Origin of the sequence: Photorhabdus antumapuensis (genome assembly GCF_020387775.1) — a bacterium.
Lineage (GTDB): Bacteria > Pseudomonadota > Gammaproteobacteria > Enterobacterales > Enterobacteriaceae > Photorhabdus > Photorhabdus antumapuensis.
The window spans coordinates 97,449-155,119 of sequence record NZ_JAHZMK010000012.1; the positions used below are offsets into that span (position 1 = coordinate 97,449).

The 57,671-nt window shown below is 42.5% G+C and carries 51 protein-coding genes, 1 other RNA gene and 1 pseudogene (1 of these 53 only partly in view); 20 read left to right on the top strand and 33 right to left on the bottom strand.

Going from position 1 to position 57,671, the window contains the following annotated elements; genetic code table 11:
* Nucleotides 1-168 precede the first annotated feature (168 nt).
* From KZ793_RS03930 to apt, 9 genes are all read right to left on the bottom strand, one after another.
* Entirely contained in the window at nucleotides 169-1,479 is a 1,311-nt protein-coding gene (locus KZ793_RS03930; protein WP_225813699.1) for an inosine/guanosine kinase, read from the bottom strand.
* Between the two features lie 98 nt (nucleotides 1,480-1,577).
* Nucleotides 1,578-2,681 carry an LPS O-antigen length regulator Wzz(fepE) gene (wzz(fepE), locus tag KZ793_RS03935; RefSeq protein WP_225813706.1) on the bottom strand — a complete coding sequence of 368 codons (1,104 nt, stop codon included), beginning with the start codon at nucleotides 2,679-2,681 and terminating at the stop codon, nucleotides 1,578-1,580.
* A 179-nt stretch (nucleotides 2,682-2,860) separates the two neighbouring features.
* The gene (hemH, locus tag KZ793_RS03940) at nucleotides 2,861-3,838 is read right to left on the bottom strand and encodes a ferrochelatase (RefSeq protein WP_225813708.1); all 978 of its coding nucleotides are present in this window, start codon (nucleotides 3,836-3,838) and stop codon (nucleotides 2,861-2,863) included.
* 176 nt (nucleotides 3,839-4,014) lie between these two features.
* Nucleotides 4,015-4,659, bottom strand: coding sequence for an adenylate kinase (gene adk, locus KZ793_RS03945; protein ID WP_225813710.1), 645 nt, complete (start codon nucleotides 4,657-4,659; stop codon nucleotides 4,015-4,017).
* Between the two features lie 182 nt (nucleotides 4,660-4,841).
* Nucleotides 4,842-6,734: a molecular chaperone HtpG gene (htpG, locus tag KZ793_RS03950; protein WP_225813851.1), complete on the bottom strand. Its 1,893-nt coding sequence runs from the start codon at nucleotides 6,732-6,734 to the stop codon at nucleotides 4,842-4,844.
* Nucleotides 6,735-6,988: 254 nt separating this feature from the next.
* On the bottom strand, nucleotides 6,989-7,594 hold the full coding sequence (recR, locus tag KZ793_RS03955) for a recombination mediator RecR (RefSeq protein WP_225813712.1): 606 nt from the start codon (nucleotides 7,592-7,594) through the stop codon (nucleotides 6,989-6,991).
* Nucleotides 7,594-7,923 carry a YbaB/EbfC family nucleoid-associated protein gene (locus tag KZ793_RS03960; protein WP_118985081.1) on the bottom strand — a complete coding sequence of 110 codons (330 nt, stop codon included), beginning with the start codon at nucleotides 7,921-7,923 and terminating at the stop codon, nucleotides 7,594-7,596. Before KZ793_RS03960 ends, recR begins: the two co-directional genes overlap by 1 nt.
* A gap of 54 nt (nucleotides 7,924-7,977) precedes the next feature.
* Complete coding sequence (gene dnaX / locus KZ793_RS03965; RefSeq protein ID WP_225813852.1) at nucleotides 7,978-9,954, bottom strand: DNA polymerase III subunit gamma/tau; 1,977 nt, start codon at nucleotides 9,952-9,954, stop codon at nucleotides 7,978-7,980.
* Between the two features lie 97 nt (nucleotides 9,955-10,051).
* On the bottom strand, nucleotides 10,052-10,603 hold the full coding sequence (apt, locus tag KZ793_RS03970; RefSeq protein WP_118985082.1) for an adenine phosphoribosyltransferase: 552 nt from the start codon (nucleotides 10,601-10,603) through the stop codon (nucleotides 10,052-10,054).
* 144 nt (nucleotides 10,604-10,747) lie between these two features.
* On the opposite strand from apt, the gene priC reads away from it, so the two are divergent.
* Both priC and rsmS read left to right on the top strand, forming a co-directional pair.
* Entirely contained in the window at nucleotides 10,748-11,290 is a 543-nt protein-coding gene (gene priC / locus KZ793_RS03975; RefSeq protein WP_225813718.1) for a primosomal replication protein PriC, read from the top strand.
* A gap of 22 nt (nucleotides 11,291-11,312) precedes the next feature.
* Complete coding sequence (rsmS, locus tag KZ793_RS03980) at nucleotides 11,313-11,480, top strand: pleiotropic regulatory protein RsmS (RefSeq protein WP_225813720.1); 168 nt, start codon at nucleotides 11,313-11,315, stop codon at nucleotides 11,478-11,480.
* Between the two features lie 129 nt (nucleotides 11,481-11,609).
* Here the strand turns inward: rsmS and KZ793_RS03985 are convergent, their stop codons facing one another.
* Entirely contained in the window at nucleotides 11,610-12,080 is a 471-nt protein-coding gene (locus KZ793_RS03985; protein WP_317987440.1) for a DUF1284 domain-containing protein, read from the bottom strand.
* A gap of 89 nt (nucleotides 12,081-12,169) precedes the next feature.
* Here KZ793_RS03985 and KZ793_RS03990 point away from each other — a divergent pair, with 89 nt between their 5' ends.
* Together KZ793_RS03990 and KZ793_RS03995 are read left to right on the top strand one after the other, a co-directional pair.
* The gene (locus KZ793_RS03990; protein ID WP_225813724.1) at nucleotides 12,170-12,934 is read left to right on the top strand and encodes a 2OG-Fe(II)-dependent halogenase WelO5 family protein; all 765 of its coding nucleotides are present in this window, start codon (nucleotides 12,170-12,172) and stop codon (nucleotides 12,932-12,934) included.
* A 31-nt stretch (nucleotides 12,935-12,965) separates the two neighbouring features.
* A complete protein-coding gene (locus tag KZ793_RS03995) occupies nucleotides 12,966-13,871 on the top strand; it encodes a DMT family transporter (protein ID WP_225813725.1) in 906 nt (301 codons plus the stop codon).
* Here KZ793_RS03995 and KZ793_RS04000 read toward each other — a convergent pair.
* The 4 genes from KZ793_RS04000 to acrR all read right to left on the bottom strand — a co-directional run bounded on the left by KZ793_RS04000 (nucleotide 13,868) and on the right by acrR (nucleotide 16,802).
* The gene (locus KZ793_RS04000; RefSeq protein ID WP_225813727.1) at nucleotides 13,868-14,416 is read right to left on the bottom strand and encodes a biotin transporter BioY; all 549 of its coding nucleotides are present in this window, start codon (nucleotides 14,414-14,416) and stop codon (nucleotides 13,868-13,870) included. The two genes, KZ793_RS03995 and KZ793_RS04000, sit on opposite strands and share 4 nt — an antisense overlap.
* A 40-nt stretch (nucleotides 14,417-14,456) precedes the next feature.
* Nucleotides 14,457-15,086 carry an energy-coupling factor transporter transmembrane component T family protein gene (locus KZ793_RS04005; RefSeq protein ID WP_225813729.1) on the bottom strand — a complete coding sequence of 210 codons (630 nt, stop codon included), beginning with the start codon at nucleotides 15,084-15,086 and terminating at the stop codon, nucleotides 14,457-14,459.
* Nucleotides 15,083-15,757: an energy-coupling factor ABC transporter ATP-binding protein gene (locus KZ793_RS04010; protein ID WP_225813730.1), complete on the bottom strand. Its 675-nt coding sequence runs from the start codon at nucleotides 15,755-15,757 to the stop codon at nucleotides 15,083-15,085. Before KZ793_RS04010 ends, KZ793_RS04005 begins: the two co-directional genes overlap by 4 nt.
* Nucleotides 15,758-16,160: 403 nt before the next feature.
* Nucleotides 16,161-16,802 (bottom strand): multidrug efflux transporter transcriptional repressor AcrR, encoded by a 642-nt coding sequence (acrR, locus tag KZ793_RS04015; RefSeq protein WP_046394855.1) that lies wholly within the window; start codon nucleotides 16,800-16,802, stop codon nucleotides 16,161-16,163.
* Nucleotides 16,803-16,931: 129 nt separating this feature from the next.
* On the opposite strand from acrR, the gene KZ793_RS04020 reads away from it, so the two are divergent.
* From KZ793_RS04020 to KZ793_RS04030, 3 genes are all read left to right on the top strand, one after another.
* A complete protein-coding gene (locus KZ793_RS04020; protein WP_225813731.1) occupies nucleotides 16,932-18,125 on the top strand; it encodes an efflux RND transporter periplasmic adaptor subunit in 1,194 nt (397 codons plus the stop codon).
* 27 nt (nucleotides 18,126-18,152) lie between these two features.
* Nucleotides 18,153-21,302: an efflux RND transporter permease subunit gene (locus KZ793_RS04025; RefSeq protein ID WP_225813732.1), complete on the top strand. Its 3,150-nt coding sequence runs from the start codon at nucleotides 18,153-18,155 to the stop codon at nucleotides 21,300-21,302.
* A 1,054-nt stretch (nucleotides 21,303-22,356) separates the two neighbouring features.
* Nucleotides 22,357-22,560, top strand: a complete 204-nt coding sequence (locus KZ793_RS04030; protein WP_011147992.1) for an HHA domain-containing protein — start codon at nucleotides 22,357-22,359, stop codon at nucleotides 22,558-22,560.
* A gap of 81 nt (nucleotides 22,561-22,641) precedes the next feature.
* Here KZ793_RS04030 and ffs read toward each other — a convergent pair.
* Nucleotides 22,642-22,738, bottom strand: an RNA gene (gene ffs, locus KZ793_RS04035) — signal recognition particle sRNA small type.
* 133 nt (nucleotides 22,739-22,871) lie between these two features.
* On the bottom strand, nucleotides 22,872-23,318 hold the full coding sequence (locus KZ793_RS04040; RefSeq protein WP_225813733.1) for a YbaY family lipoprotein: 447 nt from the start codon (nucleotides 23,316-23,318) through the stop codon (nucleotides 22,872-22,874).
* Nucleotides 23,319-23,568: 250 nt separating this feature from the next.
* Here KZ793_RS04040 and tesB point away from each other — a divergent pair, with 250 nt between their 5' ends.
* Entirely contained in the window at nucleotides 23,569-24,432 is an 864-nt protein-coding gene (gene tesB / locus KZ793_RS04045; protein WP_225813734.1) for an acyl-CoA thioesterase II, read from the top strand.
* Between the two features lie 76 nt (nucleotides 24,433-24,508).
* On the opposite strand, the gene amtB is transcribed toward tesB, so the two are convergent.
* The 5 genes from amtB to KZ793_RS04070 all read right to left on the bottom strand — a co-directional run bounded on the left by amtB (nucleotide 24,509) and on the right by KZ793_RS04070 (nucleotide 30,427).
* Nucleotides 24,509-25,792 carry an ammonium transporter AmtB gene (gene amtB / locus KZ793_RS04050; RefSeq protein WP_225813853.1) on the bottom strand — a complete coding sequence of 428 codons (1,284 nt, stop codon included), beginning with the start codon at nucleotides 25,790-25,792 and terminating at the stop codon, nucleotides 24,509-24,511.
* 22 nt (nucleotides 25,793-25,814) lie between these two features.
* Complete coding sequence (gene glnK / locus KZ793_RS04055) at nucleotides 25,815-26,153, bottom strand: P-II family nitrogen regulator (protein ID WP_225813735.1); 339 nt, start codon at nucleotides 26,151-26,153, stop codon at nucleotides 25,815-25,817.
* A 179-nt stretch (nucleotides 26,154-26,332) separates the two neighbouring features.
* On the bottom strand, nucleotides 26,333-28,117 hold the full coding sequence (locus tag KZ793_RS04060) for a SmdB family multidrug efflux ABC transporter permease/ATP-binding protein (protein WP_225813738.1): 1,785 nt from the start codon (nucleotides 28,115-28,117) through the stop codon (nucleotides 26,333-26,335).
* Nucleotides 28,110-29,879 (bottom strand): SmdA family multidrug ABC transporter permease/ATP-binding protein, encoded by a 1,770-nt coding sequence (locus KZ793_RS04065; protein WP_225813740.1) that lies wholly within the window; start codon nucleotides 29,877-29,879, stop codon nucleotides 28,110-28,112. Before KZ793_RS04065 ends, KZ793_RS04060 begins: the two co-directional genes overlap by 8 nt.
* An 86-nt stretch (nucleotides 29,880-29,965) precedes the next feature.
* On the bottom strand, nucleotides 29,966-30,427 hold the full coding sequence (locus KZ793_RS04070) for an Lrp/AsnC family transcriptional regulator (protein ID WP_113024566.1): 462 nt from the start codon (nucleotides 30,425-30,427) through the stop codon (nucleotides 29,966-29,968).
* Nucleotides 30,428-30,554: 127 nt separating this feature from the next.
* Between KZ793_RS04070 and KZ793_RS04075 the strand changes: the two genes are divergently transcribed.
* The gene (locus KZ793_RS04075) at nucleotides 30,555-31,607 is read left to right on the top strand and encodes a PLP-dependent cysteine synthase family protein (protein ID WP_225813741.1); all 1,053 of its coding nucleotides are present in this window, start codon (nucleotides 30,555-30,557) and stop codon (nucleotides 31,605-31,607) included.
* A gap of 32 nt (nucleotides 31,608-31,639) precedes the next feature.
* Complete coding sequence (queC, locus tag KZ793_RS04080; protein WP_225813743.1) at nucleotides 31,640-32,338, top strand: 7-cyano-7-deazaguanine synthase QueC; 699 nt, start codon at nucleotides 31,640-31,642, stop codon at nucleotides 32,336-32,338.
* Between the two features lie 28 nt (nucleotides 32,339-32,366).
* On the opposite strand, the gene KZ793_RS04085 is transcribed toward queC, so the two are convergent.
* The 9 genes from KZ793_RS04085 to bolA all read right to left on the bottom strand — a co-directional run bounded on the left by KZ793_RS04085 (nucleotide 32,367) and on the right by bolA (nucleotide 42,874).
* Complete coding sequence (locus KZ793_RS04085) at nucleotides 32,367-32,774, bottom strand: acyl-CoA thioesterase (protein WP_118985102.1); 408 nt, start codon at nucleotides 32,772-32,774, stop codon at nucleotides 32,367-32,369.
* A 154-nt stretch (nucleotides 32,775-32,928) separates the two neighbouring features.
* Entirely contained in the window at nucleotides 32,929-33,303 is a 375-nt protein-coding gene (locus tag KZ793_RS04090) for a ComEA family DNA-binding protein (RefSeq protein ID WP_225813745.1), read from the bottom strand.
* Between the two features lie 150 nt (nucleotides 33,304-33,453).
* Nucleotides 33,454-35,325, bottom strand: coding sequence for a peptidylprolyl isomerase (gene ppiD / locus KZ793_RS04095; protein ID WP_225813747.1), 1,872 nt, complete (start codon nucleotides 35,323-35,325; stop codon nucleotides 33,454-33,456).
* 178 nt (nucleotides 35,326-35,503) lie between these two features.
* Nucleotides 35,504-35,779, bottom strand: coding sequence for a nucleoid-associated protein HU-beta (gene hupB, locus KZ793_RS04100; protein ID WP_011148005.1), 276 nt, complete (start codon nucleotides 35,777-35,779; stop codon nucleotides 35,504-35,506).
* A gap of 229 nt (nucleotides 35,780-36,008) precedes the next feature.
* A complete protein-coding gene (gene lon / locus KZ793_RS04105) occupies nucleotides 36,009-38,363 on the bottom strand; it encodes an endopeptidase La (RefSeq protein ID WP_118985105.1) in 2,355 nt (784 codons plus the stop codon).
* A gap of 208 nt (nucleotides 38,364-38,571) precedes the next feature.
* Nucleotides 38,572-39,843, bottom strand: a complete 1,272-nt coding sequence (gene clpX, locus KZ793_RS04110; protein WP_225813749.1) for an ATP-dependent protease ATP-binding subunit ClpX — start codon at nucleotides 39,841-39,843, stop codon at nucleotides 38,572-38,574.
* Between the two features lie 137 nt (nucleotides 39,844-39,980).
* Complete coding sequence (clpP, locus tag KZ793_RS04115) at nucleotides 39,981-40,604, bottom strand: ATP-dependent Clp endopeptidase proteolytic subunit ClpP (RefSeq protein WP_058588443.1); 624 nt, start codon at nucleotides 40,602-40,604, stop codon at nucleotides 39,981-39,983.
* A 272-nt stretch (nucleotides 40,605-40,876) separates the two neighbouring features.
* Nucleotides 40,877-42,181, bottom strand: a complete 1,305-nt coding sequence (gene tig, locus KZ793_RS04120; protein WP_225813751.1) for a trigger factor — start codon at nucleotides 42,179-42,181, stop codon at nucleotides 40,877-40,879.
* Nucleotides 42,182-42,559: 378 nt separating this feature from the next.
* Nucleotides 42,560-42,874 carry a transcriptional regulator BolA gene (gene bolA, locus KZ793_RS04125; RefSeq protein WP_225813752.1) on the bottom strand — a complete coding sequence of 105 codons (315 nt, stop codon included), beginning with the start codon at nucleotides 42,872-42,874 and terminating at the stop codon, nucleotides 42,560-42,562.
* 243 nt (nucleotides 42,875-43,117) lie between these two features.
* On the opposite strand from bolA, the gene KZ793_RS04130 reads away from it, so the two are divergent.
* From KZ793_RS04130 to KZ793_RS04170, 9 genes are all read left to right on the top strand, one after another.
* Complete coding sequence (locus KZ793_RS04130) at nucleotides 43,118-43,696, top strand: lipoprotein (protein ID WP_225813754.1); 579 nt, start codon at nucleotides 43,118-43,120, stop codon at nucleotides 43,694-43,696.
* A 53-nt stretch (nucleotides 43,697-43,749) separates the two neighbouring features.
* Nucleotides 43,750-45,228, top strand: coding sequence for a muropeptide MFS transporter AmpG (ampG, locus tag KZ793_RS04135; RefSeq protein ID WP_225813756.1), 1,479 nt, complete (start codon nucleotides 43,750-43,752; stop codon nucleotides 45,226-45,228).
* Between the two features lie 250 nt (nucleotides 45,229-45,478).
* Nucleotides 45,479-46,240 (top strand): nucleoside-specific channel-forming Tsx family protein, encoded by a 762-nt coding sequence (locus KZ793_RS04140; protein WP_225813758.1) that lies wholly within the window; start codon nucleotides 45,479-45,481, stop codon nucleotides 46,238-46,240.
* A 349-nt stretch (nucleotides 46,241-46,589) separates the two neighbouring features.
* Nucleotides 46,590-47,525, top strand: coding sequence for a cytochrome o ubiquinol oxidase subunit II (cyoA, locus tag KZ793_RS04145; RefSeq protein WP_118985113.1), 936 nt, complete (start codon nucleotides 46,590-46,592; stop codon nucleotides 47,523-47,525).
* 4 nt (nucleotides 47,526-47,529) lie between these two features.
* On the top strand, nucleotides 47,530-49,521 hold the full coding sequence (gene cyoB / locus KZ793_RS04150) for a cytochrome o ubiquinol oxidase subunit I (RefSeq protein ID WP_225813760.1): 1,992 nt from the start codon (nucleotides 47,530-47,532) through the stop codon (nucleotides 49,519-49,521).
* Nucleotides 49,511-50,125, top strand: a complete 615-nt coding sequence (locus KZ793_RS04155) for a cytochrome o ubiquinol oxidase subunit III (RefSeq protein WP_132353784.1) — start codon at nucleotides 49,511-49,513, stop codon at nucleotides 50,123-50,125. The genes cyoB and KZ793_RS04155 overlap by 11 nt, the downstream gene beginning before the upstream one ends.
* Complete coding sequence (locus KZ793_RS04160) at nucleotides 50,125-50,457, top strand: cytochrome o ubiquinol oxidase subunit IV (protein WP_225813762.1); 333 nt, start codon at nucleotides 50,125-50,127, stop codon at nucleotides 50,455-50,457. The genes KZ793_RS04155 and KZ793_RS04160 overlap by 1 nt, the downstream gene beginning before the upstream one ends.
* Nucleotides 50,458-50,470: 13 nt before the next feature.
* On the top strand, nucleotides 50,471-51,355 hold the full coding sequence (gene cyoE, locus KZ793_RS04165; protein WP_225813763.1) for a heme o synthase: 885 nt from the start codon (nucleotides 50,471-50,473) through the stop codon (nucleotides 51,353-51,355).
* 157 nt (nucleotides 51,356-51,512) lie between these two features.
* On the top strand, nucleotides 51,513-52,892 hold the full coding sequence (locus tag KZ793_RS04170; protein ID WP_225813765.1) for an MFS transporter: 1,380 nt from the start codon (nucleotides 51,513-51,515) through the stop codon (nucleotides 52,890-52,892).
* Nucleotides 52,893-53,014: 122 nt separating this feature from the next.
* On the opposite strand, the gene KZ793_RS04175 is transcribed toward KZ793_RS04170, so the two are convergent.
* Nucleotides 53,015-53,506: a YajQ family cyclic di-GMP-binding protein gene (locus tag KZ793_RS04175; RefSeq protein ID WP_225813767.1), complete on the bottom strand. Its 492-nt coding sequence runs from the start codon at nucleotides 53,504-53,506 to the stop codon at nucleotides 53,015-53,017.
* A 116-nt stretch (nucleotides 53,507-53,622) separates the two neighbouring features.
* On the bottom strand, nucleotides 53,623-53,841 hold the full coding sequence (locus KZ793_RS22815) for a hypothetical protein (RefSeq protein WP_397443573.1): 219 nt from the start codon (nucleotides 53,839-53,841) through the stop codon (nucleotides 53,623-53,625).
* On the opposite strand from KZ793_RS22815, the pseudogene KZ793_RS04180 reads away from it, so the two are divergent.
* Nucleotides 53,737-54,042 (top strand): annotated as a pseudogene (locus KZ793_RS04180) (IS982 family transposase); the annotation flags it as partial. The gene KZ793_RS22815 and the pseudogene KZ793_RS04180 overlap by 105 nt on opposite strands.
* Nucleotides 54,043-54,189: 147 nt before the next feature.
* Here KZ793_RS04180 and KZ793_RS04185 read toward each other — a convergent pair.
* Nucleotides 54,190-57,671, bottom strand: partial view of a TcdA/TcdB pore-forming domain-containing protein gene (locus KZ793_RS04185; protein ID WP_225813769.1) — the 3' portion only. It continues 5,365 nt past the right edge of the window; 3,482 of the gene's 8,847 nt are visible here — the last part of the coding sequence; its start codon lies off the right edge, out of view; it ends in the stop codon at nucleotides 54,190-54,192.

Sequence of the window (57,671 nt, forward strand, 5' to 3'; positions counted from 1 at the left end):
AAATCTATTAGGTATAAATAATAACGAGATACTTTGACTTTTATACATTCAACGAAAAATCATTATTTTTAATAAAATTAAACCTCACTACCATTTACAATCTTAATCAATGATCTTATATCTAAATTTCAGCACCGCATTAATTTATACGGTGCCAAAATTTTATAATTATCGTTCCCAATAAGATTCTTCCAAACTATCTTCCTTCTCAGGTAAACCACGGCTTAATCGAGGGGAATGCTGACTCAATACCTGATAGCTAACTCTGTTGGCATATTTACACACTTGAGCAAGTGATGAATATGTCAGATAAGTACGGATATGTTTACTGGAATTAGGCACATTCATTCTATGGTGATTGTTGGCCGTTATATCATGCAGTAAAGCAGATAAAGCACCATCACCTGCCCCATTGGTATTCATGATTTTTTCTGGCCCCCCCATATAAGGTTCAATATGGGAATAAACTTTCATCGGGATTTGGCAATCAGATTTACGCATAGCGCGACTGAACTCATAACGATTAAATTCAGCAATAGCACCCGGTAACAATGGGTGAGTTGTCTGACGCATATAATCTTTTTCCGTATAACCTGCCATATATAATCCAGCCGGCCCCGCAGTACACAAAACTAAATCGACCCAATCCAGTGCCATATCTGAAGCCAATAATGGATCACTGAAACCAGTAAGCTCATAAGCTTCATCTTCATTCATTGCTAGAACAGAAATATTCTCAACCAGAAAATCACGCCACAATTGTGGATCATCAGCAATAACATATTTTGTCCCTAGCGTCAGAACCACAGGTACACTATGCTTTTTCGCATATTCGATAGCTTTCATGGTTGCTTCTGGCATGGGTTCTCCCGGCTTGCAACGAATCAAGTAAGCAGTCAATACCAAAGCAGAAGCTTCAGCAATAATCTTCTCAGGAATACTTTCCGGTTTAAGTTGATTCATTTGCCCAGGACTAATGGCAAAAGTGCGCTCACCATTTTCCGTTACTAGCGTAAAACAACGCCCAATTGCCCCGTTCACACCTTGTAAGTAGTTCAGATCAGTCCGGCTAGACGTGTTACATAAATAGCGGTAAGCATAGCTACCAATCTGAATATTACTGCACATAGTACCCAGTAAGACGGAACGATCATCGGCAAGAACTGAGTAATTATGTAAAGTATTACCAATAGTGCCACCCGCAAATTCGTGGCTAATAAGATTATTATCAGTAAGTTCTTTATACAGGGTTTCAGCTACATCATCTTCAATAACTAATGAATGCCCTTGGCTGAGGTTATAGCGCTGGATAAAATCTTCATCTACTTTCGCCTCAATATCCACTAATGTCTGATCGATACCAACGATATAAGCTCGGTTATTCTCACCATCCATCATCTCTTTAATTGGCTGGAGTAAAGGATCACGCAGACTGACGGGAAAATAGTGTTTTGATTTACGTTTACCAGGGAATTTCATTTTTGATTGATGCTATGACGCCAAAAGGTGCAGCATATTAGCACAATAAAAACTGACAGGCAGTAAATGTCACTACGACATTTACTGCCAAGGAAAACTTAAACCGCTTGCTGACGACTACGTACCATATGACGAATTAAAACAAACACCACAGCCAAGATCAGCCCAAAAAAAGCACCGCCTATTAAGATAAGTAGACGCTTCGGTGAATCTTTCGCTGTTGGCTCATAAGGAGCCTGCATATATCTAAATGGTTGGAAGTTAACTTTGTCTATTATAAGCGCTTTCAGCTCCTTTATATAAAACAATCGGTTACGTAAATCAGCATCAATCGAGGCTGGATCTTTGATCTCCTCCGTAATTTGCAGCTTACGTTGTAATGCATCAGCACCCAAAGCAATGGAATAATCTGGATCGTCTTTGATCATCGCCCCTTCACTGGAAATAGGTTTTTTAATTCCTGCCGAATTAGCGATAGATAATGCATATTTCAATCGCTCAATATTAGCTTCCTGTATATTATTCACACGGTTTAAATCAACGCTATACAAACCTTCAGAGTAAGCAAGCTTTTGTTTTACCATATCGCTTAATTCACTTTCCACCTGTTCATGGACAATAGACGACACATAGTCAATATAGCCATTTAACAGATTATATGCATCTTCTGAGGTTCCAGCACTAAAAGTCAATTTAGTTTCACCATTTTCATCATCTTTTTCCGCTTTTGAAGAAGATGAAATATTATCATTCACAATCTTTTCAATAAGTTTTCTTTCTGCAAGTGGTGAGCGATCACCTGATTTAGCCACCAGATTTTTAAAATATTCTGTATTAACCAGATATTCTTCACGTAAAACCCGTGAATTAAAATTATTTAAAAAACTATTATACAGTGACGACGAAGTTACTGATGATTGTAAACTTAAAACCTCGAACTTAGTCAGGATATTTTTAAGTGGCTGTATCTCTTCAAGTTGAGGTTTAACAATAGAAGCTGAACTGCTCCACTTTTGTGGTATCAAAGATACCGCTGCAAAGCCAATAACAGCAAAAAGGATAGTAACAGCAATAATCAATAACTTTGATTGAAATAAAACAGAGAATAACTCAAACAAATCAATTTCATCATCTCGTTTTGAATTGTAATAATTAAAATATTCTTCACTGAAATTAGTGCCTTTAATCGGTTTATTACTCATTATTTATATCCAAATTCAAATATGCTGTTACTAATTGATATACAGAACATCATTCCACTACGCCTATAGGTTAATTCCCATTTACTCTGAAACAAGTATGGCAGTTCCACTAGGCTGGCATCCGAGTAGCAATATACCTTAAAAAGCCAATGGACCCTAATGATAGATTAATCCTATCACTATTCATTTCTGTTTCTGACCAATCCGTTGACCAACTCTTCAAGTAGTAAAATATGACTAGCATTGTCGTTAAGCGCCGGAATATATTCAAATTTTTCCCCACCAGCATTAAGAAACATCTCTTTATTTAGCTGTTTTATCTCTTCCAGCGTTTCTAGACAATCAGACGAAAAACCAGGGCAAAGTACCTGAATATGTTTTATTCCCTGATTAGGTAGAGTTTTCATAGTTTGATCTACGTATGGTGTCAGCCATTGCTCACGACCAAAACGTGATTGATAAGCCATCATTACCTGCTCTGCCGGATAATTAATAGCTTGCTTTAGCAACCGTGTTGTTAACTTACACTGCTCAGCATAAATATCACCCGTATCAACAAAACGCTGCGGAATACCATGATAGGAAAGCAATAATCTGTCCGGTTGACCATGCTTATCGAAACTCTGCTCAATAGTTTCTTTCAGTGCAGAAATATAAGCCGGATGATCAGCATAACTACGAATAAAGTGAATCCCAGGAATAGTGCGGTATTTTTGTAATACTAGACTGACACCATCAAATACAGCCGCAGATGAGGAACCAGAATATTGGGGATAAAGTGGTAAAACAATCAGCTGCTCAACATTCTGCTTAAGTAAGTTGTCAATCGCTTGTTCAAGAGATGGAGAACCGTAATTCATTCCCAGTTCAACAGGGATGTCAGCAAGTCTTTCTGCCAGTAATTTCTGTTGCCGACGGCCATATACTAACAGAGGAGAACCTTCATCAGTCCAAATTTTCTGATATAACTTTGCTACACGTGAAGAGCGGAAAGGCAAAACAAAACCATATAATATTGGCTTCCAGATAAATCGAGATAAATCTATGACTCTTTTATCACTAAGAAACTCAGCTAAATAACGTCTTATAGCCGCAGTTGTCGGTTTATCAGGAGTGCCAAGATTAACTAATAAAACACCAAATTTACCGTTGTTCATTATGTCGATCCTTTATTGTTTCGCTGGTGAAAACCCTAACATAATAAAATACAGATGAAAATCATGTTTATCTACGAAAACAGTGAAGAAAAACCGACTAATTTACCTGATACAGTAAATAAATAATATAGGATAAGGCGACTTATTAGTCGCCCTCTAAGAATCATTTAGGTTGATTAATCCAAAATTTTAGATAATTCTTCACTAATCTCAGATACCTTACGAGTACCATCAATTCTAAAATATTTGGTATAATCTGCCTCTGCTTCTTTTTGATAGTAAGATACTAAAGGTGCTGTCTGTTGATGGTATTCAACTAAACGTTTACGCACGATATCTTCGTGATCGTCTTTACGAGCAGTCAACTCTTCACCCGTAATATCATCCTTGTTTTCTACTGTCGGCGGATTAAATTTGATGTGATAAACACGGCCAGATGGCGCATGTATACGACGCCCAATGATACGTTCAATAATGAGTTCATCGGGAACATCGAATTCCAAGATATAATCAACATTAATACCCGCTTCTTTCATTGCATCAGCCTGGGGAATAGTACGGGGGAACCCATCCAACAAGAAACCATCACGGCAGTCATCTTGTTTGATGCGCTCTTTGACCAAAGCAATAACCAGTTCATCGGTAACCAGCTTACCATGATCCATCAACGCTTTCGCTTTTAAACCCAATTCTGTGCCAGCCTTAACCGCAGTACGCAACATATCGCCAGTAGAAATTTGAGGGATCCCATATTTCTCCACGATAAATTGCGCCTGAGTCCCTTTACCGGCGCCCGGAGCGCCCAGCAGAATGATACGCATTGCGTAAATCCCCTTGCTAGTTAGTTTTTATATTTTGAGAAAACGAGTCACCATACCATTTAGCATGGGGTTCGCTCAAGGAAACAGGTAAACGATTTCGTGATATTTTTCTATAAAAATAAACCACGCCCCATCACATTATCAGAGGCGTGGTTTCCAATCGTCACCAAAAAATGATTAAATCAAGCTTTCTCAGACAACAATAGCTGATTCATACGGCGAATAAACTGATTTGGGTCTTCCAACGTGCCACGCTCAGCAAACAATGCCTGATCAAGCAACAGTTCAATCCAATCCGCGAATTGAGCTTCATCACTGATATCAGCAGCCAGTTTTACCAACTGATGATCAGGATTCAGTTCAAAATTGTACTTAACATCCGGCACCTGTTGACCTGCCGCAGCAAATAATTTCGCCATCTGCGTGCTCATTTCATCTGCATTTGTAGTCACAATTGCCGGAGTATCAGTCAGACGGTGAGTCAATTTAACCTCTTTTACTCGATCACCAAGCAATGTTTTCACACGCTCAACAAACGGCTCCAGTTGTTTTTCAATTTCTTCCTGTTCAGCTTTGTTTTCATCTGCCAATTTATCCAGGGATTCATCGGCTTTACTGACTGACTGGAATTTTTTACCATCAAAATCAGTGAGGTATCCCATCATCCATTCATCAATGCGATCTGACAGCAACAGAACTTCAATACCTTTCTTACGAAACAACTCCAGATGAGGACTGTTTTTCGCTGCGGCATAACTGTCTGCGGTGATGTAGTAGATCTTATCCTGACCTTCCGTCATTCTACTAACATACTCTTCCAGAGAAACTGTTTGTGCCGAGCTGTCATTATGAGTAGAAGCAAAACGCAGCAATTTAGCGATAGCTTCTTTATTGGTACTATCCTCTGCCGGACCTTCTTTTATTACCAAGCCAAACTGTTGCCAAAATTGCTGGTACTTTTCTGCATCATCTTTCGCCAGTTTATCCAGCATCTGTAATGCACGTTTGGTCAATGCATTACGTAAATTACGGGTAATAGAATTATCTTGCAAAATTTCACGGGAAACGTTCAGCGGCAAGTCGTTGGAGTCAATCAGGCCACGGACAAAGCGTAAATAGTTTGGCATAAACTGTTCCGCATCATCCATAATAAACACACGCTGGACATACAATTTCAGCCCGTGCTTATGCTCACGGTTCCACATATCCCACGGAGCCTGAGATGGAATATAGAGCATGCTAGTATATTCCTGTTTACCTTCTACGCGGTTATGGCTCCAGATCAGCGGATCAGAAAAATCATGAGAAATATGTTTGTAGAACTCTTTGTACTCTTCATCTGTAATTTCAGATTTACCACGAGTCCACAAAGCTTGAGCTTTATTAATCTTCTCCCAAGTTACTGTATCCTCTTCACCCTCTTCTTCGCTCTTATTCTTGGTTTCAATTTCAACCGGCAAGGCAATATGGTCAGAGTATTTACTGATAACAGAACGCAAACGCCAGTCATTCAGGAATTCATCTTCTCCTTCACGTAAATGAAGGGTGATCTCTGTACCGCGCGTCTCTTTTTCAATATCAGCAACTGTGTAATCGCCTTCTCCGGCAGATTCCCAGAATACGCCCTGATCAATTGGAGCGCCAGCAGCACGAGTACGTACAGTGACTTTATCAGACACAATAAATGCAGAGTAAAACCCAACACCAAACTGACCAATTAACTGGCTGTCTTTAGCCTGATCTGAACCAATAGATTCCAGAAAAGCTTTTGTTCCTGATTTAGCGATTGTTCCAAGATTATCGATAACCTCATCACGAGTCATACCAATGCCATTATCACTAATCGTGATGCTCCTCTTTTCCTTATCAAAAGAAAGTCGAACGCGTAGTTCACCATCATTTTCATAAAGTTTTGGCGCAGATAATGCGCGGAAACGCAATTTGTCAGCAGCATCGGAAGCGTTTGAGATTAGCTCACGAAGGAAAATCTCTTTATTGGAATAGAGTGAATGGATCATTAATTGCAGAAGTTGTTTTACTTCAGACTGAAATCCACGGGTTTCCTGACCTTTCATACTCATTTATTACCTCAATCTAAATCCAGTTCAGACAGACAAAATCAGACGATAATATGCAGATGGGGATAAATAAGTTGAATTTCAAGTTTGATTATCCAAAAGAGTTTGAAATAACTTTCATCATAGCAGAATGATCTAAGAGACATGCGCCACATAAATGTAGCGCCTCAAAGTCTTTACGATTTGATCTAAACAAAATTACAACACTATTCCTTTCCGACTAGATAAAACCGTAAGCCATTAATGGAAAATCAATAAGTAATCTTCTGCCGCCCGGCAATTGAATGAGACAATGTTGTACCGTCTACCATCTCAAGTTCACCACCAACCGGTACACCATGAGCAATACGACTTGCTGTTACACCATACTGAAAGCATATCTCTGCGATATAATTGGCAGTGGCCTCTCCCTCCACTGTCGGATTAGTCGCCAGAATCACCTCTGAAATCTCTTCAGTAGAGAGGCGATCCTCAAGACAATCTAAACCAATATCCATTGGACCAATGCCATCTAATGGGGATAAATGCCCCATCAATACAAAGTAACGCCCGGCAAACTGCCCGGTTTGTTCAATAGCATGAATATCCGCAGGACTTTCAACCACACAGATTTGACCATTTTGTTGACGGCGTGGATTAGCACAAATTGTGCACTGTTCCTGTTCGGTAAAAGTCCGGCAATATTTACAGTGCCCAATTTCTGACATTGCTCTGGTCAATGCCTGAGCCAAACGCATTCCACCACTGCGATCACGCTGTAGCAGATGAAAAGCCATCCGCTGTGCAGATTTAGGGCCAACCCCTGGTAAACAGCGTAATGCTTCCATCAAGGATTCAAGGAGAGGACTCGTTTGCATCAGAATGGCATCTTAAAGCCTGGTGGCAATTGCATCCCACTGGAAATACCTGACATTTTCTCTTTCTGAGTTTCTTCAATACGACGGGCTGCGTCATTGAATGCAGCAGCAATCAGGTCTTCCAACATCTCTTTATCATCTTCCATCAGGCTTGGATCGATCTCAACACGACGGCAATTATGAGCACCATTGATAGTCACTTTCACCAGACCTGCACCCGATTCCCCCGTCACTTCCAGATTGGCGATCTCTTCTTGCATTTTCTGCATTTTGTCCTGCATTTGCTGGGCCTGTTTCATCAAATTGCCCAAACCACCTTTACCAAACATAGATTTCTCTCTTCGCTATGGCTACATCGTACAAAGGTACAGATTGCAGCATGGTTAAACCGGTCGGATACTCTCTTCATCCAATTCAGCATCAAATACCTGCCGCAATGTTTGAATAGTTTTATCCGCAATAATTGATTGGCGAGCTTGTGCCAATTTCTCTTCATAAATGGCTTGTCGCCACTCCAGCGGAGTTTTCTCCGCAGGATTATCATCTTCAATAATACTGAATTCAACCGTTACGCCATACAACTCGCTTAAAGCCCCCGCTAATGACTTTTGTGCGAAAGCGGAATTAAGGTGACGCTGGCTCGAACGCAAGTGTAAACGGATATTATTTGCACTAACCTGCTCTTTGAATGCATTTAATGCCAATTGCTGCACCAGTTTAGGAATTTTAAGTTTACCAACTTCTGTGGCCCATGCATCTCTCTGTTTAGACTCTTCCGTTAATTTCTCTGCCAGCTCTGATGTTTTCTCATGTTCCAAAGCTGTTCTTAAAGCCTTTGGTGTGGCCACATGAGTTTCTGTTTTCTCCTCAATATTCTTGGCACGCCAACGGTAAGCTTCTTTTTTCTCAGGTTTGTTTTCCTGTTTTTTATCTATTGATGGCTGAGGTCGCTGTCCTGACACTGCGGCAAACCGTTCCAATGCTGAAGTTGCTGACTTCATCTTAACAGGCGTAGCTGATTCAGGCTTTTTTGTTGATGTTTGCTCTTGCTGTCGGGATAACACATTCCTTGCTTTCAGCAACTGCGCTGTTGGGCTTGATGCAAGCGCCTGAGGTATCTGGGGCTCCGACTGAGAAGCTCTATCCAATTGTGCCGGTTCATTAATATAATTAGCAGGTGGCACATCCCCCTGATCACTATGTTTCGGTCGTGCTGTAACTGATGGGATAACCGCAGAATGTACCACCGGTGCCACAACCTCTTCAATAACGGCTTTCGGATGAAATGCCAAAGCTCTGAACAGAGCCATTTCAACACCCATCCTACGCTCCGGTGCATACGGCAAGTCTCTACGACCAATCAGCAAAGTTTGATAATAAAGTTGCAAATCTTCCGGTGAAACAGCTTTTGCCAATATCCGCAAACGGCCTTCAATTGATGAAGAAGCGATTTCTGGCTGAGAAGGTAACAACTGGAGCATTGCAATACGATGCAGCAATGCAAGAATTTCTACCAGCAAATCCTCCCAGTCTGCCCCCCGTGAAGCGACTTGTTCCACCAATGCCATAACCTGCTGACCGTCAGCTCGAATTAATGCTTCAATAATTGATAACGGCTGTTCATCATCTAAAGTTCCTAGCATCAAGCTGACTATTTCAGCTGTCACCAGCCCTTGTCCGATAGCAATAGCCTGATCTGTCAGACTCAACGCATCACGCATGCTGCCATCAGCAGCACGAGCCAATAGCTGACGAGCGCGGTTATCACTCTCTATATGTTCAGCTTTAAGAATACGCTCAAGCTGATCGCTTATCTGACCAATATCCAGCAATTTGAGATGGAACTGCAAGCAACGGGAAAGAATAGTCACTGGCAATTTTTGCGGATCAGTCGTTGCCAGTAGAAACTTCACATGCTCAGGCGGCTCTTCCAACGTTTTCAATAATGCATTGAAACTGTGGCGGGAAAGCATATGCACTTCATCAATCAGGTAGACTTTAAAACGCCCACGAGCCGGAGCATATTGCACGTTATCTAGCAATTCACGCGTATCTTCAACTTTAGTACGGGAAGCCGCATCAATTTCAATTAAATCGACAAATCGCCCCTGTTCAATCTCAAGGCAATTAACACATTTACCACAAGGCTTATCCGTAATACCTATTTCACAATTTAGCCCCTTGGCAAACAAACGGGCGATAGTTGTTTTCCCAACACCTCTAGTGCCAGAAAATAAATAGGCGTGATGAAGCCGACCATGGGCAAGACCATTAGCTAACGCAGTCAGGACATATTCCTGACCAATTACATCAGAAAATATTTGTGGGCGCCACTTACGGGCAAGTACCTGATAGCTCATTGATACCGGAAAAAATCGAATACAGTTGAGCACCATGCTAACACAGCCTCACTACAGACAGCGAGGCCGATATGTTAGTAATACGAAAATAAGCAGATTAATGGCCTGGGAATTCCAATAGAGTGAAGCTGTTCACGCCTTGTTTTTGCAGACGCTCACTCCCTCCCAAATCAGGCAGGCCAATAACAAAGGCAGCTTCAGAAACTTCACCATCTAAATGACGGATTAAGCGAACAGTTGCCTCAATAGTGCCACCCGTTGCCAGCAGGTCATCAACAACTAACACCTTATCACCTTCTTTAATGCTGTCCTTATGTATTTCCAGTGTATCGGTGCCATACTCTAAATCGTAAGTTTCACTCAATGTTTCACGAGGTAATTTGCCTGCTTTACGGACAGGGATAAAACCAACACCGAGACGCAACGCAACTGGAGCTCCAAATAGAAAACCGCGAGCCTCAGTACCCACAATTTTTGTGATTCCTTTGTCCTGATATCGTTCTACCAGAAGATTAATTGTTGCCTGGTAGGCAAGAGGGTTATCCAATAAGGTCGTGATATCACGAAAAAGAACCCCCGGTTTAGGGTAATCAGGAATAGTTTCAATACTGTCTTTAATAAATTGCAGTTGCTGCGCGTTTGCGGTCATAATCGGTGCCAGTGAGTAGAACAACGAGAGTGCTAAAATCTATGCAAACTGATAAAAAAAAGCAACTGATGAACATGCATCAGCCTATTTTTTGTCGTTCCAAGTTAATTCTGCTTCGCAAAACATAATCATCGCAGGGTATAAATGAGTACACAACCGTTATTAAATTTACTCGAAAAACAGGTCGATATACTGGCGGAAGAGCTAGCACCATTAGCAGACACACCATTCTCTACTGCCCGGTTTGATCAGGCTTTATTTAACCGACATAGCGATAAACTCCGTGGTTATCTACAAGAGGTCAGGCACAACATGGTACAACTCAAAGAATGTGTACAGGATCACCGAACCGAACAGGTTGCATTTCTGACTGAGCGCTTAGTTGCCCAAATAGAAGCATTAAGGCGTGAATTGTCCACCCAGCCACTGAGAAAAAAAGAGAGCAGGTTCGAACATAAACAACAAGCTACTGACCTGTATCACAAACTGGCTGAACATCAAGATTATGAACGCCGTCTGCTCGCAATGATCAATGATCGAGAGCTAAGATTGAATCAACAAACTACACTGAGTAATCAGCAAAAAATACAGAAAGAGATCGCGGCATTAGCCGGAAGACTAGCACGTTGCCGCCAATCTCTGACGCGAATTGAAAAATCAATCGAATACAAAGAGAACATGGATTAACGATTCAGATGAGGAATGTTTTATGTCAGTCGAACAAGCACCACCTGAAGTTCAACTTGCTGTTGATCTGATCTATTTACTGGAATGTAATGAAATCACTCCTGAAATCGCACTCGCCGCACTGGAAATAGTCAAACACGACTATCAAGCAAAATTAGCGAAGCAATCACAGTCGACGAAGGAATATTGAACGATTTACTTCAAACACCTTAATAGATATCTTGATCGATACTATAAAAGATTCACGTTTGTCTTAAGTATATGATCATACATTCATATCAATATCAGCCTTTGCAAAATTTCAAACGGTTTTATATCGTCACTCGCTCTTTCCACTATTTCGTTTAAGAAACGTTGAAGAATAATCATCCGCAGCAATTCGAGTGCAAAGCGGTTCCCATTCACAGCCTATACAAGCGGATCTTATGATCCCACGATTGAAAGCCCATCGTGCCTGTTTTAAATAGGTCTCATCAAGCCTCAACGTATGACCTATCTCAATTGGTCGGCCTATAAGAGCGCTAACTGCTTTCAAAGCTCGACTATCCCGGAGAATAACACTCTCGCCAAAACAATGAGGTTCATCTTCTCCAAGCAAAGGAATACATATGTCATCCGGTCCTGCCACAATCAAGATATCTTCGTCCCAAATTCGAGGAATAATCCTATTGTAATTTTCGACAAAATCAGGGGAATATCCGTTACCTGCGTAGGTAAGAATACACAAAAGGTGATGACCTCTCAGAGATATTGTCATTGTTGCATTCCCAAATGTGATCAAATGTTGCATTTTTATACAATCAATGTTATACGATTGACACTGACCATCAATATATCAATTTTTCTAATATAAATAAAATCGGCTAGGAGTCGACTATTATGTCGTCACGGTGGGTATCAAACGAGCTTGTCAAATTATCATCAGAAAGCTTGCAAGCAATCATAGATAATAAGATTCCAGCAGTGATGATAGATGATTTTGCAACTATAGAAGAAGCAGAACAGCTTTCGTCTGCAATACTGAGCATGCAGGCAAAGCCATATGAATTTGGAAGGCCGGGGTTCTATTTGGGAAATTCACTTGCCCATTACCGTGATCGACCAAAAGAGCAATATTTTGCTCAAGTTAGCGTAGCTGAGCAAGATCGCATCCAAATTATCAATCAAGCTTTTGATCCAGTTGATCGGTTCATGCGATACATCAATCACGATACAAATTTCAGCATTTCAGTCGCAGAAGAACCGGGGTTCGGCCCCTATTTTGCTGGTATCGTCCGGATTATCTCCAGTGGCTCGGATCTACATATAGATTACGCGCCCACTTTTGCGAAAGGAAATTTAATCATCGGAGATATATCGACTCAGCTTGCTTGGAACCTCTATATTTTATCTCCCTCTCAGGGAGGAGAAACCGTGATCTATAATCAACCATTCAAGAGTACTGTAGTCGATAAAACATACAAGCCATATGACAGTTCTCTATTAGTTGATTGCGAATCTTTCACTTTCCGACCTCAAGTTGGTTCAGTCGTCATTTTCAACACAACTAACCCTCATATTGTCCTACCTGCAAGTAGCAATCGCATTGCAACAGGCTCCTTCATCGGTGTATTAAATGAGAAAAAGTTAACCTTATGGTCGTAATACATCTCAACGAAACATTTGGGGCCTGAATATGAAGAGTGCCTCTTCTTACTCCACTGCTACTCTATATGTCGTGACGATCATCACTGGGGGAACATCGTGGTATGCAGCAAAACTACAATTAACTGATGTTTCACCTGTAATATCCCTGATTTACCGTTTTGGATGTGCGTCGGTACTGCTACTTCTGATTGCTGTAATTTCACGGGAAAGACTTACACACACCTGGCGCGAGCACCTCTCTTTTGCCGCACTTGGTACATTCGGATTCGCTGTCACATTCTTGCTGATTTACAAGGCTACAGCCTTGATCACTACCGGTTTAATCGCCCTTACCTACTCTTCAGTCATATTATTCAACGCCATAAATGCAATTCTCTTTCTACGGCAATCGATTTCATGGACAGTGCTGGTAGGCGCTGTAGTCGGGCTAACTGGGATAATTTTAGTCTTTAGCCCAGAATTTTTAAATAATGAGTGGAATTGGACAGGATTCGGTTACGCAATTGCAGCAACCCTGACATTCTCATTTGCTAACATTTCCGCAGTTCAGTTACAGAGAAAAGGTGTCACTGTTCTGCCAATGACCGGGATTTCTATGGGATATGGCACCATATTCTTGTTCAGCTATGCCTTTTTGACCAAGCAAACGTTTGATTTTGATCTATCACCAGCCTATGTAACATCTCTATTCTATTTGATCCTGTTTCCTTCGGTAATTGGGTATACAACTTACTTTGCCGTTGTCGGTCGTTTGGGGGCTGAACGAGGAGCTTATGCCATGCTTATCGTTCCACTCGTAGCCTTAACGATCTCCAGCGTTACAGAGGGCTATCGTCCAACCATTTGGGCCATAATCGGCACAATGATGACACTTAGCGGTAACTATTGGGTAATCACAAACAAACATCAACCTACGACAAAAACTGCCCCTTAAGAACGCGGTTCAAGAGTGGGATAAGCCCGACGAACCGTTTTCGCAATCAAAATAACTAGTACTATTTTGATAATATCTCCCGGTACAAATCCAATCGAACCTACGGTTGCTTGCCAGATGCTGATATTGGCAAGTGCGGCAATCCACGGGATACCGATCACATAAACAACCATAATTCCACCAAAGACAAGAAATGCAGCTTCTTTAAAGGTATTTAGTTTTGTAAGATTTTTCTCATACAAATAGCCGATAACAAAAGCGGCAATCGGCCATGCTAAAATAAAACCACCACTTGGACTGAGAAATACACCCAATCCTCCCCTCCCTCCAGCCATTACTGGTAATCCAACGGTAACAAGCACACAAAAAAGCAACAATGCTAATCCACCCCGTTTCGCACCAATAATGGCCCCAGCAAGCATTGCGCCCATCGACTGCGCTGTTATCGGAACGCCCACAACGGGAAGTGTCAATGGCGGAAATAAACCCAATGCGACGGTTAGAGAGGCAAATAGAGCTATATAAACAATATCTTTGGTAGACATTTAATCCCTCTTTCTTTTCGATAAAACCACAAATCTTGCTTTACTTGCTGCCCAATTTCTTTCTGTCAAATCCAGGATCATAGGACCTAGCTTCAATAGCAGCAGAGATATCGTCTGCCATTTTGAGCATTCGCACAATAACAGGGACTGCAATTGCAATGACACTCTTATCGAGACCTCTTGCTTTCTGTGCCTCTCGTACTTCTTCTGTAATTGACGCCAGAACAGGGATAAACCGCAAAGCAAGCGATAGAGCCAAGCTCACTTTTCCAGGATTGATGCCAAGATAGTACAACCACCAAAGCCCTTTTTCCAATGCGTCGATCATATCAGAAGAGCGCGTAGTGAGAGTAACAAGCGAGGCCAGCAACAAAAGAGAGACAAGACGAACCACCACAAGTACACCTGCGGTCCAGTGGTGTAGAAACAATTGGACTATAAAAATAAGTGCGAGTATCCATAGTGCCGACCGTAATTGCATCCAAGCAGTTTTTAATGAGATTTTGGCTAACAAGTATAAAAATACGATGCCTGTCAATGCCACAACAGAAAGATCAATACGAGGAGCAACGAAAAGCAATGTTCCCAGAATGAGCAAAGAAATAATTTTGAGCCCAGGGCTAACTCGATGCACAAATGATGAACCAGGATTATATCCAGACAGGCTCATAACATCATCCTTACGTATTCAGGAATAGCAATAGAGGGTATGTCATCAACAACGACACGACCATTATCAAAAACCAGAACACGATCAAATCCCGCCAAAAAATCAAGGTCATGAGAAACTATAATCACAGTTTGAGATAAGTTATCGATTGCTTTGGCAACACGACGCTTGTTTCGTAAATCCAGCAAGGTTGTAGGCTCATCGAAAATAATGTAATCGGGCTCCATCACCAGAACACCAGAAATCGCAAGAAGTTGTTTCTGACCACCACTTAAAAGATGGGCAGGATGCTCCCTAAATTGAAGTAAATCATATCGAGAAAGCACCTCCTGCGTTCTTTGCCAAATCGTATCCTTGGAAAAACCGAGATTTTTCATTCCAAAGGCCAAATCTTCTTCAACGACTGGAAAAACGATCTGATTGTCAGGATTCTGAAATACAAAACCAACCTTACGCCGGATCGCTTTACCTTCCGTTCTGGTGTTCAAACCATCCACCAAAACATCACCACTTTTCGGTACCAACAATCCATTAAGAAGACGTGCGAATGTACTTTTGCCACAACCGTTGCTGCCTATGATGGCAATTCGTTTTTCCTTTAGCTGCAAATTTAATTCTTTCAATATCACTCGCTCACCATAGGCGTGCGTTACATTTCGTATTTCCAACATAGATGATTATCTCCGGCCAGCAACTTAATACTGATCCCACTTAGCACTGTGTCTGCTTGCAAAATCCGTAGGGAAAATTCAATCAATGCACTGATTTCAGCGTTATCAATCAGTGCCAACTTGCTGATATTACAAGCACCTACTCTACCCTTGCCGAATTTAATCAGTACATTTTATACAGTCAGAATCTTCAAAATTTACCTTAGGTTATAGCCTTTCTTTAATCTCTTCCCTAACAAAACCGGCAGCAGTATCTGATATTAGAAATAATTTCAGCTTAGTTTCTCAGTCTTATCTCTTATATAGCAGCAGATAAACAAAGAGCATAAGATAATGACTTTTGGCCATTAGCCACATTGTTAGCAATTACCAAAATAGAATTCACCTTTATTATTCTGGTTCTTCATTTTTCAGCGACTTTCATATGCTCACTATATTTAAGCATATCGATAAAACTATCCACTAACGACTCCGCTTCTTTCTGAATATCAAAACTATCTGGTGCAAATAACCAATTTTCCAACAAGCCCGTTATCAATCCTCTTAACATGATAGCCGCTCGCCGCAGATGAAGATTATAAGGAAGCTGGCCTGATGCAATACAACCAGAAAGAGACTCTTCAATACGAACATAGTCTGCAACACACAGTTCCTGACGAACTTCCACCAAGGCAGACATTTCACCAACAAACTCACATTTGTGGAAAAAAATCTCCATTAATAGCCGGTTTTTCGGATCATCAACGACCGACGTCAGGATATGGATGATTAAAGTTCTTAAAATCAGGAGTGGATTATTAGGATATTTTGCTTGATACTCTTTTTCTAATTCGTCAATCTTAGAATCTGTTATTCTACAGGCTTCGGAAAACAGGTCTACTTTGTTTTTAAAATGCCAGTAAATTGCCCCACGGGTTACCCCAGCCGTTGTGGCAATATCTGTCAGTGAAGTAGCAGAGACACCGCGCTCAGAAAACTCTTTTATAGCTGCGTCTATAATCTGTTGCCGGGTCTCTTCAGCCTGTTGTTTAGTTTTTCGTGCCATACACTCTAATTTTAACCTAAAATGGATTTACATACATTCACGTATGTTTGTATTATAGCATGCTGTTATTAATGGAGTAATGGTTTTACGGATTGAAGGGTCAACATCTAAAAATATTGAGGTTTACTTATGCGAATAAACAGGGGAGTTTTGCCTCTGGCTACAGTACTGGTACTCTCAGGCAGCTTAGCTCTTTCAGGATGTAACGACAAAGACTCTCAGCAGGTTGCTGGGAACCAACAGGCTCCTGAAGTCGGTATCGTGACGCTGAAAACTGAACCTCTGATGGTCACGACGGAACTTCCAGGCCGAACATCAGCCTTCCGCATTGCAGAAGTTCGTCCACAAGTAAGTGGTATAATTCTGAAACGAAATTATAAAGAAGGTAGCGATGTAAAAGCAGGCACTTCTTTATATCAGATAGATCCAGCAACTTACCAGGCTGACTATGACAGTGCTAAAGCTGATTTGGTAAAAGCTCAAGCTAATGCAGAGATCGCACGCTTGACAGTGAATCGATATAAGTCACTGTTAGGTACAAACTATGTTAGTCAACAGGAATTTGATAAAGCCAGTGCCGACTATGCGCAGGCAAATGCTATAGTACAGGCGGCAAAAGCGGCCGTAGAGACCACCCGTATCAATTTGGCATATACCAAAGTTACAGCACCGATTAGTGGTCGTTCCGGCAAATCTACTATAACTGAAGGTGCTCTAGTTTCTGTTGGTCAACCAACAGCACTGACAACGGTTCAACAGCTGGATCCAATTTATGTGGATGTCACTCAGTCAAGTGATGACTATCTGCGTCTTAAAAATGAAATCGCCAAAGGTGCTGTGCAGAAAGGGGACAGTAAAGCTAAAGTTCACCTGATCATGGAAAATGGTAAAAATTACAGTGAAACAGGCTACTTGGAATTCTCTGATATTACTGTAGATGAAACAACGGGCTCTATCACTATCCGTGCAATATTCCCTAACCCGAACGAAGAGCTACTTCCAGGCATGTTTGTTCGTGCAAAACTGGAAGAAGGTATTCGCCAGGATTCAATACTGGTTCCTCAGCAAGGAGTTACCCGTACACCTCGTGGTGAAGCTACTGTCATGGTGGTTGGTGCAGACGAAAAAGTCGAACCGCGCGTTATCACTGCCAACCAAGCTATTGGTGATAAATGGCTAGTAGCTTCCGGTCTGAAAGCAGGTGATCGGGTCATCGTTACTGGTTTGCAAAAAATTAAACCCGGCATACCGGTTAAAGCAGAAGAAGTGGACTTAAATGCAAAATCTGCTGCGAACCAAGCTGAACCTGCGAAAAAGTCTTAATTTAGGAGTCATAGGAGTCAGTGATTCATGCCTAAATTTTTTATAGATCGGCCAATCTTTGCATGGGTAATCGCAATTATCACCATGCTGGCTGGGCTGTTGGCAATTATAAAATTACCCGTAGCGCAATACCCTACTATTGCACCACCGGCGATTTCTATCTCTGCAACTTATCCCGGCGCAGATGCCACTACTGTGCAAAACACAGTGACTCAGGTTATCGAACAGAACATGAATGGTATCGATAACCTAGTTTATATGTCTTCCGACAGTGATTCTGCTGGAAACATGAATATCACACTAACCTTTGAGGCCGGTACTGATCCCGATATTGCACAGGTACAGGTACAAAACAAGCTGCAACTCGCTATGCCTCTGTTACCACAAGAAGTGCAACAGCAAGGTATACGTGTAGATAAGTCCACGACCTCTTTTTTGATGGTTGCCGGATTCATCTCTGAAGATGGCTCTATGTCACAGGACGATATCTCTGACTATGTTGGTGCAACCGTCAAAGACCCTCTGAGCCGTGTAACTGGTGTGGGTGATACAATGCTTTTTGGTAACCAGTATGCCATGCGCATCTGGTTAAATCCTGACAAGCTCGTTAATTACAAAATGACGACTCTGGATATAATAAATGCAATCAAAGCACAAAATAACCAAATAGCCGCCGGTCAATTAGGGGGAACCCCTCCCGTTCCAGGTCAACGCTTGAATGCCTCGATCATTGCTCAAACACGTCTAACCTCACCGGAAGAGTTCAGCAATATACTTCTGCGCGTCAATACTGACGGTTCTCAAGTCCGTCTGAAAGATGTAGCAAAAGTGGAACTAGGTGCAGAAAGCTATAACATCATTGCCCGCTATAATGGAAAACCTGCTGCGGGTATCGGTGTCAAACTAGCGACAGGCGCTAACGCTCTGGATACATCCAAAGCAGTAAAAGAAGCGCTAAAAAATATGGAGCCTTTCTTCCCTCACGGGCTGAAAATCGTCTATCCATATGACACCACACCATTTGTTAAAATCTCTATAAACGAAGTGGTAAAAACACTGGTTGAAGCCATCATGCTGGTGTTCGTGGTAATGTACCTATTTCTCCAAAATTTCCGTGCAACACTCATTCCAACCATTGCGGTTCCAGTCGTGCTCTTAGGAACATTTGCAATACTCGCTACATTTGGCTATTCAATAAATACATTAACCATGTTTGCTATGGTTCTCGCCATTGGCTTATTGGTAGATGATGCCATTGTTGTTGTAGAAAACGTTGAACGTGTTATGCAGGAAGAAGGTCTATCGCCGAAAGAAGCAACCAGGAAATCAATGGGGCAAATCCAAAGCGCCCTAGTTGGTATTGCAATGGTGCTGTCTGCTGTATTTATCCCAATGGCCTTCTTCGGTGGTTCAACCGGTGCAATTTATCGTCAATTCTCGATCACTATCGTATCTGCAATGGTATTGTCTGTGCTGGTAGCATTAATCCTAACACCAGCTCTATGTGCCACTATGTTGAAACCCATTGCCAAAGGTAGCCATGGTAAGCAGACCGGCATCTTTGGCTGGTTCAACCGCGTATTTGACAAAAGTACCCACCACTATACTGACAGCATTGGTCGCATTCTACGCAATACAGGCCGTTACCTGGTAATTTATGTATTCTTGGTGGCGGGTATGGCCATCATGTTCACACGTTTACCATCCTCTTTTCTTCCTGAAGAAGATCAGGGAGTATTGCTGACAATGGTTCAATTACCTGCGGGGGCAACACAGGAACAAACAGAAAAAGTTCTAGATAAAATAAGCGATTACTTCAATACAGAAGAAAAAGATCGTGTGGTTTCTGTATTTACCGTCAGTGGCTTTGGTTTTAGTGGGCAGGGGCAAAACACAGGGTTGGGATTTATAAGCCTGAAAGACTGGAGTGAACGTCCTGGTGCTGAAAACAAAGTACCGGCTATTGTTGCCAGAGCTAGTGCTCACTTCCAGAAAATCAAAGAAGGTATGGTTTTTGCGTTTAACATCCCTGCAATTGTAGAGTTAGGTTCAGCAACCGGTTTTGATTTTGAATTAATTGATAAAGCAAACCTTGGACATGACAAACTGACAGAAGCCCGTAACCAATTACTTGGCATGATACAACAGCATCCAGATATGTTAGTAGGTGTTCGTCCTAATGGTCAGGAAGATACCCCTCAATATCGGCTCAGGATCGATCAAGAAAAAGCTGAAGCTCTCGGTGTTTCCATAGCTGATATTAACTCAACACTCAGCACAATGTTTGGTAGTAACTATGTGAACGACTTTATCGATCGCGGTCGTGTCAAAAAAGTTTACGTTCAATCGGAAGCACCTTATCGTATGTTGCCAAGTGATATCTACAAACTGTATGTCCGTAATAAACAGGGTGAAATGGTTCCATTCTCTGCCTTTACAGATACGTCCAAAGAACCCTGGACCTACGGTTCGCCACGTCTGGAACGTTACAACGGTTTACCATCAATGGAAATTCTGGGTGAAGCAGCTCCGGGTAAAAGTACTGGTGATGCAATGGCCCTGATGGAAGAATTGGCATCTAAGCTACCAAATGGAATCGGCTTCGACTGGACAGGTATGTCCTATCAGGAACGCCTGTCTGGTAATCAAGCCCCAGCTCTATATGCATTATCATTGATAGTGGTATTCCTCTGTCTGGCTGCACTATATGAAAGCTGGTCAATTCCATTCTCAGTTATGCTAGTAGTACCATTAGGTATCATTGGAGCCTTGTTAGCAACAACATTCCGCGGTTTGGATAACGATGTTTACTTTAAAGTTGGCTTATTGACCACTATCGGTTTGTCAGCTAAGAACGCAATACTTATCGTTGAATTCGCCAAGGACCTGATGGAAAAAGAGGGCAAGGGGTTGATAGAAGCTACACTAGATGCGGTAAGAATGCGTCTTCGCCCAATCCTAATGACATCACTAGCATTTATGTTAGGTGTTATCCCCCTAGTACTGAGTAATGGTGCAGGATCCGGCTCTCAAAACGCAGTGGGTACTGGGGTATTAGGCGGAATGATTGCAGCAACCTCGCTAGCAATCTTTTTCGTGCCGGTATTCTTTGTGGTTATAAGACGACGTTTCAGTAAGAAAGCGGAGGAGATTGAACCCGCGTCAGAATCTCACTAAATGCTACCAACAATAACCAGAAGGCCGTCAAATCGGCCTTCTTAAATATAATAGTTGCTTCCATCTGACAAGATTCTGATCATTAATCTATCCGCTTAATATTTAAGTAATTTTGTTTAAATTTAATTATAATTACCACTTATGAGTATAAAATAGCTTTAAAAATCCAAGCATTAGTGACTTTAATAAAATTAATATGAAAGTCGTCGGACAAAAATTACTTTATCTTTTTTTACACTAAATGACAAAAAACAATACCAGCACATAGTGACTTATGTAATAATGATGTTATATTCATTGATTATTGTAGCCATCAGGCTATAATCTGCCGTTACTGGTGTCTGAGGGTAATACTGTTTTATATAAACCTACATATTAACTCACACATACTAGCCGATATTTATAGTTTATTGAGTTAAGGTATGAATTTTTGTTAAGAGCTGATTCTGATTTACGAGGAAGCGAATCAGAGCCATCTGTAAAAAAGATAAATAATCCCAAAGAACGATTATAGATACATAATAATAATCTCTCGAAAAAAATTTTATAATACATGTATATGCTTAGTGTTTAACTCAAAAAATTAAGTAATGGCATATACAGGAAGATCAACATAGCATGGATGAATATTCACTCAAGATGACATAATATTGATGAATTAGAATGCTTATGTAAAAATCTAAGGCAAGAAGCACTTCTAGTGCAGAGTACACAGAGATGAGACTGGTTGTAGAAATAGCTTTTACATCTCAGGATAATTTAAAGCTAAACAAATAGATTGAATACATATCAACTTTCGTTTAGTACTTTAAAATAAAATATTCTGATGATTTCAACCTTCTCACTTGAATTGATAAATGTATTGATAATACATGTACTTATACTTTGCTTGGAAACAAATTAAGATTAGCGTTTCTAAACTTATGGAATGGTAAAAAAACTAATGAACGCTTAACCAGCGTCCTGTTACAGGATTTAAATTGCTCCTTGAGCAAAATTTGATTGAATATTTCCCTCAATAATTTTTTATATATGTTAAATAAGAAAGGCGATTATGACTAAAACTGATTATCTGATGCGTTTAAGAAAATGCACCACGATTGATACACTGGAACGTGTGATTGAAAAGAACAAATACGAACTTTCAGGAGATGAACTTGAACTATTCTACTCTGCTGCGGATCACCGCCTAGCTGAGCTGACCATGAATAAACTGTATGATAGAATTCCACCTTCAGTATGGAAATATGTTCGCTAAAATAGTCTTTATCAGATAGAAAGTGATCCGAGCCGGTAAAGTGCTATCGGCTTATTAGGTTACCAATGAAATTGGCGAGGGCTCTGCCAGCGACATCCCGGCACACACATCCCCTGCTATGGCTGCTTCCTTCCGGACCTGACCAAGTTAACAAGTTAGCGTTGCGGGAGAACCAACAGAGCCCCCATTGCGACGTGTTGCTTTAACTTCAAAGCGGCGCCATTATCATTCATACCTACTTAAATAGCAAGACAAGCAGGCCCGAATGCTGATTTATTGCACATTGCAAATCAATACAATAAGGAAATGTATTATCTAACGGCTTTCAACGTAATTTCGACATCTTTAGTCTTCCCATTATTAATCACTTCATATGCTGTATCTGTAACAAACATCAAGCGGCTATGCAACGAAACAGAAGCTCTGACAACAATGCGTGCATTCGGCTTAATTTTGTTTGTCTGATAAGGCAAAACAAAATGGAAAGGTGATTGTTTCCCACCTAAACGCTCTACCTTCTGAGACAAAGTAACTGAAGGCGCATCAGCCAAAGATACATCAGATAAGGCCACCGTCAGAACAGCATCTGCTGGCAATGCGATACGCTGTAGTATATTAATATTGCCTTCAACAAAAGACCGTTTCATTGGATTTTCAATCTTTTCCACCTGGGTATCTACCACCTCAGCACCTGTGGCATTACACCCGACCAAAGCAACCGCTAGTAATACGCCAGCGGGGAGCTGCCATAATTTCATACACATTCCTCCATTATTAACTAATCTATATAAATATTAAAATAAATTGAAATATCAAATCATTAAATCTAAATCATTTGAATTATAGATTAAAAATTTGAACATAAAACGCCAATAAATCTCATATTCTTTATTGCACTACTGTCAGGACTTAAAACATTTACAATTTAGTTATTTATTAATCATTTATTAATGAGACAATAATCATCCCTTGTACTCTCGATAACCTAATAGAAAACAAAGGCGTATTATGAGTAAGTCATTACAGAATCTGATAAATTTGATGAAATTGGAAAAAATTGAGGAAGGTATTTACCGAGGGCAAAGCGAAGATCTCGGTTTTCCTCAGGTTTTCGGAGGACAAGTGATTGGTCAGGCACTGTATGCTGCCAAACAAACCGTTGTCGATGACCGAATGGGCAACTCTTTCCATAGCTATTTCTTACGTCCCGGTGACAGTCACAAACCTATCGTCTATGATGTTGAGATTTTGCGTGATGGAGGAAGTTTTAGTGCCCGGCGAGTTAGTGCGATTCAGAATGGTAAGCCTATCTTTTATATGACTGCCTCATTTCAAAGTCACGAAGAAAGTTTTGAACACCAAAATATAATGCCGGATGTACCCTATCCAGAAGAACTTATCCCTCAAAACGAAATCGTAAAAAAAATGTCTCATCTACTGCCACAGAAAATGCAGAATATTCTTCTCTTCCCCTGCCCGCTAGAAATGAGGCCCGTAAAATATCACAGTCCATTCAATTGCTCACCAGAAGAACCTGTACGCTATGTTTGGTTCCGCAGTAACGGAGATATACCTGATGACCCTTTTATTCATCAATATCTACTTGGCTATGCCTCCGATTTTAACTTTCTGCCAACAGCATTACAGCCACATGGTGTCGGGTTCCTTGAGAAAAATATTCAGATAGCAACAATTGACCATTCTATGTGGTTCCACCGCCCGTTTAGACTAGACGACTGGCTGCTATATGCTGTAGATAGTCCGTCAGCTTCCGGTGCCCGTGGTTTTGTTCGGGGACAGATTTATAATCGTGAAGGGATACTTGTTGCTTCCACTGTACAGGAAGGTCTGATTAGGAAACGCAATAGATAGATAAATGAATAAGGCAGCAAACTAAGAAACCAACATCACACTTTATGGTCTTATTGCTGCCATTTTATATAACAACTTAATTATAAGCACTCTCTCCGTGAGAATTAATATCCAACCCTTCCCTTTCAATTTCAACCGTAACTCGCAGCCCTACCAACAGATCTGCTATTTTAAAAGCAATAAAGGCAACAACGACTGACCAAATCACACAAACCAGTATACTAAAAGCCTGAATACCAACTTGTTCCAACATGGTTATACCCTCTGCATGGCCGGTCCCTCCCAAAGATTTAGCCGTAAAAACCCCTGTTAGGAGGCAGCCCACGATCCCACATACGCCGTGTATACCGAATACATCACACACATCGTCAACACGTAACCACCGTTTTAAGGCCACCACCCCCCAAAGTCCGGTAAAACCCGCGATCAGACCAATGATTAATGCACCACCAATACCAACCATTCCCGCCGCAGGTGTAATACCAACCAGCCCAGCAATACAGCCTGAACATGCCCCTAAAAGAGACGGTTTATTACGGAAAAGCCATTCTGCAAAAACCCATGACAGGATAGCGGCAGCAGTCGCCACAATGGTATTTAAAAATGCCAGAGCGGCTATCTCATTAGCAGCACTAGCAGAGCCAGCATTAAAACCAAACCAACCAATATAGAGCACAGCAGTACCAGTGAAGACCATCGGCAAATTATGTGGTTTAAATGCTTCTTTCCCAAAACCAGTACGTTTTCCCAGTAAGTAAGCACCAACCAATCCAGCTACAGCAGCATTAATATGGACAACCGTACCACCAGCAAAATCCAATGCTCCATCCTGTGAAAGCACACCACCACCCCAAACCATGTGCGCCATAGGCAGGTAAGAAAATGTCAACCACAGCACACTAAAAATTAACAAAGCCGGAAAACGAATACGCTCTCCTAACGCACCAATAATCAAAGCAACTGTGATACAAGCGAAAGAGCCCTGAAATGCCACATGAATTAGCTGATAAAAATTGCCACTTAAATCAGTGAATGCCAAATTCTTTAGCATCATTTGACTAAAACCACCGAAAAAACCATTCCCTGGTTCAAAAGCCAAGCTGTAACCGTAAATCACCCACAATACACAGACTAAAGCAAAGCTCACCATGACCTGAGCCATTAACGATAAAACGTTTTTACTCCGTAGCAATCCACCATAAAACAGAGCAATTCCCGGAATGGTCATAAATAGAACAAGGACTGTACAAATCATCATAAAAGCATTATCAGCTTTATCAGCCGCGCCTTCCGCTGCCTGAGATAATGATGGTACACAACCGGCCACAACACCGGCAGCCACTGAGAATTGCCTTTTCATATCTATCTTCTCTATCAGTGAGTTACAGTGCCGCATCGTTATTTTCTCCTGTTCTAATACGAATAGCCTGTTGTAATTCGATGACAAAGATTTTACCATCGCCAACTTTTCCAGTGAAAGCTGATTGCTGAATAGCATGAATTACCTCCTCAACCAATTCATCTGCTACAGCAATCTCTATCTTTATTTTAGGTAAAAAATTGACACTATATTCAGCTCCACGATAAAGCTCCGCATGTCCTTTCTGACGCCCAAATCCTTTTACCTCTGTTATGGTCAACCCCTGAACACCAAGACCAGAGAGAACTTCCCGAATATCCTCCAATTTGAATGGCTTTATAATTGTCGTAATGAGCTTCATATATCCCCCTTCCATCCGGCTATTATGTTTTCAATAAGGAAATAGCAAGGGGTGTGCCAGAAACTAAAAACATATAAAAATCAAATAATAATAAAGAGAGTAAAAATTATGGAGAATAAGAAGGGAGGAGAGCAGCGAATATACTCTCCCGTGAGTGCACCGAATCAGTGCAAACTTAACTAAATTAGCACCTCTTTCTCAGAGATTGTGCCACATTCATTTAATGTCTCACCGACTTGTTGTAACTGATACATCTGATAGTAACGTCCACGACTCGCAAATAATTGTTGATGACATCCCTGTTCAACTACTGCACCACGATGCAGCACCAGAATAGTATCAGCCTCTACAATGGTAGACAGACGATGAGCAATCACGATCAATGTTGTTTGTTGACGAATCAATCTCAAAGCCTGTTGTACCGCCTGTTCCGTACCAGAATCAATATTTGCAGTCGCTTCATCAAGGATCAAAATTTGTGGCGTTTGCACTAACACTCTCGCCATAGCAAGCAATTGTTTTTGACCGGCTGACAACGTATTACCCTGCTCTCCCAAGATAGTATGAAGTCCATCAGGCAATGTACGTACTAACTCAGCCAATTGAACAGTTTCCAGTACTTGCCAAACCTTCTCTTCTGAAATATTCCGACCAAGCGTAATATTGTCAAAGAAAGAGTCCGCAAGAACAACTGGGTCCTGCTGAACTATTGCCACACCATTGCGTAATACCGAATGAGACAGGGATGATACAGGCCGGCCATCAAGATAAATTTCCCCTTTCTGCCACGGGTAATACCCCATCAGCAAATTTGCCAGCGTACTTTTACCACTGCCGGTATGACCAACCAAAGCAACAAAACCATGAGCCGGAACCTGTAAATTAATATCTTGCAAAACTATTTTTCCATGTCGGTAGGAAAAACTGACATTTTCTATATCAATTCGACCACTAGACAGTGGCTGACTATCCATGCCATAACCTTGTTGAGGGCTATCCATTAATTCAAATATTCTCTCGCCAGAAACGACAGCTTGTTGCAAAATCGATTGCTGAGATGTCAGCTCAATAAGAGGTTCATTCAACCGCCCCAAATAATTAATAAAAGCATACAATACCCCGATACCAATCGCCCCTGGCCCACTAATTCCAAACAACACGATAAGACCGCACAATGCCATAGCAGATAGAAAACTCAGTAATGGGCGTAACAAAAGCCCATCTAATCTCAACGCTTGCATTCTCGCCTGATAATGAGCCCGATTGGTTAACAACATACGTTCACCAAAACGCGCCTGCTGCCGGAACTGCTGAACAACACTCATTCCATTAATGACTTCGTTAAACTCATCATTAATATTAGCCAAATAACTACGTACCCGGCGGACAATTGGTGTACTAAAATGCTGATATATTGCCATAACAATCAATACGACAGGAAAAATAAGAATTGCAATCAATGCCATGCGCCATTCCAACATAAACATGGCAATCAGCATCGCACCAATCAATGCCATGCTGCGAAATACCGCAGGAACTACATTAACATAAAGATCTTTAATGACTTCGGTATCATTCGTTACACGGGAAATCAACTGCCCTACCGGTTGATTATCAAAAGCACTCAGAGGCTGGCGCAATGCTGCATTCATCACATCAGTACGAAGCTGCTGAACCACATCGACTGACACTTGATTGAACAATAAAGCCTGAAAATAGTGTAACGCAGCCGTAATCAGTTGCAGAACAATAAAGGTTATAGCTAGCCCGATAACCACTCTAGTAGGCATATTACCCGTTGCAACCATATTATCGATAAAGTAGCTAACGAGAACCGGACCACTGACTTCCGCAATTGCAGCCCCCCATAACATGAGTACAGCCAACCCCAACGGCTTACGATAATTTTTTCCATAAACCAGCAGACGCTTCAGAGACGGCCACAATTGACGAACTTTAGTCATCTTTATCTCCTTCTGCTGTTTCCTCGTCATCCAATTCTGCTTCAAGTTGCTGATAATAATACATATCACGATACCATCCCGGCTGCTCTGCCAGCTGCGGATGCCGTCCCTGATGTATAATAGAACCTTGCTGCATCACTAGGATATTATCCGCATCAGTTAATGCAGACAGGCGGTGGGCACTAATAATAACCGTCCGTTGTTGCCTCCACTGACTGAGGTTTTGTAGGATATTGTATTCGGTTTGCCCATCAACCGCAGATAAAGCGTCATCCAGAATCAGAATCTCGGCATCTAAAAGTAATGCTCTTGCAATGGAAATACGCTGCTTCTGCCCACCAGAAAGCATTACCCCACGCTCGCCTACTTCTGTCTGATACCCATCAGGCAAACGAAGAATATCTTCATGGACATTGGCAAGGCAGGCAACTTCTTCAATCTGTTCCTGTGTTGCATCAGGACGCCCCAAAGCGATATTCCTGGCAACGGTATCTGAAAATAAAAAGGGAATTTGATTGACAACAGCAAATCGTGCTCGCCATTCATCTAACCTGATATCCGCAATTTTGAGCGACTGGAAAAAAATTTCTCCACCAGTCACATCAAACTGTCTCTGTATCAGCGCAAGTAGTGTGCTCTTACCTGAACCTGTTGGACCACAGATCCCTAATAACTGTCCAGGTAATAACTGGAAATTAATTTGACTGAGAACAATTTTGTTACTTTGCGGATAGTTAAACACTTTGATATTCACATCCAGAATACCGCGCTCAGGCAATAAATGGTCAATACCGTCCTTAATGACTGGAGGCTCCTGCAACAAGCTACGGATACGACTATAAGCGGCACTTCCCCGTTCAACGATATTAAACATCCATGCCAGCGCCAACATTGGCCAAATCATCAAGCCAAGGTACATCACAAAACTAGTGAGCTCACCAAGTGTTAAAACACCATTCAACACCATCCAACTACCACCACCGATAGCCAGTAAATTTGACATACCGATAGCAATAAAAATTGTCGGATCAAATCGAGCATCCACTCTAGCAACATACATATTCTTACGACCGGCTTCCACTGCAACTTGTTCAAACTGATTTGATTGCAGCTCTTCAAGGCCAAACGCCTTAATCATACGAATACTTGTCAGACTTTCTTGAGCCTGGTTATTCAGAGCAGAAAATGCGCCTTGTGCAGATTTGAAGCGACGATGAAGTTGATCACCATATCGTTTAATAATGATTGCCATAATCGGCATAGGTAACAGAGACAGTAAAGTTAATTGCCAACTAATTTGTATGCTCATCATAATTAGCACTGCACAGCCCATAACTAGAGAATCAACTAACGTAAGTACACCTTCACCCGCAGCAAATACCACACGATCCACGTCATTAGTAGCACGAGCCATTAAATCCCCTGTGCGGTGACGCAAATAAAACTCAGGGTTTTGTCGGCTAAGTTGCTGGTAAAAATTATTCCGTAATTTAACTGCTAATTGATATGACGCCCCAAACAACCATAAACGCCATATATAACGCAAGATATAGACAATCAATGCGATAACCAGCATAACACCAATCCACACCATCAACTGGTAAAATGACATAGACGCAGTACTGATCCCATCAACGATTACACCCACCAGATATGGAGGAATTAGTAGTAGAATAGAGATAATAATAAGCAGAGTCACAGCCCCAAGATAGCGACGCCACTCGCTACGGAAGTACCAACTTAATTGAGAAAACAATCTCACACGTGTATATCCCGAAATGAAATAGATAGTAGAAATGTTGAACGACACTCAGAATAATTGAATTAACGCAATGAATTAATAATTGGTTAATCTGGTATCGGTAATGCTGTAGTGTATTTGATTTTTTCCATTGCAAAACTCGATGTCACATCAATCAACCCCGGAACACCATTAACCATACGCTTGTAGAAAAGATCATAACTTTTCATATCCACAACTTCTACGTGCATTAAATAATCACACTCACCAGCCATACGATAAAAAGCTAGGACTTCTGGCATTTGCTTTATAAATGCAACAAATTGCTCATACCAACCACTGCTATGCTGCTGAGTTCTGATCATAACAATCACTGTCAGCCCTAATCCTAATTTTTCGCTATCAAGCAAAGCAACTTTGCCAACGATATAGCCTTCATCTTCAAGTCGTTTTAGCCGTTTCCAACAAGGAGTAGAGGTAAGATTAACAGCTTCCGCCAATGCATTCAGAGACAGACTACAATCTTTCTGTAGTAACTTAAGCAACTTGCGGTCTGTTTTATCCAACATAGCTACCTCTTATAGAAAATTTTTCCATAAAGAAACCACATATTAAGAAAAATAACAATCTATTTCTCCCAGTATCAAGTTAATCTACCCGCTGCCAATTATTTTTAAATTATAGAGTTAATAATTAATGTCACACAGTTGGACCACCAAGGCAATCAGAGAGATTCAAACAGACCATCAACGCAGCTCTGACACTCATCTTATCCGCCTTAATTTGCCAGTTTTTCCAGGTATCCATTTATATCTAAAAGATGAAAGCACCCATCCAACCGGTAGTCTGAAACACAGGCTTGCTCGTTCTTTATTCCTTTATTCACTTAGTAATGGCTGGATAAAGGAAGGTACTCCGGTTATTGAATCCTCATCGGGTAGTACTGCTGTATCCGAAGCCTATTTTGCCCGCTTGCTTGGGTTACCTTTTATTGCTGTTATGCCCTCATACACTGCGAAACGTAAAATTCAGGAAATTGAATTTTATGGTGGTAAATGCCATTTTGTTAACCATTCAGCACAAATTTATGACGAGTCAGAACGACTAGCGAAAGAACTAAATGGTCATTATATGGATCAATTTACTTACGCCGAACGAGCAACAGACTGGCGAGGCAACAATAATATTGCTGAAAGTATTTTTCGCCAGATGCAAATGGAGCCATTTCCTGAACCAGATTATATCGTTATGAGCGCTGGTACTGGGGGAACTTCTGCAACTTTAGGACGCTATATCCGTTACCAAGGGCATAACACTAAACTGATTGTTGTCGATCCAGAAAACTCTATATTTTATGACTACTACCGTCAAAATTGCTGTGATATTCGTGGCAATTATAGCAGTAAGATTGAGGGTATTGGCCGCCCTCGAGCAGAGCCTTCTTTTATTCCCTCAGTTATTGATGACATGATCCAAATACCCGATTGCGCCAGCATTGCAACAATTTACTGGTTGGAAAAATTACTAGGCAGAAAAGTTGGCGCCTCTACGGGGACTAATGTCTGGGGAGCTCTTCTGCTTGCTAACCAAATGCATGAGCGTGGAGAACAAGGTGCAATAGTAACTTTACTGTGCGACAGTGGTGAACGTTATCTCGATACTTATTACAATCCAGATTGGGTAAAAAATAACATCGGCGATATCTCACCTTATCTCAAACAACTACCCAATTTCCGTAGTTATAAGTAACATAACCATTTTATTCCAATGAGGATGTTACAATGAGACGAGCTGTTGTTGTATTCAGTGGGGGGCAAGATTCCACTACCTGCCTGATTCAGGCAATTAATCAATATGACGAAGTACATTGTGTCACTTTTGATTATGGCCAGCGCCATCGTGCCGAAATTGATGTTGCACGTAATGTCAGCCATTTTCTTGGTGTTGTTGCACATAAAGTACTGGATGTCACATTACTTAATGAACTGGCTCTCAGCAGTCTGACTCGTGATAACATCCCTATTCCCGACTACAATGAAAGTGAAAAAAGTGCCATACCCAGTACATTTGTCCCTGGCCGCAATATTTTATTCCTGACACTGGCTGCTATATATGCTTACCAAGTTGAAGCCGAAGCAGTTATTACTGGCGTATGCGAAACTGATTTCTCCGGTTACCCTGATTGCCGTGATGAATTTGTCAAGGCACTGAACAAAGCTGTAAGCCTTGGCATTGCCCGTAATATCCGTTTTGAAACTCCATTGATGTGGCTCAACAAAGCTGAAACTTGGGCATTGTCCGACTACTACCAGCATTTAGACTTTGTTCGTAGTCAGACACTAACTTGCTACAACGGCATTCAAGGTAATGGGTGTGGTACATGTGCAGCTTGTCATCTCAGAGCTAACGGACTGGAACAATATCTGAATGCTCCGGAGAAAATAATGACTGAAATGAAAGCAAAAACACATTTAGTTTAATCCAAATGGCAATGAGAGCCTTCCCCTCTCATTGTCCTGTTTTCACCAAAGCTCCCATTATTTCACGTAATTCACCTTCAATAGACAATGCTCTTTGTGTTTTTCTATCAATCCAGACAAACGTAGTCTTAGCATCTGCAATGAGTTGATTGTTCCTTCTACGTATGATTTCCTGAGAAAATACACCACTTCTGTTTCTCAGCTCCGTCAATCGGCAATCCACTTCCAATTCATCGCCAAGAATTGCTGAACTGCGATAATTAATATTGATGTTGACCACTGCAAACCCAACATTGTTTTTCTGTATCCATTCCACTACAGAATGCTTATGTAACCATTCCCACCGAGCACTTTCCAGAAATTCCAAATAGCGAGCATTGTTCACATGTTGAAACAAATCTATATGATAACCATGAACTTTTATAATTGAACTCATAATATTGCCTTAATGTTAAAGTCACTCATCTGACCAGGTTGATTTCACAATAGCAAAACAAAAAATTCACACTAATTAAAGTGATTTATTTGCAACCTTGATCACAACATCCCCATTCACAAAAAAATCATGAATGAGGATGATAGATACTATACTAGTAACTCAACTTACCTCTGTTTCGTTCAATAAAAACTGGCCCTATTCCCTGAACCTCCTGTAATTGTTCTACCGCAGTAAACGAACCATGTTTTTCTCGATATTCAATAATTCCTTGTGCTTTTTTTACCCCAATACCATTTAATGCTCTTGCTAACTCTTCGGCACTTGCAGTATTAATATTCACCTTTCCCTTTTCTTCTACTTTCAAAGCGTCCTGCTGTTGTAATTGCTTTTCTGATGAAGAATGACTGGTAGTACTGGCTGCTTTAGCTACTTTATCTTTTACTTGCTCGGCGGCAATCGCGAATTGCCCTCCACACGCATAAAGCAAGCTAGCGAGCAAAACAGATAAAATTCCCGATTTTTTCATATTAATTCCTCCATGTTTTATGAACGGAAAAAAGATTGCCACAGATAAATTTGAGCACAATGGCCGAAGATCAGATATGCGAAAGGCCGCGAAAGCGGCCTTTATTGACAAGATAATTACAAAGATATTTGCGATACTCTCCGCAAATTTTTATTCGGTATGGCCTAACTTAATTTTGGCTTTTTCACGCAGACTAATCAGTAAAGACTCCAGCATAGCGTTACCCATTTCACTCTGATAGCCATCAGTCATGCTTTTAATTTGTTCTTCAGGTACAACACCTGGAGTAACTTTATCTAGTTGGATCAGTACAACGTCATCCAAACTGTTTTTCGTCAAACCATATTCTGCCTTACCTTCTTTTGGCAGTGGTAAAGCGAATACTGCACCAACTAACACATTATCCTGAGATGTACGCTGAATAACCTGAGATTCACCAAATTGAATACCTACATCTTTCAAGGCTTGCTCACCTTTACCTTCTTTTAAGGCGGCCAGTAATTTCTCACTTTCGACTTGAAGATATTTTTCAGCTTTCTGACGTTTAACCAGCTCAGTAACTTGCTCTTTAACTTTTTCAAAGGGCTGTACTGTTTCTGGCTTATAATTATCTACACGCAGAACAAATGCACGATCACCTTCAACGGAGATAACATCAGAGTTAGTTCCTGTTGACCCCTGCCCATCAACAAGATTACCTTCAAAAATGGCATGGATGACGGCACCAAAATTAATCTCTGCCGGCACACTATTGCGATCAAACCAATCAGTCGTCACAACCTTAATACCTGAAACTTCCTCAGCCGCAGCTAAAGATTCATTATCGCTGGTAGCAGCATCACTGACCTTCTGTTGCAGAGCATAGAAAGCATCTACTGCTTTTTCCTGCGTAACCATTTTCTCAATTTCAGAGCGAACTTCAGATAAGGGCTTAATTATTTGAGGTTTAACATCATCCAAATGGAAAATAGCGAAGCCATTAGGTACCTTGATCACAGAAGAAATTTGGCCTTTTTCTTTCAAATTAACTTGTTTCAACTCTTCAGGAAGAGCTTCCTCTTCCATCCAGCCGATCTCACCATGATTTTTCGCTGAAAGCTTATCCGTAGATTTTTTAGTCGCTAATTTACCAAAATCAGCACCCTTATTTAGCTCATCAAGCACTGTTCCAGCTTCAGATTCAGTTGCAAGCTGAATCAGACTGTATTTTTTCTGCTCTGGTTGAGTATAACGCTTCAAATTATGCTCATAATAAGCATCAACATCAGAAGATGTAGCTGAAACTTTATTCATTTCATCTACAGCGTCCATCTTGATATAGCTGACTTTTACTTCTTCAGGAGCAATAAAGCTGTTCTTATTCAGATTATAGTAATCTTGCAGATCTTTATCTATTGCTTCCTGCTGCGCCTGAATTTTCTTCATCTCCAGCGTAGCCATACGGGCAGTTCTCTGTTGAAGAAGCAATTCAGCATTGAGTTTCACCTCACGAGGCAATGCTATTTCATTACCAGAAAAAGCCATAATTAATTGTTGATTAACTAAATTCTGGCGTGTTTGTTCAGCAAAAATATCCGGACTCATATTGAAACGGTCGAGCAACTCCAGATATTTGTTATTATCAAATTTACCGTTTGTCTGAAAGTAAGAAGTATTTCGGATAGAATCCTTAACTTGCTCATCGCTAGCAGATAAACCTAATTCACGGGAATATTGATCAATCAATGCATTATTAATTAGACGATCCAAAGCCTGATTACGAATCTGCTTCATGCTTTGTTCGTCACTTGCCAACACCGAGAATTTATCTCCCAATTGATCTTGCAATGCGTTTCTCTCTTGCTGAAACGCCTGCTCCAATTGAGCACGACTGATAGTCTGGCCATTCACTTCGGCAGCATAACTACCAGCTCCACTTGTCAGGTAGCCCCCAACCCCCGTCAAAACAAAAGACAGGATAATGAGAGCCAGCACGATTTTAAGCACAGGACTGTTTGCCGCCGTGCGTAGGTTGTCCATCATAAAGAGGCAAAACTCCGCTTTGGTGAAATTGAAAACGCCATATTACGCTAATTCAAGCGCTAAGAGAAAAAAAGCGCACCAATCAATTGATGCGCTTCTATTTTAACTTACCAAACCTATCTCGTCAGTCTATTGTTTGCCAATATAACAAGGGCTGATAAACAATATTTGGTTCGTATCACCCATTAACAGCGTCTTTTAAACCTTTACCTGGACGGAAAGCAGGTACTTTAGCCGCAGCAATTTTGAGCTCTTTTCCTGTTTGAGGGTTACGGCCTGTACGTGCAGAACGTTCACGAACAGCAAAAGTACCGAATCCCACCAGAGCAACATCATCACCATCCTTCAATGCACCCGTTACAGAAGAAATGAATGCATCTACTACACGCCCTGCAGCTGCTTTAGAAATATTAGAGTCAGCAGCAATTTTGTCGATCAGTTGTGATTTATTCACTCTCTATCATCCCCATATAGTTTTTACTACCGCATCAGAATCCCAACGGATAACCCGATAGCAGTGCCGTTATATCAATCCTTTCCGATATTGGCAAGAAATCATAAGACAACAAAATATTTATTAAGCCGTTTATCCAAGTTAATAATACAAAAAAACTGGTAAGCCTGAATTCACTTACCAGCCTATATTTCATTCATACTTATTGAAAAAGTTCACTCTTTTTGTACTACTTGACTGACACTAATTCTGCACCAAACACAGGGTCCTGCAATGTAATAGCCAAAACATCTTCAATACGTTTAACTGGATGGATCTGTAGATCTGCAACAATGTTCTGGGGAATTTCTTCTAGATCACGTTTATTCTCTTCCGGAATTAAAACCGTTTTAATTCCACCTCGATGAGCAGCTAATAGTTTCTCTTTCAAGCCACCGATTGGCAGAACTAAACCACGCAACGTGATTTCACCCGTCATAGCAACATCCGCCCGAACTGGATTACCAGTCAAACAGGAGACCAATGCTGTACACATGGCGATACCCGCACTTGGGCCATCTTTTGGCGTCGCACCTTCGGGAACGTGGACATGAATATCCCGTTTCTCATAGAAATCAGAGTTGATACCCAACTTATCAGCACGAGCACGAACAACTGTTAATGCTGCCTGAATCGATTCCTGCATAACCTCACCGAGTGAACCGGTATAGGTTAGTTTACCTTTCCCTGGAACACATGCGGTTTCAATGGTCAATAAATCACCACCAACTTCAGTCCATGCAAGTCCTGTGACCTGACCAATACGGTTTTCCGTATCTGCACGGCCATAATCCACACGTTGAACACCCAGATAATCTTTCAAGTTATCTGCATTGATTTCAATATGTTTTAAATTTTTATCCATTAACAATGTTTTCACCGTTTTACGGCACAGCTTAGAAATTTCTCGCTCTAAACTACGCACTCCCGCTTCACGAGTGTAATAACGGATAATGCTAATAATTGCGCTGTCATCAATAGTTAATTCATTTTTTTTCAGCGCATTACGTTCAATTTGCTTAGGCAACAAATGACGCTTAGCAATATTCAACTTTTCATCTTCGGTATAACCGGAAAGACGAATAATCTCCATACGATCCAACAATGGGGCTGGAATATTCATAGAGTTGGATGTTGCAACAAACATGACATCTGACAGATCATAATCGACCTCCAGATAATGGTCGTTAAATGCCACGTTCTGTTCTGGGTCCAAAACTTCCAATAAGGCAGAAGCTGGATCACCACGCATATCGGACGACATCTTATCAATCTCGTCCAGTAGGAATAGAGGATTTTTTACTCCAACTTTGGACATTTTTTGAATTAATTTGCCCGGCATAGAGCCAATATAGGTACGACGATGACCACGAATTTCCGCTTCATCACGGACCCCACCCAATGCCATTCGCACATATTTCCGCCCGGTCGCTCGTGCAATAGACTGACCTAAAGAGGTTTTACCCACCCCAGGAGGACCAACCAGACATAAAATCGGCCCTTTAATTTTGCTAATTCGGCTTTGTACTGCTAGATACTCAAGGATACGCTCTTTCACACGCTCTAAACCATAATGGTCGGTATCCAGAGTTTCCTGAGCTTTAACCAAATCTTTTTTAACTTTACTGCGAGCAACCCACGGAACCTGCACCATCCAATCGATGTAGCTACGGACAACCGTCGCTTCCGCCGACATAGGAGACATCATTTTCAGTTTTTGCAATTCAGCTTCGGCTTTTTCACGAGCTTCTTTGGGCATTTTTGCCGCTTCAATTTTGCGCTTAAGGGTTTCATACTCATCAGGCGCATCATCCATTTCACCCAGTTCTTTCTGAATCGCTTTCATCTGCTCATTCAGGTAGTACTCGCGCTGGCTTTTTTCCATTTGTTTTTTCACGCGGTTACGGATGCGCTTTTCTACCTGTAACAAATCAATTTCTGATTCCATCATTGCCATCAGATATTCAAGACGCTCAACGACATCAGACATTTCCAAAACAGTCTGTTTATCACTAAGTTTCAATGGCATATGCGCAGCAATTGTATCAGCTAATTTAGCTGCATCTTCAACACTGTGTAGCGAAGTCAAAACCTCTGGCGGTATTTTCTTATTTAGCTTAATGTAGCCTTCAAACTGATTAATAGCTGTCCTGATCATAACCTCCTGCTCACGTTCATCAACGATCGGTGAGTCAAGATACTCAGCATGAGCAGAAAAATGTTCGCCATTGTCAGTCAGAGTTGTAATGCGGGCACGTTTCAACCCTTCGACAAGCACTTTTACAGTGCCGTCAGGCAATTTTAACATCTGTAAAATAGAAGCTACTGTACCAACGGAGAAAAGGTCATTAACCCCTGGCTCATCAGTTGAAGCTTCTTTTTGCGCAACCAACATGATCTGTTTGTCATGATCCATTGCTGCTTCTAGGCAGTGAATAGACTTCTCACGCCCTACAAACAATGGGATCACCATATGCGGGTAAACCACCACATCGCGCAGAGGCAATACAGGGATTTCTATGCGTTCGGAACGCTCAAGATTCATAGAGCTCTCTCTTCGTTTAGCTTTCGCCAGTTTTTAAGGAATCTCGTGAAACGCGATTCTCACGAGTTTCACTCCATAGAATATAAAATATATGGGGACGGGAATTTGACATTCAATAGTATGATACTTTAATAAAAATAAAATGAGGGTAATCCCCTCATTTTATTCAATAATATCTCGTTTAGTGAATTCCCTATCCTAGACTCAATTATTCACCAGAAACTTGGGCATCCGGTTTGCTGTAAATCAGTAAAGGCGCAGATTGACCATTGACAACCGATTCATCTACAACAACTTTCCCAACGTTTTCCATTGATGGCAGATCATACATGGTATCCAACAATGCGCCTTCAACGATAGAACGTAGGCCGCGGGCACCAGTCTTACGAACCATTGCTTTCTTAGCAATAGCCGTCAGGGCTTCACTTCTGAATTCCAGATCAACACCTTCAAGGTTAAACAGTGCTTGATACTGCTTAGTCAACGCATTTTTAGGCTCTTTCAAAATCTGGATCAACGCTTCCTCACTCAATTCACTGAGCGTGGCAACAACAGGTAACCGCCCAATAAATTCAGGGATAAGACCAAATTTGATGAGATCTTCTGGCTCAGCCTGTGCCAGCAATTCGCCTTCAGTCGCTTTCTCTGACTCACCTTTGACTTTTGCACCAAACCCAATACCTGTACTGGTATTTAGACGCTGACCAATCACTTTATCCAGACCTGCAAACGCACCACCACAAATAAATAGGATTTTAGAGGTATCTACCTGTAAAAACTCCTGTTGTGGATGTTTACGCCCCCCCTGAGGAGGAACCGCCGCAATTGTACCTTCAATCAGTTTCAGCAGCGCTTGCTGTACACCCTCACCTGAAACATCCCGAGTAATTGACGGGTTATCAGATTTACGTGAAATTTTGTCAATTTCATCAATGTAAACAATACCGCGCTGAGCCTTTTGCACATCGTAGTCACATTTTTGCAGTAATTTCTGAATAATGTTTTCTACGTCTTCTCCCACATATCCCGCTTCAGTCAGCGTAGTCGCATCTGCCATAGTAAAAGGAACATCAAGATAACGGGCCAATGTTTCAGCCAATAGTGTTTTACCACTCCCTGTCGGCCCAATAAGCAGGATATTACTTTTACCTAATTCAATACCGTTACTGGTATCGCCATTACGTAACCGCTTGTAATGGTTATAAACAGCAACCGCCAACACTTTTTTCGCCGTTTCCTGGCCGATCACATAATCATCCAAATGCTGACGAATTTCATGAGGCGTTGGTAATGCATTACGCTCACGATGTGGTACAAGCTCTTTAATTTCTTCGCGAATGATGTCGTTACATAAATCCACACATTCATCGCAGATATACACTGACGGGCCAGCAATCAATTTTCGCACTTCATGTTGGCTTTTCCCGCAGAAAGAGCAATACAGCAGCTTTCCTGAACCGTCTTTGCGCTTATCTGTCATCAGTCACAACCTCACTTTATCAACTGCTCACCCAGATTCGTCTGGCAAAGCAGGAAACTTCTGCTATTACCCCGAACGTCATAGCCTTACCAAATGATAAGCCGAATGTTTATATTATAGCTTCCGGGAATAATAAATTAATCTCGATGGGTGAAAATCTTATCAACCAATCCATATTCTACGGCTTCGTCTGCTGACAAGAAACGATCACGTTCTGTATCTTTCGCGATCTCTTCAATAGGTCTTCCCGTATGTTTTGCCATCAACTCGTTCATACGCGATTTCACTTTCAATATTTCCTGAGCATGAATTTCAATATCTGTAGCTTGTCCCTGGAAACCGCCTAATGGCTGATGGATCATAACCCGGGAATTTGGCAAGCAGATACGTTTTCCCTTTGCCCCAGCAGTCAACAAGAATGCTCCCATTGAACATGCCTGCCCCATACAAATAGTACTGACATCCGGTTTAATAAACTGCATCGTATCATAGATGGACATTCCCGCAGTAATCACACCACCTGGTGAATTGATATATAAGAAAATATCTTTTTCCGGATTCTCTGCTTCAAGAAACAACATCTGAGCTGCAACCAGGTTTGCCATGTGATCTTCAACCTGACCGGTCAGGAAAATAATACGCTCTTTTAATAAGCGCGAATAGATATCGTATGAACGTTCTCCACGAGCAGTCTGTTCAACTACCATCGGCACCAAAGCCATGTGAGGCGCATATTGATCCCGCTTGTCGCTATATGACATTTTCGTCTCCTAATAGAATTCATGTTGGTGCCATTCATAACCAATTCTACTTGAGATAAGCGATGATGACCATGATTCAAAGTTAGCCAATCAAGGGGGAATTCCCCCTGAAAAATTTTGCAATCATATACATAATATTAAAAAGGATCTGGGGGTAAGCCCACTTTTTTCAAGAAAAATCTTGCATCTTATTTATAAAAAAACCCGCAGGTTAATCTGCGGGTTCATTTCACTAAGATGATAAATTCATTATCTCATGACAAAACTAAAACTTATGCCATTTGATTCTGATTCATTAACTCATTGAAAGTTGTTTCTTTTTCAGAAACTTTTGCTTTACCCAGAAGAACTTCAACAGCTTGTTCTTCTAAAGCAATATTACGAACATTACTCATCAACTCTTGGTTTTTACCATAGAATTCGATCACTTCTTGAGGATCTTCATAGGCAGAAGCCATTTCCTCAATTAATACTTTAACTCGTTCTTCATCAGCTTTCAGTTCATTACTACTGATAACTTCGCCTAATAACAAGCCAACAACAACGCGACGCTTAGCCTGTTCTTCAAACAGTTCACGAGGCAATTCTAGAGCTTGTTTTTCGTTGCCACCGAAACGCTGAGCAGATTGACGGCGCAGAACATCAATTTCGCTATCAACAACAGCAGCAGGAACTTCGATTTCGTTAGCCTTAACTAATCCCTCGATAACCTGGGATTTTATACGGTTACGAACTGCATTTTTCAGTTCACGTTCCATATTTTTACGTACTTCTGCACGCAGACCATCAACAGTGCCATCAGCAATACCGAAACGTTTGATGAATTCTTCATTCAACTCTGGCAACTCGCGCTGTTCCACTTTTTTCAACGTGATTGCAAATTTAGCAGCTTTACCTTTCAGATTTTCAGCATGATAATCTTCTGGGAAATTCACATCAATGGTAAATTCTTCCCCAGCTTTATGGCTAATAATGCCCTCTTCAAAACCTGGGATCATACGACCCTGACCCATAGCCAGAACAAAATCAGAAGCCTTACCACCTTCAAACTCTTCACCATCAATAGAACCATTGAAGTCAACAGTCACACGATCTTCTGCGCCAACAGATTCTTCGGTTTCTTTCCAATTAGCCTGCTGCTTACGCAATGTTTCCAGCATTGCATCAACATCTTCGTCTTTTACTTCAACAACGGGCTTTTCAACTTCAATAGCTTCCAGATCTTTCAATTCAACTTCTGGATAAACTTCAAACTCTACAGAGTAAGTGAAATCTTCACCATTTTTAAACTGTTCTGGTGCATAACTTGGTGCACCGGCTGGATTAATTTTTTGTTCGATGATTGCGTTAATAAAGTTACGTTGCATCAAATCACTCAGAACATCCTGAATAACAGAAGCACCGTAGCGCTGTTTAACGATGTTCATAGGCACTTTGCCTTTACGGAAACCATCGATACGAACTTTTTTTGCTACATTGACCAACTCACTACTAACTGCTTTTTCAACATCGGCAGCAGGAACGGTGATTGTCACACGACGCCCAAGGCCTTGAGTGGTTTCAACAGAAACTTGCATCTTTTTACCTCAAAAAAATCATAGTGCTCGGTCAACTCCAGAGACCATACAACCAGCACATATTTTATGTACCAATCGCAACACTCTCTAAGAACCGGGGCGGTCGCATTTAAAAACCGAGAATCCCTGATGTCAGAAGCGTCCCGAAACCATTCTAAAAATTAGACGCGACATTATAGCGATGCAGAGGGTGTGAGTCGAGAATTGCTGAAAAAAGGCCGAACTATTCATCAACTTCACAAGATAACGATTATTCAGCGGCTAAATTTGCATCCAAAATGTATCATATATAAAACATAAAAACGGCCCGAAGACCATTCGCTGAATTTATTCTATTGTGTAAAAAAACGCCCCAAATTAAGTATCAATCAGCGGATTTCAGGCAACAATATTACCCCCGCGACATGCCGGTGACGCTAAAACAGTATCCTGTAATTCATTCCACTCTTTTTCTGTATAAGTATGCAACGCCAAAGCATGAACACCTGCGGACAATTCTGCCGATAATACGCCGTAAACGGAACGATGTCGGTTCAGCATACGTTCACCAACAAATTTATTACTGATGATGACGACTTTAAAATGGCTTTCAGAACCTATGGGTACATTGTGACGATCACTTTCATCAATGACCTCAAGATATGAGGGATTAAATGCAGCCTGTAATTTCTCTTCTATATCCTGATATACCATATCATTCTCCTTAACCGCACAGCAGTCGTACTGCCAACCATACTAATAATTTTAGCCTATTCTCCACGAGTTATAGCATCAACGCATTAAAATATCTTTTAATCGAATCCCACATCATAAGGTTTTTATATGCGTTTACCCCATCAGGGATATGCCATGATTAAAAGGCAGTGCTATTATTGACGTAATTTATGCTATTGATAAGTATTACTGGATATCCTTATCACTGATGAGAAAATTAACATGTTGAAAATAATCTTATTCCCACTCATTGCGCTTGCTCTTCTTGCTGGTTGCGCCGCTCCCAGCAATACCCTGACCATCGAACCTAAAATTACATTACCAACAACAGACCCAACGATGGGCGCGATTACCATCAGTATCAGCGGTGCCGACAATCGTCAATCTCAGACACTTGCTCAAGTTAACCGCAATGCAAAGCTGGAAATACTGAAACCATCCCGTGATCTGCGCTTTCTACTCCAAGAAATCCTGGAAAAACAGATGACTGCCCGTGGTTATATGATTGGCTCTCCAGCCAATGCCAATCTGCAAATTATTGTGAACAATTTATATGCAGACGTTAAAGAAGGCAGCCTGCGCCATAATATTTCAACAAAAGCCGATATTTCCATCATTAGTACAGCGCAAAATGGCAGTAAACAAGTTAAAAATTATCGCACTAGCTATAATGTACAAGGTCCTTTAGGCGCAACTAATGAAAAAATTGCTGATGCAGTCAATACTGTATTATCAGAAGTCATAGCAGATATGGCTCAAGATCCTTCCGTCAGCAATTTCATCAAACAAAATGCTCGCTAATTAAAGGATTAATTATTTACTCTGCCCGCCAAGGGCAGGGTTTTGGGAGGCACATGTCTTATCGTTATCTCACCGTTTTTACCCAACATAACTCACGAATCCTGCTTTTACTTGGCTTTGTTTCTGGTTTACCACTCGCACTGACTGCCAGCACCCTGCAAGCATGGATGACCGTTGAAAACATTGATCTTAAAACAATTGGCTTCTTTTCTCTTGTCGGCCAAGCGTATGTTTTCAAATTTCTTTGGTCCCCTTTTATGGACCGCTTTATCCCCCCTTTTCTTGGGCGTCGCCGAGGTTGGCTACTTGTTACACAGTTATTACTCATCGCCAGTATCGCTACAATGGGTTTTCTCCAACCATCTCAACATCTATGGTGGCTAGCCACACTGGCGGTAACCGTCGCTTTCTGTTCTGCATCACAGGATATCGTCTTTGATGCTTATAAAACCGATTTACTGAGTATCGAAGAGCGGGGTGTAGGTGCTGCCGTTTCGGTACTTGGTTATCGATTAGCCATGTTAGTTTCAGGCGGGTTAGCATTATGGATCGCAGACCGCTATATTGGCTGGCAACACACCTACTGGTTGATGGCTGGACTGATGCTGATTGGCGTCTATGCGACGTTAAAAGCTAAAGAACCTGAAATTGGCGCTCTGCCACCAAAAACACTCCAACAAGCTGCAATAGAACCATTAGCCGATTTTTTTAATCGCAATAATGCGTGGCTGATACTGCTACTAATTGTCATGTATAAAATGGGAGATGCCTTTGCTGCCAGCCTAAGTACCCCATTTCTTATCCGTGGTATTGGCTTTGATGCTGGTGAGGTTGGAATGATCAACAAAACTCTGGGATTAACAGCAACTATCGTTGGTGCATTATATGGTGGTTATCTGATGCAACGATGGAGTTTATTCCGCTCACTAATGATCTTTGGCATTCTTCAAGCGATTTCCAATATTGGATACTGGCTGTTATCCATTACTGACAAAAATATCTACACTATGGGCAGCGCCATTTTTCTGGAAAATATCTGTGGCGGAATGGGAACCGCTGCATTTGTTGCCTTACTTATGGCGTTATGTCATAAATCATTCTCTGCAACACAGTTTGCTTTATTATCTGCCTTATCTGCTGTTGGACGCGTCTATGTCGGCCCAATTGCGGGTTGGTTCGTTGAATTACATGGCTGGCCAAACTTCTATCTATTCTCTATAGCGGCCTCTGTTCCAGGCTTATTACTGTTATTTATCTGCCGACAGACTCTGACTTATACCCAGCGAACTAACGATTTTATGCCACGTACTGAGTTTAGAAATTTTTATCGTCTAGCACTTGGCTTACTATCATTAGCAAGTATCTTGCTTACATTCTGGTTATTTACCATCACCACCAATGCTCTTAACTGGACTCATGCACCTGATCTAGCCGAAACATTACTATTATGGGGAGCACAGATTGGTATCACAGGCATCATTCTCGGTAGCTTTCTAGATTATCGCGCATTAAGAAGGAACAAATTGGCTTAAAAGGCAAAAACATTAAGTTAATTTATTAAAGGTTGACGGCTGTCAGCCTTTGATATCTCTGTCCTCTTTTTTAATATTTAAGTGATAGCGATCACACTTCAAATAGTCATTTGCCCAAAAGTGCTATTTTCAAGTAATTATTTGATTGTTCAATATTCATATCCGCGTAGAATCAGACTACCATTTTAAGGGTTATTTAATATAACTTTAAAACCCAAAACCTCTTTTCATGGATGCGTTAGAGAAATTTATGAGAACAACCATTCTGGCTACTGCTTTATTCACCACCGTCTCAGTTCCAGCTTATGCTGAATATCAAGGAGGCTTTGCTAATCTCAGTATGAACTACCTTGACTGGACTAGCCATACCACACACAAGTCAGGGCAAACCTCTCATAAAGATGACTTTGCCTACTTGGAGCTGGAAGGCGGAGCCGGATTTAACTGGGGTGAATTATACGGGTTCTTTGATCTGGAAAATGCTTTCAACAGTCAGCATGCTCAACCAGGAGATAACCAAAGATACACTTTTAAAACCACCGGACGCTTTTATCTGGCTGATACTGGCTTCAATCTCTATGGTCATGTTTACGGTACTTACTCCCTCCCAGGTACAGCACATGGCGGGAATTTCCATGAGGTAAACACTCTCTATGGTATTGGTTACAACACTGATTTCGCCGGCGTCTGGTTCAAACCGTTTGTTGCGCTGCACTATGTTGACCAAACTTTCTACTCCGGTAATAACGGCTATGTCGTTGGTTGGGTTGCGGGTTACGACTTTCAACTCTGGGAAGAAAAATTCAGCATAACTAACTGGAATGAAATAGAACTTAACCGGAATGAACGCTACGGCAACGGTGGACGGAACGGTACCAATGGTGCAATAGCGTTATGGTGGACACCTCACCAATCCTTCACAACCGGCATTCAATATCGATATGCCGATCATAAACTGGGTGAAGATTTCTGGCAGGATGGGATTGTTTACACTATCAAATATAATTTCTAATTATTGATCTTAATTGTGAGCGACCAAAAGTGGCTCACAATTAATTTAATTCTTAAATAAAATGGCCGCGGTGGAAATTTTTAAAGCAAATTTTTTTATTTTTTTCCCCTTCACTAAAAAATATAAAATAACTTTGGTATAAATTCGTATTTCCGCCCTATTTCGTTACAATTAAATAACCTTTTCAAGCTAACTTCTGATTAATCCTCCACTTGCATGTGATCCCATCGACATAAAGGGTAACAACCCCTCAACTAACTATTACAAATGTTTACACTCCAGTAGCCTTACCGTAGAATGCCCGCACTGATGAAACGACAATAGAGCTTTTGTTATTTGGAGTCGTTAGATGAGACTTATGAAATACAATAAAGGTATTGGGATATTGTCAATACTAGCGGCTACTCTCGTGCTGAGTGGCTGCGATATGGTATTGATGAATCCTAAAGGCGCCATCGGCGCTGAACAAAAAACGCTGATACTCACGGCTATTGGCCTGATGCTGATCATCGTTATTCCGGTAATCATCATGGCATTCACTTTTGCCCTGCGTTACCGCGAAGCCAACAGAAGTGCTACCTATCGCCCTAATTGGGCACACTCAAATAAAATTGAGCTGGTAGTATGGACCGTTCCTATCATTATCATTATTATTTTAGCAACCATTACCTGGAAAACAACCCACGAGCTTGACCCATATAAGCCACTGGTCAGTGATGAAAAACCAGTGACTATCGAAGTTATTTCTCTTGATTGGAAATGGCTGTTCGTTTACCCGGAGCAAGGCATCGCTACAGTTAACGAAATTGCTTTCCCTACCGGGGTTCCTATTAACTTCAAAATCACCTCTGATTCTGTGATGAATTCATTCTTCATCCCACAGTTAGGAGGTCAAATCTATGCAATGGCTGGTATGCAGACTAAACTTCACTTAATTGCCGATGAACCTGGCACTTATAAAGGTTTGTCCAGTAGCTATAGTGGCCACGGCTTCTCTGGCATGAAATTTACTGCTACAGCTACCGCAGATCGTGAAGGTTTTGAACAATGGGTTCAAACAGTGAAAGCTTCTCCTAAAACCTTGGATACCATGCAAGCATTTGATGAGTTAGCCAAACAGAGCCAAAACCATCCGGTTGAATACTTCTCAAGCGTTAAGCCTAACCTGTATCAAGACATTATTGCCAAATTTATGGGCAACATGAATATGCATGGCGGCCACGGTGCAACGACAGGTCATAACATGAATATGAGCGAAACTGCTCATGCCGGAGTTGAGGAATAAAGTAATGTTGGGAAAATTAACACTTGATGCAATCCCATTGCATGAGCCCATTGTCATGGTCACTCTTGCAGGGATTCTCTTCGCAGGGCTCGCAATTGTCGGAGCCCTGACCTATTTCCGTAAATGGAAATGGCTATGGAGCGAGTGGTTAACCAGCGTTGACCACAAGAAAATCGGTATTATGTACATTATCGTGGCTCTGGTCATGATGCTCCGTGGCTTCGCCGATGCCATCATGATGCGTGGTCAGCAGGCTGTTGCTTCTGCGAGTGAAGCAGGTTTCCTGCCACCGCATCACTATGACCAGATTTTTACCGCCCACGGCGTCATCATGATTTTCTTCATGGCGACACCTTTTGTTGTCGGCCTGATGAACATCGTGGTTCCACTACAGATCGGCGCTCGTGACGTGGCATTCCCATTCCTGAACTCACTGAGTTTCTGGTTCTTCGTCGTTGGTGTTGCACTGATTAACATCTCTCTGGGTATAGGTGAATTCGCTCAGACCGGCTGGTTAGCTTATCCTCCGCTCTCAGGTATAGAATATAGCCCAGGCGTTGGAGTCGATTATTGGATATGGAGTCTTCAGATATCCGGTATCGGCACATTACTGACAGGCGTTAACTTCTTTGCGACGATCCTGCGTATGCGCGCTCCTGGCATGTCTATGATGAAAATGCCTGTATTCTCCTGGGCAGCACTCTGTACTAACGTACTGATCATCGCAGCATTCCCGATTCTGACAGTTACCATTGCCCTGCTAACTTTTGACCGTTACATGGGTACCCATTTCTTCACCAATGATATGGGCGGTAATATGATGATGTATATCAACCTGATATGGGCTTGGGGTCACCCTGAAGTTTATATTCTGGTGCTGCCAGTCTTTGGTGTTTTCTCTGAAGTGACTGCGACGTTCTCGAAAAAACGGCTGTTCGGCTACACTTCTCTGGTATGGGCAACCATTGCCATCACCGTATTGTCGTTTATCGTATGGCTGCACCACTTCTTTACGATGGGCTCCGGTGCGAACGTTAACGCCTTCTTTGGTATAGCCACCATGATTATCTCGATTCCGACAGGTGTTAAGATCTTCAACTGGCTGTTCACCATGTATCAGGGCCGTATTGAGTATAAAACACCGATGTTGTGGACTGTTGGCTTTATCGTCACCTTCTCTATCGGTGGTATGACTGGCGTTCTGCTGGCAGTTCCAGGTGCAAACTTCGTTCTGCATAACAGCTTGTTCCTGATTGCACACTTCCATAATGTTATCATCGGTGGTGTTGTCTTCGGTTGCTTCGCCGGTACTGCTTACTGGTTCCCGAAAGCCTTTGGTTTCACACTGAACGAAAAATGGGGTGTCCGCGCATTCTGGTTCTGGATCATTGGCTTCTTTATCGCCTTTATGCCAGTTTACGCACTCGGCTTTATGGGGATGACCCGTCGTATCAGCCAAAATATCAACCCTGAATTCCATACTTTGCTGGTTGTCTCCGCGATTGGTGTTGCATTGATCGCCGTTGGCATCCTGTGTCAGGTCATTCAATTCTACGTTAGTATCCGTGACCGTGACCAAAACCGTGACCTGACCGGTGACCCTTGGGGCGGACGTACTCTGGAGTGGGCAACATCTTCTCCACCACCGTTTTATAACTTTGCTGACGTTCCACATGTGCAAACGCGTGATGCATGGTGGGATATGAAAGAAAAAGGCACAGCTTATAAACGTCCCGCTAAATATGAAGAAATTCATATGCCTAAAAATGCCGGTGCAGGTGTAATTATTGCTGGCTTCAGCTTGCTTTTTGGCTTCGCTATGATTTGGCATATCTGGTGGCTGGCTATCGCAGGCTTCGCTGGCATGATTATCACTTGGATTGCGAAAAGCTTTGATGACGATGTTGATTACTACGTACCGGTTGCTGAAGTTGAGCAAATTGAGAATCAGCACCATGAACAAATTAGCAAGGCAGGTCTGAACCATGTCAACTGAAACTATGACTAACCACAATCATGCCCATGAGGATCATGGGCACCACGATGCGGGAGCCACTAAAGTATTCGGTTTCTGGATCTACTTGATGAGTGACTGTATTTTGTTCGCATGTCTGTTTGCGACTTATGCAGTGCTGGTTAACGGAACCGCAGGCGGCAAATCTGGTAAAGAAATTTTCGACCTCTCTTTTGTACTGGTTGAAACTTTCCTGCTGTTATTCAGTAGTATCACTTATGGCTTTGCCATGCTGGGTATGCACAAAGGCAAAATCGGCCAGGTTAACGCTTGGCTCGGTATGACTTTCCTGTTCGGCCTTGGCTTCGTGGCAATGGAACTGTATGAATTCCATCATCTGATTGCAGACGGCTACGGCCCTGACCGCAGTGCGTTCCTATCTGGATTCTTCGCTCTAGTCGCTACTCACGGTATCCACGTTACCTGTGGTCTGGTCTGGATTATCATCATGATGATTCAGGTAACACGCCGCGGCTTAACCGATGTTAACAAAACCCGTCTGAATTGCCTGAGCTTATTCTGGCACTTCCTTGATGTGGTGTGGATCTGTGTATTTACCGTTGTTTATCTGTTAGGAGCTATGTAATGAATCATTCAAATACAGCTCATACTGGAGCTAGCCACGGTAGCCTGAAGTCTTATATTATCGGCTTTGTTCTTTCAGTCATCCTGACAGTGATTCCGTTCTGGATGGTAATGGATGGTTCCGCCTCCCATGCCACTATCCTGACAACGGTAGTCGGTCTGGCTGTTGTGCAGATTCTTGTTCATTTTATCTACTTCCTGCACATGAACACTTCATCAGAAGAGCGCTGGAACTTAGTCGCATTGCTGTTCACTATTTTGATTATCGGTATTGTTGTTGTTGGCTCGTTATGGATCATGTACAACCTCAACATTAATATGATGGTTGATTAAAGAGCTGCATATTATGATTAAGCAATACCTGCAAGTAACTAAACCAGGAATTATTTTCGGCAATTTAATTTCTGTCATCGGTGGTTTTCTACTCGCCTCGAAAGGGGTGATTGATTACCCTTTGTTCATTTCGACTCTACTCGGCGTTTCATTAGTCGTGGCTTCTGGTTGTGTATTTAACAACTACATTGACCGTGACATCGATCGGATCATGGAAAGAACAAAAAACCGCGTCCTTGTAAAAGGGCTTATTGATCCGAAAATCAGCCTGATTTATGCATCAATACTGGGTATTGCTGGCATAGTGCTGCTCTATGCAGCAACCAATGCTTTAGCAATGCAATTAGCGATTATCGGTTTTGTCGTATATGTAGGGGTTTACAGCCTCTACATGAAAAGAAAATCTGTTTATGGCACATTAATCGGCAGTTTGTCTGGTGCGGCACCTCCAGTTATCGGTTATTGTGCAGTGACTGGTCAGTTTGATACGGGCGCGTTGATCCTGTTACTGATTTTCAGCCTGTGGCAAATGCCGCACTCCTATGCCATTGCTATTTTTCGTTTCAAAGATTACCAGGCAGCCAACATTCCTGTACTGCCCGTGATTAAAGGCATATCTGTGGCGAAAAACCACATTATCCTTTATATCCTGGCATTTATGATTGCAACCCTTATGTTAGCTATCAGCGGCTACGCTGGTTACAAATATCTGGTCGTTGCAGCCGCAGTGAGCGTCTGGTGGCTAGGAATGGCGTTATCCGGTTACAAAACTGATAATGACCGCATTTGGGCTCGTAAATTATTTATATTTTCCATTGTGGCAATCACTTCCCTGAGTGTCATGATGTCTATTGACCCGCATGTGCCCTCAGAAGCCTTCCTAACTTACGTCCGGTAATGTTCCCTGATGGCAGTGGCTTACCCCCTCTGCCATCAGTTTCCTTCCAGCCTATTATCCCCTCGCCTTAATACTTCAATATTATTAATTCAATTAACTATTTACCCCTTATTGAAAACCTATCTACAATGACGCATCAAAATATTTCGAGGTAATCATGAACGATAATAAAATGACGCCACTTGAGCTTCGGGCGACATGGGGCCTAGGTTCAATTTTTTCTCTGCGAATGCTAGGCATGTTCATGGTTCTTCCAGTATTAACAACCTACGGCCTTCATCTAAAAGATGCCACCGAAACACTTATTGGCATCGCCATTGGCATTTATGGTTTAACCCAAGCCATTTTCCAGATTCCAGTTGGTCTGCTTTCTGACAAAATTGGCCGTAAGCCCTTAATTATTGGTGGGTTACTACTATTCGTCCTTGGCAGTATCATTGCTGCTCTCAGTGATTCTATCTGGGGCATAATAATTGGACGAGCGCTACAAGGTACTGGAGCTATATCTGCTGCAATCATGGCGCTACTTTCTGATTTAACCCGAGAACAAAATCGAACTAAAGCGATGGCTTTTATTGGCATTAGTTTCGGAATAATTTTCGCCATAGCCATTGTACTTGGCCCAATCCTGACTCATGCCATTGGGTTAAACGGTCTGTTTTGGGTAATTACCATTCTGGCCGGTTGTGGCATTCTAATAACACTATTTGCTGTTCCCTCCGCAGATAAACACATGCTTAACCGTGAATCAGGCATTGTCCGTCACAGCTTTCGTAAAGTTCTGGCTGATAGCCAATTGCTGAAACTTAACTTTGGCATTCTCAGTTTGCACACTTTGCTAATGGCAAGTTTTGTCGCCTTTCCTCTAGTGATGCAACAAGCAGGGCTCCCTAACCAACAACTTTGGAAGGTTTACCTGATCACTATGCTAGTTTCATTCCTATCTGTTTTACCTTTCATTATTTACGCAGAAAAAAAACGCCGCATGAAACAAGTGTTTTCACTGTGCATCACAATGCTGCTGATTGCTGAAATTGTATTATGGGCGGCGGGACATCATTTATGGGTGATTTTTATCGGCATACAAATTTTCTTTATTGCTTTCAATGTAATGGAAGCTATCTTGCCATCACTCATCAGTAAAGAAGCACCAGCGGGTTATAAAGGTACAGCAATGGGTATCTACTCCACCAGCCAATTTTTAGGTGTCGCTTTAGGAGGTGGCCTTGGTGGTTGGTTATATGAATTAAAAGGAGCACCGCTGGTATTTGCGGCAGGTATCGTTCTGACAATCATTTGGTTCATCATCAGTATAACAATGAAACAACCTCCTTATGTCAGCAGCATCAGAATTTCTCTACCAGAAAATATAGTCAATAAAGCATTGCTGGAACAAAAAATTCTTGTTCAGCCAGGCGTTTGCGATGTCGTTATTGTTCCGGAGGAGCATAGTGCCTACATAAAAGTAGATACTAAGCTGACAAGCAGAGCACAACTTGAACAATTGATAGCTAATAATAATGACACGATAGATTAAGTATCAAACCAGATAACCCCTACTCGCTCCGATTCGATATTAAGGTAAATTGGGAGCGGTATTCCGGCTAGGAATACCCCGCTCCACATTAAACTAGATATATCAATCCATTGGGTGGAAAATCAATCCCGGAAATTAGTAAACTGGAATGGCTGTCCCAGCTCTGCGCCACGAACTAATGCCATAACACTTTGCAAATCATCACGAGCTTTACCTGTCACTCGCACTTGCTCACCCTGAATCTGTGCCTGTACTTTCAGCTTACTATCCTTAATCAGCTTCACAATCTTTTTCGCCGTAGGGGTATCAATCCCCTGCTTCAGAGTCGCTTCAACGCTATAAGTCTTACCACTGTGCAACATATCATCAGGGATATTCAATGCAGAGCCATCGATACCACGCTTAGCCAGCTTTTCACGTATAATATCGACCAACTGACTTACCTGAAAATCTGACTCACTGGCAATCTTGATAGATTCACTTTTTTCATTTAATTCGAAACTGGCGCTGACATTACGAAAATCCCAACGGCTAGCGAGCTCGCGCTGCGCATTTTCTACCGCATTGCGAACTTCATGCATATCAATTTCTGAAACAATATCGAAAGATGGCATGATCCATGACCTCCTGATAATCAATAAATTGGCATGATAACCGCTTTCCATTGCCAGCAAAAGCTCTATACTTGGATTGAACTGCACCCCAAAAGTTAGACACTAACTAATTAACCTTATATCTTGATTATTACTTTTGCAGAGCGATAATCCCCTGACTGATCATCAGAGATGGATAAATGAGTTGAACTCTTCTGCTCTGCGATGTCGATGATTTTTACCGTGTATTCATTCCACTCTGGGAACAACAGTGTATTGAAGAAGGACATCGTCAGCGCAGACGTCATGGCCGCATGAGTGCCAGCGAGATTATGACCATTGTGATTGCTTTTCATATGTCACATTATCGCAATTTCAAAAATTTCTACTTTGGATTAGTCCGACGATACCCTCAACAAGACTTTCCCACCCTGCTCAGCTATACCCGTTTCCTCGGCGTCGTCTCCTCAGTTTTAAGACCTCTTTGCAGCTATTTGACGCAGGTGAAAGGGAAACCTACGGAGCTCGCCTTTATCGACTCCACGAGTATTCGTGTTTGATCATGGTCTACTTGGAGCCAAGAGACAGAAAGGGCTTTACGCCCCTCCCGTGATTTCTTTTACTAGTTCAAGACAATGAAGGCACCAGTACCGCCTATGCGGTCTGACAGTTTTGCCGCAAGTGTTCGCAAACACCATTACCGGTTACTGGATGGCCCAAGACAGTTCAAACAAACCATCCCTAACTACTCCCATCCTGGTAAAACACTCGACCAAGTGATCAACGCTGATCACCGACGAGGAACCTTTCAGCTTGATTTTCAGATGCCGGTGCGTCACTGCCTGACTACCAAACACCTTGCGCACCACCAGGGCCGTGCCATTGGCCGAGTCGGTCAATATCAGGTCATCCTCGTGACGGCTGACGAGAATTTTTTCCGCATCGGCCACCGGCATGATCAAGTAATCCAGGACCTCGCTCGGGTCATCGTTGTCAATGATGATCGTGCGGTAATGAGACCACATCGCCTCATTGAAACAATAGGTATCACTATCAGCCCCGCCATGCAGCACCACACTGTCGACACCAGCAATCAGCAGAGGTGTCAGCTCGTCCTGACAGCCACTCATTCCCCCGCCCTGAAGCAACAGCGACGAACCAATGCGCTCGACACCGGTATAATGCATACCACCACCCTGAATCCGGTACAGCGCCTGGTCCGTTGGGCTGTACACATAGGCGCCCTTCTTCCCAGCATCAACTCCGACGAAACGAAGGTTGTTTGCGGCGGCAGGGATACCACCGACGGAGAACAATTGGCCACTGTCGACATCGAACCATCCTCGCGTTTCATTGCCTTGCAAGGTCAGCACGCCTTTAGTAGACCACTGACTGGCAACCTCAGTAAGTGCTTGTGGCAGACGGGCAAGGTTGTCCTGTTGCCAACCTTTGTCGACGGCAACCAACTGCAATTTACCGTCATTGGTTCGCAGCAGGATCTCGCCCTTAACAGTGGTCAAGCGCAGCCCGGCATCAACTTGCTCCGCCGCCTTAAGGTGTAGTTCAGGCGCCAGCTCACTGGCAGCGGGAAGCTGCGCCGAGGCTTCAAGCACCGCGTCGGTACCGAACGCGGCAGCCAACGCATCGACAGTCATAGGCGGCTGACGATACAACTTACCGCTGGCGAGTTCGAACAGTTGTGCACTGGAACCGTCCGCTTCAAAACCCAGAAACTGTAGATGTTTGTCTTGCAGGGGAGCCGAAGCCACCACCACCTGGCCGTTGTGGTACCACACCGGCAGCTGGTTGCCATTGGTGCCCTTGACCCCGAACACCGCCAGAGTGGCTCTAAAACCGGTAACACCGGCCAAGTCCTGCCACCAGTGGGTATGTTTCTTGAGCCAATGCTCGTTAACCGCTGCGTAGCTAAGCTGTCCCAATGCATCAAGCTGAGCCACATACCCATCCTCGGTTATCGCAATCAGGTGACCGTTCACATTGATCACATTAGCCAAGTCCGGTGTGGTGACCCGTAATGCGCTCGGCTGGTTAGCGTCGAGTACCTCCTGCCCTGGCCCTTCTTGGCGGAACAGAGCCTTTTTCTCCTTGCTGTAGAAGAAAAACACTTCCTTACCACCGGGCTGCGGAATGCTCCCCGCCAACACCAGATCGGCCGGAATATCCCAGGCACTGCGGGTCTGTTTACGCTCTTCGAAGTTCAAGGTCTGATCCGCTGGTGGCTCCAGATTTGGTTTGATTAACGTCCCGTCGCTGGTACGTATCCAGTAACGATGCGGCACGCGAGCCGCATCCAAGCCGAACAGCGTGACCAACTCTGCACTGGTCGGCTTGATCAACCGTACGCCCAGCGTATAGGTCGGAGTCTCGCGCAGGATACCATCGCTCTCATAACCCTTGCGGATGACCTGAAGCTCATCATCATGCCGGCTAGTACCTGCCGAAAGCTGGAGCAACTCATCATCACCCACTGCACTCACCAACTCCATTCGGTCACCGAGAATCTGATAGCCCAGCTCAGCCCCCCTCTCCTCTGGCCGCTCCTTTAGCCGTTCCTTTAGCCGATAATAGCGCGCCAGATAAACTGTCTTTCCCTCCTGCCATAGCCGACTGATCTTACCGTCATACTGGTTGAACCATAGTTCAAACTGCGCATCGACCTGTCCGGTAGCGATGTCTACCCGCCACACCGCCACATTATCGGCGTCATAGAAATAAGCATAGTCGTCTACCACCGCACCCAGTTGGGCATGCCTGGCCTGTTCCTGGCTGGTGTCGGTAAACAGCATACGGTCCTTGACCACATCGTAGAACGCTCGACCGACATCTCGCCCCTTGTGGAGGTAGTTCTCGACCACCACGTACTGTCCATGTAGCTGATGCGCCTTATTCAATTCTTTTAAGTGCTGCTCGATTTGCTGGCCGGTCCCCTGCCATGCGTTCGCATTTGTACTTACCAAATTAACGGTCAGCTTCGAGTTAGAGAAAACGACTTCATGCACCTCACCTTTGTTGACCACCGATACCGGCTTATTCTGGGTCGGGTCAAGCTCTACCACAACCCCGCCGACCACCAGCTGATTCTTCGACACGCTAATGCTGTCACTGGCTAACTGACTGCGGTCAATGATCCATTCACTGGCAGCAACGTTCGTGAGCTTAACTCGGGTGCCTTCGTTGAGGCCGATCTGGTACTTACCACCTGCACCCTTGATCTCGTAACGCAGGTAGTCATGCAGCTCCTTGGGCAACTTAGGCACCACCAGTTGTCGGTCACGCTGATCGAGCACCACCTCAATCGGGGTGTCGACGTACTCATGATTAATCCTGCGGATTGTCTGCTCACCCGGAAAGATGTAGAAGTCGTAATCGAATCGCTTGTCTTTCTCAAGCTTGCGGATAACGTCAAAGCCGGTGTCGTGGCGTGTGGTAGCACCGGGGAGCAGCATGTATTCGTATCTGATGTAGGACTTGGGCGTGCCCGGCAGGATCACTACACTGTCGCCGTATTCAAGGGACTTGAAAGCCTCCTTGTAACCAATGCCGCTGCGCACCTCGATTGCCTCACTACGGTCGTGGACCATTCGCGGAAAGTCACCGATCCAGAAAAAGTAATTGATTTCCCCCGAACCGGTAGAGCCGGAATGAGTACGGTAGATGTATTGGCTATTGAAGACTATCTGGTTCTTTTGCAAGTCGAGGCACTTGACTACCGCCCCAGGCAGGGACACCAGCACCTTCTTCCCGTTCTCGACTTTATGATCATAGCCATTGTCTCTATACGCCTTGTCGACCATGTCGAAGTAACGGCCCACCGCCTTGGCATCCTCGGCAACCGCACCAAAAGCCTGTGCCAGTGCCGTAAAACCCACTGCGAGCCCACCAAGGATCACCCCGGCTCCACCGAGTACTGCCGCAGCCGTCGAGGCACCGACCAATCCGGCCCCCACCCCGGCAGCGCCAGTGACAAAGCTAGCCGAGTCGAACGCCAGCTGGGTACCGAACACAGCCTTCTGTACATCGTTTTCGGCGTGGGCCAGCTCATAGGCATCCAGACCGACCATGACGCCACCAAACAATATACCTGCGCCTTCATTGACGGTGTGGCCCAGGCTCAAGGCAAAGTCCTTAAACGAAGTTTCGGCGGCCTTCACTTCGCCGCGCAGCG

What these genes read in the sequence shown, in the direction of transcription:
- KZ793_RS03930 (WP_225813699.1), bottom strand. Translation starts at nt 1,479, where the DNA reads ATGAAATTCCCTGGTAAACGTAAATCAAAACACTATTTTCCCGTCAGT.
- hemH (WP_225813708.1), bottom strand. Translation starts at nt 3,838, where the DNA reads ATGAACAACGGTAAATTTGGTGTTTTATTAGTTAATCTTGGCACTCCT.
- adk (WP_225813710.1), bottom strand. Translation starts at nt 4,659, where the DNA reads ATGCGTATCATTCTGCTGGGCGCTCCGGGCGCCGGTAAAGGGACTCAG.
- htpG (WP_225813851.1), bottom strand. Translation starts at nt 6,734, where the DNA reads ATGAAAGGTCAGGAAACCCGTGGATTTCAGTCTGAAGTAAAACAACTT.
- recR (WP_225813712.1), bottom strand. Translation starts at nt 7,594, where the DNA reads ATGCAAACGAGTCCTCTCCTTGAATCCTTGATGGAAGCATTACGCTGT.
- KZ793_RS03960 (WP_118985081.1), bottom strand. Translation starts at nt 7,923, where the DNA reads ATGTTTGGTAAAGGTGGTTTGGGCAATTTGATGAAACAGGCCCAGCAA.
- dnaX (WP_225813852.1), bottom strand. Translation starts at nt 9,954, where the DNA reads ATGAGCTATCAGGTACTTGCCCGTAAGTGGCGCCCACAAATATTTTCT.
- apt (WP_118985082.1), bottom strand. Translation starts at nt 10,603, where the DNA reads ATGACCGCAAACGCGCAGCAACTGCAATTTATTAAAGACAGTATTGAA.
- priC (WP_225813718.1), top strand. Translation starts at nt 10,748, where the DNA reads ATGAGTACACAACCGTTATTAAATTTACTCGAAAAACAGGTCGATATA.
- rsmS (WP_225813720.1), top strand. Translation starts at nt 11,313, where the DNA reads ATGTCAGTCGAACAAGCACCACCTGAAGTTCAACTTGCTGTTGATCTG.
- KZ793_RS03985 (WP_317987440.1), bottom strand. Translation starts at nt 12,080, where the DNA reads ATGCAACATTTGATCACATTTGGGAATGCAACAATGACAATATCTCTG.
- KZ793_RS03990 (WP_225813724.1), top strand. Translation starts at nt 12,170, where the DNA reads ATGTCGTCACGGTGGGTATCAAACGAGCTTGTCAAATTATCATCAGAA.
- KZ793_RS03995 (WP_225813725.1), top strand. Translation starts at nt 12,966, where the DNA reads ATGAAGAGTGCCTCTTCTTACTCCACTGCTACTCTATATGTCGTGACG.
- KZ793_RS04000 (WP_225813727.1), bottom strand. Translation starts at nt 14,416, where the DNA reads ATGTCTACCAAAGATATTGTTTATATAGCTCTATTTGCCTCTCTAACC.
- KZ793_RS04005 (WP_225813729.1), bottom strand. Translation starts at nt 15,086, where the DNA reads ATGAGCCTGTCTGGATATAATCCTGGTTCATCATTTGTGCATCGAGTT.
- KZ793_RS04010 (WP_225813730.1), bottom strand. Translation starts at nt 15,757, where the DNA reads ATGTTGGAAATACGAAATGTAACGCACGCCTATGGTGAGCGAGTGATA.
- acrR (WP_046394855.1), bottom strand. Translation starts at nt 16,802, where the DNA reads ATGGCACGAAAAACTAAACAACAGGCTGAAGAGACCCGGCAACAGATT.
- KZ793_RS04020 (WP_225813731.1), top strand. Translation starts at nt 16,932, where the DNA reads ATGCGAATAAACAGGGGAGTTTTGCCTCTGGCTACAGTACTGGTACTC.
- KZ793_RS04025 (WP_225813732.1), top strand. Translation starts at nt 18,153, where the DNA reads ATGCCTAAATTTTTTATAGATCGGCCAATCTTTGCATGGGTAATCGCA.
- KZ793_RS04030 (WP_011147992.1), top strand. Translation starts at nt 22,357, where the DNA reads ATGACTAAAACTGATTATCTGATGCGTTTAAGAAAATGCACCACGATT.
- KZ793_RS04040 (WP_225813733.1), bottom strand. Translation starts at nt 23,318, where the DNA reads ATGAAATTATGGCAGCTCCCCGCTGGCGTATTACTAGCGGTTGCTTTG.
- tesB (WP_225813734.1), top strand. Translation starts at nt 23,569, where the DNA reads ATGAGTAAGTCATTACAGAATCTGATAAATTTGATGAAATTGGAAAAA.
- amtB (WP_225813853.1), bottom strand. Translation starts at nt 25,792, where the DNA reads ATGAAAAGGCAATTCTCAGTGGCTGCCGGTGTTGTGGCCGGTTGTGTA.
- glnK (WP_225813735.1), bottom strand. Translation starts at nt 26,153, where the DNA reads ATGAAGCTCATTACGACAATTATAAAGCCATTCAAATTGGAGGATATT.
- KZ793_RS04060 (WP_225813738.1), bottom strand. Translation starts at nt 28,117, where the DNA reads ATGACTAAAGTTCGTCAATTGTGGCCGTCTCTGAAGCGTCTGCTGGTT.
- KZ793_RS04070 (WP_113024566.1), bottom strand. Translation starts at nt 30,427, where the DNA reads ATGTTGGATAAAACAGACCGCAAGTTGCTTAAGTTACTACAGAAAGAT.
- KZ793_RS04075 (WP_225813741.1), top strand. Translation starts at nt 30,555, where the DNA reads ATGTCACACAGTTGGACCACCAAGGCAATCAGAGAGATTCAAACAGAC.
- queC (WP_225813743.1), top strand. Translation starts at nt 31,640, where the DNA reads ATGAGACGAGCTGTTGTTGTATTCAGTGGGGGGCAAGATTCCACTACC.
- KZ793_RS04085 (WP_118985102.1), bottom strand. Translation starts at nt 32,774, where the DNA reads ATGAGTTCAATTATAAAAGTTCATGGTTATCATATAGATTTGTTTCAA.
- KZ793_RS04090 (WP_225813745.1), bottom strand. Translation starts at nt 33,303, where the DNA reads ATGAAAAAATCGGGAATTTTATCTGTTTTGCTCGCTAGCTTGCTTTAT.
- ppiD (WP_225813747.1), bottom strand. Translation starts at nt 35,325, where the DNA reads ATGATGGACAACCTACGCACGGCGGCAAACAGTCCTGTGCTTAAAATC.
- lon (WP_118985105.1), bottom strand. Translation starts at nt 38,363, where the DNA reads ATGAATCTTGAGCGTTCCGAACGCATAGAAATCCCTGTATTGCCTCTG.
- clpX (WP_225813749.1), bottom strand. Translation starts at nt 39,843, where the DNA reads ATGACAGATAAGCGCAAAGACGGTTCAGGAAAGCTGCTGTATTGCTCT.
- clpP (WP_058588443.1), bottom strand. Translation starts at nt 40,604, where the DNA reads ATGTCATATAGCGACAAGCGGGATCAATATGCGCCTCACATGGCTTTG.
- tig (WP_225813751.1), bottom strand. Translation starts at nt 42,181, where the DNA reads ATGCAAGTTTCTGTTGAAACCACTCAAGGCCTTGGGCGTCGTGTGACA.
- bolA (WP_225813752.1), bottom strand. Translation starts at nt 42,874, where the DNA reads ATGGTATATCAGGATATAGAAGAGAAATTACAGGCTGCATTTAATCCC.
- KZ793_RS04130 (WP_225813754.1), top strand. Translation starts at nt 43,118, where the DNA reads ATGTTGAAAATAATCTTATTCCCACTCATTGCGCTTGCTCTTCTTGCT.
- ampG (WP_225813756.1), top strand. Translation starts at nt 43,750, where the DNA reads ATGTCTTATCGTTATCTCACCGTTTTTACCCAACATAACTCACGAATC.
- KZ793_RS04140 (WP_225813758.1), top strand. Translation starts at nt 45,479, where the DNA reads ATGAGAACAACCATTCTGGCTACTGCTTTATTCACCACCGTCTCAGTT.
- cyoA (WP_118985113.1), top strand. Translation starts at nt 46,590, where the DNA reads ATGAGACTTATGAAATACAATAAAGGTATTGGGATATTGTCAATACTA.
- cyoB (WP_225813760.1), top strand. Translation starts at nt 47,530, where the DNA reads ATGTTGGGAAAATTAACACTTGATGCAATCCCATTGCATGAGCCCATT.
- KZ793_RS04155 (WP_132353784.1), top strand. Translation starts at nt 49,511, where the DNA reads ATGTCAACTGAAACTATGACTAACCACAATCATGCCCATGAGGATCAT.
- KZ793_RS04160 (WP_225813762.1), top strand. Translation starts at nt 50,125, where the DNA reads ATGAATCATTCAAATACAGCTCATACTGGAGCTAGCCACGGTAGCCTG.
- cyoE (WP_225813763.1), top strand. Translation starts at nt 50,471, where the DNA reads ATGATTAAGCAATACCTGCAAGTAACTAAACCAGGAATTATTTTCGGC.
- KZ793_RS04170 (WP_225813765.1), top strand. Translation starts at nt 51,513, where the DNA reads ATGAACGATAATAAAATGACGCCACTTGAGCTTCGGGCGACATGGGGC.
- KZ793_RS04175 (WP_225813767.1), bottom strand. Translation starts at nt 53,506, where the DNA reads ATGCCATCTTTCGATATTGTTTCAGAAATTGATATGCATGAAGTTCGC.
- KZ793_RS22815 (WP_397443573.1), bottom strand. Translation starts at nt 53,841, where the DNA reads ATGAAAAGCAATCACAATGGTCATAATCTCGCTGGCACTCATGCGGCC.